Consider the following 43,448-nt stretch of genomic DNA (forward strand, 5'->3'; position numbering starts at 1 on the left):
TTTCCTGGAAGAGCGCCTCGAGGTTCACCACGCAGCCATTGCCGATGATGGGGACTGCGTTGGGGCTGAGAATGCCTGCGGGCAGCAGTTTGAGTTCGTACTTTTCACCGCCTACGACGACGGTGTGCCCGGCGTTGTTGCCGCCGTTGGGCTTGACGACGTAGTCAACACGGCCGCCCAGCAGGTCGGTGGCCTTGCCTTTACCTTCGTCGCCCCACTGGGCTCCTACGATCACAATTGCTGGCATGGGATCCTCCCCCATTCGTTCGGGCTGCCCGGGACCAGCCACGGAAGTGGCGGACCTGACGCAGCACCGTTCATGAGAATGCCCCGAGTGGACCGGCTTCCGCTGCTCCGTGAACGGACCGGCGGACGCAATGGCCCCGGGGCTCTTACCACCCAAGTTTAGCCGATGGCGCACTTTGTCCACTTGTTAGGCCGCCGCGGTTCTTGACGCAGGGTAAAGGGCCGCGGCGGCCGTAAAGGTGCGCTACTCGTCGTCGGCTTCCCCGACTGGCCGGGACGTCTGTTCGGCAAGCGTGTCCCAGAAGGAGGTGTCGGCGTCGGTAATGGAACCGTCCGCGATGGCGGCCGCAGTGGACGTCAGGGTGGTGACCGTCTGCTGGATCAGGTAGCCGTTGCTGCGCTGCCCCAGGGCGTAGCCGTCAAGGTAGTGGTCAGACATGCCGCGCATCTCGAACAGGAGGGTGGCGATCCCGTACTCCACGGAAATGCCGTTGCGGCTGATGGTCTCGGCGCTGCCGCCCTGGTACTTGCCCAGGTGGCCCCAGCCTGTCGAGTCGACGTTGTTGAAGACCACGGCGCCGAGCTGCTTGGACTTTTCGACGACGGCGGGGTCGGCGTTCGGCGTGGTGGGGTAGAGGATGGAACCGGACACCAGCTTGCCGTCGCGCTCGGCGCGGCTGCCCTGGTGGTGCAGGTCGATCATGTAGTCGATCCGGTACTTGCGCATCACATTGTTGTGCAGCGCCTGGGTCTCGGGCTGGATCTTGGCCACGTGGTCGCGGTTCAGGTCCACGCCCTCGGCGTTGTAGCGGGTGAGGTAGCGGTCCCCCTTGGCCAGGTAGTCATCCAGGGAGAAGTTCACGTCCCCCATGGCGCCGTCCGCGTTCAGCATCGGAAGGATGAGGATGTTCACGCCCTCCAGGATGTCCGCCGATTTGCCGGTTCCCAGGTGCTTGACGAACTCCAGCGCGCCCTCCGTGGTGAGCTGCTCGTTGCCGTGCTGCTGCGTCAGGTACAGGATGGTGGGCTTGGCCGGGTCCGAGATGTACTTGACCAGGTGGATATCCCGGCCTTTCACGGTCTGGCCGATCACTTCCAGCTCCATCGCCGGCTGCTTGGCGTCCTGGTCCTTCAGGAACGAGACCATCTGGTCATAGGTTGCGAGTTTTGTGGTGGTGATCTGGCCGTTGCCGTCGTAGGTGGGCCCCTCGCCCACGGCGTGCGCCAAGGGGGCTGGGCCGGCCACCACGGCGAGCGCCAAGGCTCCGGTAAGGGCCAGGTTCCTGAAGGTTGCCAGGGATTTCTTCACAGTGCGGTTTCCTCTTCTTCGAGTGCGGTGATGCAGGCAGCCACCATGTCCCTCATTCGGCTGTGACTCGAGCCAACCAAGCTGGACGGACTCTGTCAATCGAATAGACAAATCCTGTAAGTCATTTACGGGCGCGGGCACCGGCGCGTCGCTTCCCGGGGGCTTGGTAAAGTGGACGAGGCCGACCAGGAGTTGGTCCACCCCCATTAACCGCCGCTGATCGGTCGCGCCCCCGCGTGCCGTTCCGGTGGCGGCAGCAACGCCAATCCCCGCAGGAGAACCAGCACTTCATGACCGCCCTGGCCCCCGAAACATTCCACGAACAGCTCCTGAGCCGCCGCTATGAACCCAACGTCGCAGCAGTCAACGAACTGTGCGATTCCCTGCAGGACACCAGGCCCGGAATGGTAGTGCCCTACGTGGACCCCATGCACGACGTGGAGGAATGCCGCATCATCAGCCTGTTCTCCAATATCGGTACGGCTGACCCCTCAGGCTTCATCACTGCCGGCGACCAGGACGCCGCCACGCGCCTGCTCGGTATCCAGTGGAAGCTGGGCTTGCGCCCCGAGTTCGTGATGCCGTGGAACGTCCACCCCTGGCACGTCCCCGGCGAACCCAACGGCAAGTTCGCCCCGGACCAGGTGCAGGCCGGCCTGAAGCCCCTGCTGAAGTTCCTGGCCCTGGTGCCCCGCGCATCGGTGATCGTGGCGCACGGCACCGAAGCCAACCGCCTGGCCAACCTGCTGCTCAAGACCGAAGTTCCCCTGCTGTGGCGCCGGGGCCTGAAGACCTACAAGGTCCGGTCCCTCAGCGGCCGCGCCTTCGCCGGCTCTCCGGCGCGCCAGGAAGAGTACCTGGAGGACATGCGTGCGGCCTACGCCGACGCGATGGCCCGTACGGGCATCGCCCGCAAGGCCTGACCCCGGAGCAGAACGACGGCGGGTGGCCACCTTTCAATGGAAAGGTGACCACCCGCCGTCGTCCGTTTAAGCGCGTTCCGCTTAGGAGCCTTCGATGGCCGCCTTGGCAGAAGGATCGGAGTCGTTGAGGAACTTCTCGATCCGCTCCGGCTCCTCCGCTTCCCCGATGGCCGATGAAGCCCGGCCGAGGGAGTACAGCGCACGCAGGAATCCGCGGTTGGGCTCGTGCTGCCACGGAATGGGGCCAACACCGCGCCAGCCGTTGCGGCGCAGCGAGTCCAGGCCGCGGTGGTAGCCCACCCGGGCGTAGGCGTAGGAATCGATGGTGCGGCCCTCCGCCCACGCCTCCTCGGCCAGGATGGCCCAGAGCAGCGAGGAGGTGGGGTGCTGTGCCACCAGGTCCAGGGCCTCGTGCCCGGCGTCCAGCTGGCCGTAGACCTCGGTTTCCGCAGGCAGGAGCGTGGGCTCGGGGCCCATCAGGTTCCTGCGGAATTCGTCCGACACTTAGAAGGTCTTTCCGGCCGAGCCGAGCTGCTTGGTGGCTTCCACCACGCGGGCCGCCAGGCCGGCTTCGGCGGAGGCGCCCCAGACGCGGGGGTCGTAGGTCTTCTTGTTGCCCACTTCGCCGTCAACCTTGAGCACGCCGTCGTAGTTCTTGAACATGTGGTCAGCCACCGGACGCGTGTAGGCGTACTGGGTGTCGGTGTCGATGTTCATCTTGATCACGCCGTAGGAGACGGCGTCCGCGATCTCCTGGTCCGAGGAGCCGGAGCCGCCGTGGAAGACGAGGTCGAACGGGTTGTCCTTGCCGATCTTCGCGCCGACCTGGGCCTGGATGTCCTTGAGGATTTCCGGGCGCAGTTTGACGCCGCCGGGCTTGTAGACGCCGTGCACGTTGCCGAACGTCAGGGCGGTGATGTAGCGGCCGTTCTCGCCGGAGCCCAGTGCCTCAACGGTAGCCAGGGCGTCCTCAACGGTGGTGTAGAGCTTTTCATTGATCTCGTTCTCCACGCCGTCCTCTTCACCGCCGACGGTGCCGATTTCAACCTCGAGGATCATCTTCGCGGCGGCGGTGCGCTGCAGCAGCTCGCGGGCGATGCGGAGGTTGTCCTGCAGCGTCTCGGCGGAGCCGTCCCACATGTGGGAGTTGAACAGCGGGTTGCGGCCGGCCTTGACTTCGGCTTCGGAGGCTGCGAGCAGCGGCAGGACGAAGCCGTCCAGCTTGTCCTTGGGGCAGTGGTCGGTGTGCAGCGCGATGTTCACGCCGTAGTTCTTGGCCACTTCGCGGGCGAAGGCTGCGAAGCCCAGGGAACCGGCAACCATGTCCTTGGTGGAGGCACCGGACCAGTAGGCTGCACCGCCGGTGGAGACCTGCACGATGCCGTCGGACTCGGCCTCGGCGAAACCGCGCAGCGCGGCGTTCAGCGTCTGCGAGGACGTGACGTTAACGGCCGGGAACGCGAAGCCGCCCGCCTTCGCACGGTCGATCATCTCGGAGTAGATCTCTGGGGTTGCAATGGGCATGCTGGCTCCTCTGCTGAGTTTCGTCTGTGGGTGGATGACCCTCAAGTAGACCGCTTACGGCTTGGCACCATCCTAGCCATTTCCGCGCCGGGAGAGTGCTTCGGGTCACCGCTCAGTAACACTCAGACGTGCTGGTTGAAGACGTGCCGGCGGATCCACGCGTGCATGGCAATCGCGGCCGCGGAGGCGGCATTGATGGAGCGGGTGGAGCCGAACTGTTCGATGGACAAGGTGGCGACGGCGGCCTGGTGGACTTCCTGCGTCAGGCCCGGGCCTTCCTGCCCGAAGACCAGCACGCAGTCCCGGGGCAGGTCGTAGGTCTCCAGCGGCACCGAGTCCGGGAAGATGTCGACCCCGATGATCGCCAGCCCCTCCCCCTGCGCCCACCGGACGAAGTCCTCAACCGTGGGGTGGTGGCGGACGTGCTGGTAGCGGTCGGTGACCATGGCGCCGCGCCGGTTCCACCGCCGTCGGCCGATGATGTGCACTTCCTTGGCAAGGAAGGCGTTGGCGGTGCGCACCACGGTGCCGATATTCAGGTCGTGCTGCCAGTTCTCGATAGCCACGTGGAAGTTGTGCCGGCGCGAGTCCAGCTCCGCCACGATTGCCTCGTGCTTCCAGTAGCGGTACTTGTCCAGGACGTTCCGACGGTCGCCGTCCGCGAGGAGGTCGGGGTCCCAGTGGTCACCTTCGGGCAGTTCCCCTTCCCAGGGCCCGACGCCGACCTCCGCCTTTTCCGGCGCACCCTCCCCGGGTGCGTGGTCGGGTTCGTCTGTCATGGCGGGCGTCTGGTTCACCCCTCAACACTAGACTGGACCTTTGGGGCTTTCAGCACAGGCGCATTCATCAGGTGGAGGACAGGCATGGCAGAAGCAGACCAGGTGGCAGGCAACCCGGCGGTGTACCGCAGCGGCCAGGAAATCGAGTGCTGGCTGACGGACATGGACGGCGTGCTGGTCCATGAGAACCAGCCGATTCCGGGTGCGGCGGAACTGATCCAGCGCTGGGTGGATACCTCCAAGCGGTTCCTGGTGCTGACCAACAACTCCATCTTCACCCCGCGTGACCTCGCTGCCCGCCTGCGCGCTTCGGGCCTGGAGATCCCGGAGGAGAACATCTGGACCTCCGCCCTGGCCACGGCCCAGTTCCTGAAGGACCAGGTGTCCGCCGGGGGTTCGGAATCGGGCAACCGCGCGTACACCATCGGCGAGGCAGGGCTGACGACGGCGCTGCATGAGGCCGGCTTCATCCTCACCGACCAGAACCCCGACTTCGTGGTGCTCGGCGAGACCAGGACGTACTCCTTCGAAGCGATCACCACCGCCATCCGCCTGATCCTGGCCGGCGCCCGCTTCATCGCCACCAACCCGGACGCCACGGGTCCCTCCAAGGACGGGCCCATGCCCGCCACCGGCGCCATCGCCGCGCTGATCAGCAAGGCCACGGGCCGTGAACCGTACATTGTGGGCAAGCCGAACCCCATGATGTTCCGCAGCGCGATGAACCAGATCGACGCCCACTCCGAGACCACCGCCATGATCGGTGACCGGATGGACACCGACATCATCGCCGGCATGGAGGCGGGGCTGCACACGGTCCTGGTCCTGAGCGGCATCACCCACAAGGACGACATTGCGGCCTACCCGTTCCGGCCCAACCAGGTCCTGAACTCGGTGGCGGACCTGAAGAACCAGATCTAGAAGATACTCACCCGTGAACCGCCCCGGGGCAGCGGCACGAACTCGTCCAGCAGGTCCGTCAGGAGCGGCCGGTAGACCTGGGGGTTCCAGCCCGGGCTGGCGTGTGCCGGGGCGGCACCGGTGGTCTGCAGGTTGCTGGAGACCATGTTGTCCTTGAACACCACCGCCCAGGTTTCCACCGCGGTTTCGTAGGCAACGGTCTGGTCCTTCGGATTGCCCAGGTAGGCCATTTTGGCCTTCCCGAGCTTGCCGGCGAACTGGTTTCCGTCGAAGTGGTAGATGTACGCGGACTCGGTCTGGACCAGCACGCTGGACGGGGCGATCGGGGACAACTGCTCGAGGGTCTGGTCCAGGATCTGCCGCCAGCTCCGTTCGTCCTTGTGGATGATCCGCTCCCCCAGCTCGTACCCGCCGCGCAGGGTCGAGGGGAAGCGGAAGCCGCGCTCGTAGAGGAACACGACGCCGTCGAACCAGCTCTGGTCCAGCACGTCGTGCGCGCTGTAGGGGCTGGAGTCCAGGAGGATGAACTGCACCTCCACGCCGTGGGCCGCCAGGAGGCGGGCAGCAACCTGGGTCGCCAGCATCCCGCCGAAGCTGTGTCCGTAAAAGAAGAGCTTGCTGATCTTCTCGGCGGAGATGTAGTCCACGATGGCGTTGACCACCTCGTTGATGTTCAGGCCCAGATTGGAATAGCCGACGGCGGCGAGCCGGGCGCGCTTGTTGAGCGCGCCGCGGAGCGTGTTGAGGATCCACTGCGCTTCTTCCCAGCTGGTCTTGTACCCCGGGAACAGGAACCAGCTGGCGTCCGGGTAGTAGGCATCGGCGAAATCGTCGGCAACCTGGAGAATCCGGGTGCTGCGCCGCTGGGACTGGACTTCGCGGGTGAGCAGCATGTCTGCGGCAAGCAGGGAGGCTGCCCCCGCGCCGCCGAGGAAGGAACGGCGCGAGAAGCGCTTGAGGGCAGCCGACTCCGCCAGCAGCCGGGCTTGGGGGGTCCCGCGCCGGTCCTGCGGATTCACTTCTCCCTCAAACGGCACACCACTACCGTAGGCACACCGGAAGATACCGCCGCAAGGAGCGGGACGTAACCTTTCGGCGACGCCGGGTCAGCTGGCGGCCTGGCCCTCCGCGGCCGGGTAAGGCGCTTGGGGGGCCTGCCGGCGGCGGAGGATTTCGAGGCCGATGTCGTTGTAGCGGCCCAGCAGGTCCGCGCCGTCGGGCGCCTCCGGGCTGTCCAGCAGCGCAAAGAGGAAATCGCTGGACTGGAGCAGTTCCTCGTCCGTATAGTCGGCCAGCGGGCGGCCGTACAGCTCCTCGATCCACATCACGGGGAGTTGGGGGAATTCCCCTGCGAACTCGCCGCCGGGGAACAGCTCCCTGACGTCGTCATCCACCAGGAGCGGCTGGCGGCTGGACGGGTCCTGCGCGCCCCGGTCATGTCCGGAGGGCGCGAGCTGAAGGCCGACCCCGGCGGAGGTAATACCCGGCAAAGAGTTCGCGGCAATGGCGTTCAGGTCTGCCCGCAACCCGGCCAGGGCGGAGGATTCGACGAGCGCAGCCTGGGAAAGGTCAACGCAGATACGGCAGCGGATGCCCATCCTCCGGACCCGGCGGATGATGTGGACCAGTTCGGCACGGGAATCGTTGTGAAGGGTCCCCCGGACTTCAATCCGGACGATGTCAGCTGGGACATCAAGGTTAACGAGTGCGTCTAGCGCATGGTCCATAGGTACTCCAAAAGAGGTCTATGGCCGACGGCTCAACCTCGGCAAGCGTAACCCGCGGGCAGGCACCACACAAGCCGCCCCTCAGGCGGCGCCGCCTGGCCGCGCCTTGGTAGGTTCCTGGTAGTGCGTCCGGGCGCCGGCGCCGCCCACGGAATCCACCAGCGACTTGGCGATGTCCCGCAGCTTGGTGTTGCTGTTGCTGGACGCCTCGGTGAGGATTTCGACCGCGGCGTCCTGGCTGCAGCGGTTTTGCGCCATGACGATGCCGATGGCGATGTCGATGATGGTCCGCGACTCGAGGGTGGCACGAAGGTTGGCGGCACTGTCGGCATGCAGCGAGAACCGGACGGCCAGACGCAATGCTTCAGAAATTTCCCGGGTGAAGTCCCGCGCCCTGGCGGCGGCGGATCCGTCGAACTTGTGTGGGGCGTCGGAGTACAGGTTCAGGGCGGCCTTGGCCTCGCCCTGCAGGTTGAACGGCAGGGAAAAAACCGAACGGAGCCCGTGCGAGGCAACCGCGGCAGCATAGTCCGGTCCCCACCGGTCCTCCTGGAACAGGTCCGGAACGTAGACTTCGCGCCCTTCCTCCGCCGCGGTGAGGCACGGACCCTGCGACAGGGAGTACTGGATCTCGTCCACCTCACGGGCCGAAGGGCTGCTCCACCCGATGGTGGCTGCCTTGCGGTCACGGAGCAACGTGATGCCGCACAGGGCATCGTCGCCTTCGCCCGCCATCTGGTGCGCGGAGAAGCGCGCCAACTGGTTGAGGAACTCCTCGAAATCGGCGCTTTCCAGGATAAGGTTCTGGACCTGGTCGGTAGGGCTCAGGGCCCGGCTGGGGGGGAGCATGCTGCGGGTCTCCAAGGTACTAAAGGGTTACAGCCCATGATAAGACACCCCAGGTACCGGTCCAAGGGCCGGCACCTGGGGCTGACGTCAGTGTGTGCAGGCTAAACGAGTCCCAGTTCGTCCTTGCCGAAGGCGTACAGGTAGGGAACGCCGGTTTCGGCTTCGATCTTTTCCTTGGCCCCGGTATCGCGGTCCACAATCACTGCCACCGCCACCACGTTGCCGCCGGCTTTCCGGACGCCCTCCACGGCTGTCAGCGCCGAGCCGCCCGTGGTGGAAGTGTCTTCCAGGACCAGCACCTTGCGTCCCTCGACGGACGGCCCCTCCACCTGGCGGCCCATGCCGTAGGACTTCTGTGCCTTCCGCACCACGAACGCGTCAACGCTGCGGCCGGCGTCAACGGCCGCGTGCATTACGGCAGTGCCAACCGGGTCGGCACCCATGGTGAGCCCGCCGGCGCATTCGAAATCGATCCCGGCCTCGTCCGCCAGCGCGAGCATGACCTGGCCCACCAGCTTGGAGGCCTCGTGGTGCAGGGTGATGCGGCGCAGGTCGATGTAGTAGTCCGCCTCTGCCCCGCTGGAAAGGATCACCTTGCCGCGGACCACGGCGAGTTCCTTGATCAGTTCGAGCAGTCGGGCGCGGGCAGCGGCCGTGTCTACAGCCGCGTCAGTGGGGGAAGTCATGGACTCCAGTTTAGTGGGTGGCGGAATGGCAGCCGGGCGGGCGAACGCGGGTGCGTGCTCCGGGCGCGGTCCGAAGCCGATAAGCCGGGGCAGGAGGCGCCGCACCACAGGGTTATGGCGCAGGACGAAGAAAAGCAGCCGCTGCCAGCTGACCGACGCCCCGGGTCTCTTCCGTGCCAGTACGTCGCCGGACAACGTCCCCGCAAACAGGGGAACGAAGATCACGCGGTGCATGAGCCGCTGCACGGCCTGGACCGCAACCGTCGGCATCGCGCGGCGCCGCTGCACGGCAGCCAGGGTCTTCGCAGTCACTCGGCCCCGGAGCAGGTCCGGTGCCAGCCGCGCCGCCGCGGCCACAGCATCCTGGATGGCGAGGTTGATCCCCACCCCGCCTGCGGGCGACATCGCGTGGGCGGCGTCGCCGATGCACAGGAACCCGTCCACGTACCAGCGCGGCAGCCGGTCCAGCCGGACGTCCAGCCAGTGCAGGTCATCAAGGGACCGGATGGAGTCCACCCTGTCGGCAAGGTCCGGGCGGAGTGCCGCCACGCGCTGCCTGAACCGTTCCACGCCGCCCGCACGGATCCTGGCATCATCCCCTTTGGGTGCCAGGTAGCCCATCTGGTAGTAGTCGGTGCGGTTGAGGGCGATCATCGCGTCCCGGTCCCCCAGGGACGGGACTACTCCGGCGATCTCGCCCCTTTCGGACGCGCGGCGTGGGAGTTTGAACCACCAGGTGTCAAAGGGCACCGGATATTCCTTGGGATGCAGCCCGGCGGCCCGGCGCAGGACCGATTTGCGGCCGTCCGCTGCCACCACGACGTCGGCGAGCAGCACCGACTCCCCACTCGGGCCAGCTGCACCCGCCGCCCGGTAGCGCACCCCGGCGACGCGTCCGCCGTCGAACTCCAAGCCCGTGGCCTCATGGTCCATGAGGAGCGTGAAGCCCGGCTCGGCGGCGGCCGCGGAGGCAAGGAAGTCGAGGAGGTCCCACTGGGGCATCATCGCTATGTAGTCGTAGGGAGGCTTCAAGGAGGAGAAATCGGCCAGCGCGACCATCCCTTTGCCGGGGACAGGAACCGCGACTCCCCGCAGGCGGCTTTGGGGCAGTTTGCGGAACCCGTCGCCCAGGCCAAGTTCGTCAATCAGCCGGATGGTGGACGGGTGCACAGTGTCACCGCGGAAATCACGCAGGAAGTCGCTGTGCTTCTCCAGGACCGCGACCTGCACGCCGGCCCTTGCCAGCAGCAGGCCAAGCACCATGCCAGCCGGTCCACCGCCCACAACAGCACACCCCGTCCGTTCCATGCCTGTACGGTACGCCGCTGAACGCCCGGCCGGAACAGTTGAGGGTTGTTGACAGCGCTGGCTAGGCTGGACCACATGCGCGAACTCCAGGCCAAGATCATTGAAGAAATGGGCGTCCAGCCCCGGATCGATCCCGCAGGGGAGGTGCGCAAGCGCGTCGCGTTCCTCAAGGAATACCTGAAGGCCACCGGTACCAAGGGCTTTGTCCTGGGCATTTCCGGCGGCCTGGATTCCTCCCTCGCCGGGAAGCTGGCGCAGCTGGCCGTGGATGAGCTCGAAGCCGAGGGCGTGGAGGCCAATTTCGTGGCCGTCCGTCTGCCCTACGGCGTGCAGCATGATGAGGAGGACGCCCAGGCGGCCCTGGACTTCATCAAGGCCAAAACGGAATGGACCTTCAACATCTCCGCCGCCGTGGACGGTTTCGAGGACGAGTTCGAAAAGACGGTGGGCTCGGAGATTTCCGACTTCCACAAGGGCAACACCAAGGCCCGCACCCGCATGATCGCACAGTATGCACTGGCGGGCGAACACAACTACCTGGTCATCGGAACCGACCACGGCGCCGAATCAGTGACGGGATTCTTCACCAAGTACGGCGACGGCGGCGCGGACATCCTGCCCCTGTTTGGCCTGAACAAGCGGCAGAACCGTGCCCTGCTCGCTGAGCTCGGGGCGCCCGAGCGGGTCTGGGGGAAAGTCCCCACCGCCGACCTGCTCGACGACCGGCCCGGCCGCACTGACGAGGACGAGCTGGGCCTGACCTACGACCAGATCGACGACTACCTGGAAGGCCGCGACGTTCCCGAGTCCGTCGCCGAGTCGATCGAACAGAAGTACCTGCGCACCCGCCACAAGCGCACCGTCCCGGTCACCATTTTCGATACCTGGTGGAAGCACGAGGGCCCGGAGGAGCCCCGCGCGGGTCTCTAGCCAGCCGAAGCAGCCCACTTTTGGGAAGCACGACGGCGCGCCGCACCGCAAAGGGGCGGCGCGCCGTCGTCGTCTTCAGGCAAAGCCGGGCTGCTTTGGCGGGGCGGCCTCGCCGCCCAGCTGCTGCGTGATCCGGTGCGCCTCCGCCATCAGGAGGGCGCCCAGTTCGGGCTGCCGGGCAGGTTTGAAGCGCGGTTCGATGCCGGTCAGGGACAGCGCCCAGGCCGGCTTTCCGGACCTGTCAAACACCGCGGCCCCCATCCCCCAGCTGCCTTCCAGCACCATCCCGGGATTCACCGAGTAGCCCGCCAGCCTGGTGCGGACGAGGTTCTCCCGCACCCGCGCAGGGGTGTGGTTCGCTGCGAAGTCCCCTGCGTGCGCCGGCCACCGGGCCAGCAGTTCCTCCTGCTCATCCTCCGGCAGGAAGGCCATGATGGCCGTCCCCGCCGAGGCCACGCCCAGGGGAAACCGGACGCCTTCGTGCAGCACGAAGGACCGCACCGGAAAGCTGCCCTCCTCCCGCAGCAGGCAGACCGTCTCCCCGCCGCGCCGGATGGAAAAGAAGGCGCTCTCCCCTGTCGCTTCGGCAAGCCTGCGCAGGCTGGGCCGGGCGATGTCCTCCAGTGGAAACCTGGCGGATGCCACCGAACCCATCAGGAGGACTTCCGGTCCCAGCACCCAGTTGCCGGTGATGGGGTCGTGGTCCAGCAGCCCCTCTGAGGCGAGTGAGGACAGGAGCCGGTGGACGGTGGGCCGCGTCAGCCCTGATTCCCGGACCAGGCCGGCAAGCGGCATGCCCTCGGGGCTGCGGCCTACGAGCCGCAGCAGTGCCGCTGCGCGAGCCACCACCTGGGCGCCCTGCACTGGTACCGAAGTCATGAAAACCTCCCTATCCGTCCATATTGTGGATACATCTGATCCTACCGTCCACACTGTAAAAACGGCGATATGGGTTGCTTGACAGCGGAATCAGAGCACCCGTAGTCTCCACATGCAGAAGCCAACGTCCATAAAATGGACTGACCCAGCGCTCAATGAGGAGTCGACATGAAGAAACTGCAGCCCTCCGCCGCCGCGTCCCTCGAAGGGGCACTCCGGGACGGCATTACCCTCGCCGTCGGCGGCTTCGGCCTCAGCGGCATTCCTGCCGACCTGATCGAAGCCGTCCGCGATTCAGGCGTGAAGGACCTCACCGTCGTCTCCAACAACATGGGCGTGGACGGCAAGGGCCTGGGGGTCCTGATCGAGGGTGGCCAGGTCCGCAAGGTCATCGCCTCCTACGTGGGCGAGAACAAGCTCTTCGCCGAGCAGTACCTTGCAGGCAAGCTTGAGGTGGAGTTCACGCCGCAGGGCACCCTCGCCGAGCGGCTCCGCGCCGGCGGTGCGGGCATCCCGGCTTTCTACACCAAGACCGGTGTGGGAACGCTGGTGGCCGAAGGCAAGCCGCACGAGGTGTTCGACGGCGAAACGTATGTCCAGGAACGGGCCATCCGGGCCGACGTCGCACTGGTCCACGCCCACACCGCGGACACCGACGGCAACCTCATCTACCGCTACACCGCCCGGAACTTCAACCCCGTGGTGGCCACGGCGGGACAGCTGACCATCGCCGAGGCCGAGGTGATCCTGCAGCCCGGGGACCTGGACCCGAACCACATCGTGACCCCGGGCGTCTTCGTCCAGCGGCTGGTGCAGGCCACCGGCCGGGCCAAGGACATCGAGCAGCGGACCGTCCGGCAGCGCACCGATCTCGTTTCCGCCTAGGCCGCATCCAGCGCCGCAGTTCTGATCTACTCAATGGAGAGAGAAAACCCCTCATGACCACCGCGCAACTCAACCACCGGGACGTCCGGCAAAAGGGCCTGGCCCGGATGGCTGAAAAGCTGGCCGGATGGACCCAGAAATGGTTCCCGGATGCCTACATCTTCGCCCTGGCCGGGGTGCTGCTGGTGGCCATTGCGGCGCTGGCCATCGGCGCTTCGCCCAAGGCCGTGGTGGATTCGTTCGGCAACGGCTTCTGGGACCTCACGGCCTTTACCCTGCAGATGGCGATGGTGGTGCTGACCGGCTACGTGGTGGCCACCGCACCCCCGGTGGCCCGTTTGATCGAGCGGCTGGCACAGGTGCCGGGCTCCGCGCGCACTGCCGTGAGCTTTGTGGCCGTCATGTCCATGTCGGTGTCCTTCGTGAACTGGGGGCTGAGCCTGATCTTCGGCGGACTCCTGGCACGCGCCATAGCCCGCCGCCGGGACCTCCAGGTGGACTACCGGGCCCTGGGTGCAGCGGCTTTCATGGGGCTGGGAGCCGTATGGGCGCTGGGCATGTCCTCCTCGGCTGCCCAGCTGCAGGCAACCAAGGCGTCCATTCCCCCGGCGCTGCTGAAGATCACCGGTGTCCTGGACTTCGGCACCACCATCTTCACCTGGCAGTCCCTGCTGACGCTGGCCATCCTCATGCTGCTGACAACGGTCATAGCGCACTTTTCGGCCCCCACGGGCAGCGCGATCAGGACCGCTGCCGATCTGGGCGTGGACCTCAATGACCAGCCCGAACCTCCGGCGGAACAGTCTCGTCCGGGCGAATGGCTCGAATACAGCCGCGTGCTGCCCGTACTCGCCGGCGTCCTGACCCTGGGCTGGCTGGTGTCCCAGCTTCTGACGCTGCCCATTTTGAGCGTGGTCAGCTCGCTCAACGGGTACCTGCTGGTCTTCCTCATGCTGGGGCTCGTGCTGCACGGGACGCCGCGCAGGTTCCTCCAGTCAGTCAGCAAGGCTGTCCCCGCCACAGCGGGAATCCTGGTGCAGTTTCCCCTGTATGCGGCGATGGCAGCGATCCTGACCAAAGCCGCCGGCGCAGGCGGCCTCTCGGTGTCCGAGCACCTCGCACACTTCTTCACCAGCATCGGCGGCAACGGCGCGTTCGCCGTCATCATCGCCCTCTACACGGCGTTCCTCGGCATGTTTGTGCCGTCGGGCGGCGGCAAATGGCTGGTGGAGGCGCCGTACGTGATGCAGTCCGCCACGGACGTGAACATGAACCTTGGCTGGACCGTGCAGATCTACAACATGGCTGAAGCGCTGCCCAACCTGATCAACCCGTTCTTCATGCTGCCGCTGCTGGCGGTGCTGGGCCTGCGCGCCCGGGACCTGGTGGGCTTCACGTTCCAGCAGTTCCTGTTCCACCTGCCGGTGGTCCTGCTGCTGGCCTGGCTGCTGGGAATGACCTTCGACTTCGTGCCACCGGTTATACCGAACTGACCTCAACGAACACTGCGGTAAACAAGACAAAAGGAGAAACCCCATGGCATGGACCAGGGACCAGATGGCTGCGATCGCCGCCGAGGAACTGAACGACGGCGACTACGTGAACCTGGGCATCGGCATCCCCACGCTGGTGGCCAACAACCTGCCCGACGGCGTGCGGGTTGTCCTGCAGAGCGAAAACGGGCTGCTGGGCATGGGCCCGTTCCCGTACGAAGGCGAGGAGGACGCCGACCTCATTAACGCCGGCAAGCAGACCGTGACGGTCCTGCCCGGCGGCAGTATCTTCGACTCCGCCACCTCCTTCGGCATGATCCGCGGCGGCCACGTCAAGGTGGCCATCCTGGGCGCGATGCAGGTCTCCGGCAACGGCGACCTGGCCAACTGGACCATCCCGGGCAAGATGGTCAAGGGCATGGGCGGTGCCATGGACCTGGTGGCCGGGACGCCGCGGGTGGTGGTCCTCACCGAGCACAATGCCAAGGACGGCACCGCGAAGATCGTGCGCGAGTGCACCCTCCCCCTGACCGGGCTCAGCTGCGTGGACCGGATCATCAGCGACCTGGCAGTCTTCGACCTGATTAAGGACGACGACGGCGGGCGGCGGCTCACGCTGACCCGGCTTGCCCCAGGGGTCACCGTAGAGGACATCCAGAGCAAAACCGAAGCCGACTTTACAGTCCGGCTCGAGAACGAGGAAGTGGCAGCATGAGCTTGAAGGAACAGTTCGGCAAGGATGTCCTGCTCACCGGCTGGGGGCACAGCAAGTTCGGCAAGCTGACAGAGGAGACCCTCGAGTCCCTCATCGTCCAGGTGGCTTCCGAGGCGATCGGCAACGCCGGCATCGAGCCGGGCCAGATCGACGAGATCTACGTGGGCCAGTTCAACTCCGGCATGATGCCGCTGGCCTTCCCGTCCTCGCTGGCGCTGCAGGTTTCACCGGACCTGGCCAACGTCCCCTCCACCCGGGTGGAGAACGCCTGCGCTTCCGGCTCGGCGGCGTTCCAGCAGGGCACCAAGTCGCTGCTGGCCGGCACGGCAAAGACGGTCCTGGTCATTGGCGCCGAGAAGATGACCCACGCCGGCGCCGACGTTGTGGGTGCCGCACTGCTCGGTGCGGACTACGACATGGCAGGCAAGCCCTCCACCACGGGCTTCACCGGCCTCTTCGCAGAAGTGGCCAAGCACTACGAGAAGCGTTACGGCACTGTGTCCGACGTGCTGGGCACCATCGCGGCGAAGAACCACCGCAACGGCGTCGACAACCCCTACGCCCAGCTCCGGAAGGACCTCGGCGAGGAGTTCTGCCAGACCGTCTCGGACAAGAACCCCATGGTCGCAGACCCGCTGCGCCGCACCGACTGCTCCCCTGTGTCCGACGGCGCCGCCGCCGTAGTGCTGTCCCTGGCCCCTACCGGGGGAGCCACCGCCCCGGTCCGGCTCGCCGGCTTCGGCCAGGCGAACGACTTCTTCCCCACCGACCGCCGGGACCCCACCGCGTTCGCCGCGACCCGCGCCTCCTGGCAGCGCGCGATGGCAATGGCCGGCGTGGGACTGGAAGACCTTGACTTCGCGGAGGTCCACGACTGCTTCACCATCGCCGAACTGCTCATGTACGAAGCCATCGGCCTCACCGAACCCGGCCAGGGCGCCCGCGCGGTAAAGGAAGGCTGGGTCTTCAAGGACGGCAAGCTTCCCATCAACGTCTCGGGAGGCCTCAAAGCCAAGGGCCACCCGGTGGGAGCCACCGGCGTCTCCCAGCACGTCATCACCGCGATGCAGCTCACCGGGACCGCGGGCGACATGCAGCTGGCCGGCCCCCGCCGCGCCGCTGTACAGAACATGGGCGGCGTGGGCATCGCCAACTACGTGAGCGTGCTTGAAGCGGTCTAGGGCCGCTGAATCTCCCCAACTATCGAGCACGACGGCGGCGCGTCGCACCAAAAGTGCGGCGCGCCGTCGTCGTTAGTCCGGCAAAGGTGGGGAATTCCAGCGTGACGCGAGCGGAAGCGACTAGCCGTGACTTCGGATGAGGGCAGCAATGTCCCCAAATCCCAGCCGCTCGGCGTTCTGCAGCGCCGTGCGGCCATCCGGGTCGCGGATGCCGGGGTCGGCGCCGGCATCCAGCAGCAGCCGCACCACCTCCAGCTGGCGCGGGCCGCCGTTGTTCAGCAGGACGGCCTCCTGCATTGCGGTCCAGCCCAGGTTGTTCACGTGGTCTACCGGGACACCGGCTGCGATGAGGATCTTCACGGTCTCCACGTGGCCGTGCTCGCTGGCCGGGATGAGCGCTGTGCCGCCATAACGGTTGGTGCTGGTGACGTCGGCCCCGGCGGCCAACGTCAACTGCAGCACCTCGTTGAAGCCCTCCGCCCCGGCATAGAGGAACGCCGAGTCCTGAATGGAGTCCTTGGCGTTGACGTTGCCGCCACTGCCAATCAGTCCGGCGACCCTGGGTGCGTCGTTGGCCTTGGCCGCGGCGACCAGTTCCTGGTCCAGTCGCGCCTGTGCTTCGGAGTCCAGCGGGGGTGCCGACGCCGCCGGGCTGGCGGGGACGGCGGGGTTCACTTCCTGTGGCTCCCCTGGACTCGCCTGGCAGGCAGCGAGGAGCATCCCGGCCACGGCCATCAGTGCTGCGGTGCTGCCGCGCCTCATGCTTGAACCCTACTTAGTGGCGCCTGCGATGGCCTCGGCTCCGGCCACCGCGCAGGCTTCGTCCAGGGCTCCATCAGGGGCGCCCCCCACGCCGATGCCGGCCACGGAGACACCGTTGACCTTCAGCGGGACTCCGCCGGCCAGGAACAGGGTGCCGGGGAGGTCGGCGATGGACGGGCCGTTTCCGTTGACGCGTTTGGCCAACTCGCTGGTGGGCGCGCCAAAGGCCGCTGCCGTGTAGGCCTTCTGCTTGGCTGCCTCGATGGTGTGTTCGGCGGCGTTGTCGCCGCGCAGCAGCGCCTGGACCGTGCCGAACCTGTCCACGAGCGCAACGGTGACGAACGGTAGCTTGTCCGCCTGGCACTTGGCGAGGGCCGCGTTGACGGCCTGCGCTGATGCGCCAACAGTGATGCGGTTTTGCTGCACCACGGTTTCCGGGGCCGGCTGCACGTCTGCTGCAGGTACGACGGCGGGTGCTTGCGTGCCGCCTGCGCCGGCGGTTCCGGCGTTGGCGGCGGCGGTTGCCCCGGCAGTGACCAGGAGGGCTCCGGCTGCTGCGGCGGCGAATACCTTGCGGGACGTCTTCATGGTGTTTTCCTTCGTTTGGTCGGGATTGCTGCTTCCATCCTTCCGGGGCGTGCGGTTCCTGCCATCAGGCGGTTGGCGCGTCCCTGCTCCGCCAAAAGGCCGGCCATATCAGCCAAAAGGCTGAGGGACGGGACGGTCCGCGAGCCCTAGCATGGAAGGCAGCGTTTCCCACCAGATCCGGATGCCATGCCCGCCACAGACACCAGTCCAGACCCCGGCCCCGCTGTAGCCACTGCCGGGGGCAGCCGCCGCCTTGGCATGGATCCGCTCACGCGGACCGGCCCCCTGGGCAGTATCGGGTTGACTGTCCATGCTGGCTTCGCCCTGCTCCTGGTGGCCTCGGCTGTCCGCTACGTCATGCGCCACAGCCCCGCGGACAACCTGGTGGTCCTGGCACTTGCCGCTGCCGCGTGCATGCTCTACGCCGTCGTAGCCCTGCTGTCCGCACAGGACCGGGCCGGGGCGGCCTGGGTCGTGGTTCTCGTAGCTGTGTGGGCCGTGCTGGTGGTCGCAGCGCCAAGCTTCGCGTGGTGTTCCTTCGCCCTTTTCTTCCTGTGCCGAAGCGCCCTGCGAGGCACGGCAGCCTACGTCCTGGCGGGAGCCATTACGGTCGCCACCGCCGTCGGACTGTTCCGCCTGGGCAGCGGCACCGACGTGGCGATGCTTCTGGGACCCCTGGCCGTGGGCACCATGCTGACCCTCATCTACGACCGGATACAGCGCGACGCCGAAGAGCAGCGCCGCCTGCATGCGGAGGTCAGCAGCGCCCAGGGGCAGCTGGCGGCCAGTGAACGCCGTGCAGGCACCATCGCGGAACGGGAGCGGGTCTCCCGGGAAATCCATGACACCGTCACACAGGGCCTGGCCAGCAGCCTGCTCCTGCTCGAAGCCGCGGACCGGGCATGGCCCGATGCCGCAGCGCGCGACGACGTCCGCCAGGCTACCGGCCTGCTTCGTGCCAGCCTGTCGGAGACCCGGAGCCTGGTCCACGAGCTGGCGTCCCCAGGACTGGACGCCGCACCGCTGCCCGAGGCGGTACTGCTGGCCGCACGGCAGTACATGCCCGAAGCCCGCCTCACGGTGACCGGTGAGCCGCGTACCGTGTCCCCGGAAGTCCGGCATGCCCTGCTCCGAGTGGCGCAGAGCGCGGCTTCCAATATCCGGCTGCATGCCTCGGCGTCCGTGGCCACCGTAACGCTGGGCTTCCTTCCGGACGCCGTCACCTTGGATATTTACGACGACGGCGCCGGCTTTGATCCGGCGGCGGCAGCACCGCCGTCGGGCACCGGCGGGTACGGACTGCGGGCCATGCGGCAGCGGGTGGAACAGCTGGGCGGCCTGTTCTCGGTGGAGAGCGCGCCGGGGGAAGGGACAGTCGTGGCGGCGCAACTGCCCCTGGAGGCGGAGACATGAGCCCAGTCACCGTGCTTCTCGTGGATGACCATCTGGTGGTCCGGAGCGGCTTGCGCGCATTGCTGGGCACGCAGCCGGACATTGAGGTGGTAGCCGAGGCGTCCTCCGGGGAGGAGGCGCTCCAGCTGGTCCGGCAACATAGCCCTGCCGTGGTGGTCATGGACCTCGCCATGGGGCCGGGAATGGACGGAATTGAGGCAATCAGGCGGCTTCGGGAAGGCGACGGCAGCCAGGCGATCCTGGTGTTCACCACGTACGACTCCGATGCCGATATTGTCCGCGCGGTGGACGCGGGCGCCATGGGCTACCTGCTGAAGGACGCTGCTCCCGAGGAGATCTTCGCGGCGATCCGGGGTGCTGTCCAGGGCAAGAGCGTCATGAGCCCGCCGGTTGCATCCAGGCTCTTCCAGCAGCTGCGGAACCCGGACGCCATCCTGACACCACGGGAAGCGGAGCTGCTCAGCCTGCTGACCGAAGGACTCAGCAACCGCGAGCTCGGCAGGCGCCTGTTCATCTCCGAAGCCACCGTCAAGACCCATCTGGCGCATATCTACGCCAAGCTGGGAGTGGAAACCCGCGCCGCCGCGATTGCCACTGCCATACGCCGGGAAGGCATGCGGTAACCGCGTTTATCGCGCCTACCCTTGCACAGCGGCCCCGCGCCCCGTACTTTGGGGACAGTGGGGGACGAACTCCCGCGCACTCCGGGATGATTCCTGGGGAGAGAATCAGAGTCACATGAAGGAATGCAGCCATGGCAACAGGCACAGTTAAATGGTTCAACGCCGAAAAGGGTTTTGGCTTCATTGCCCCCGATGACGGGTCCGCTGACGTTTTCGCCCACTACTCGGCAATCGCCACCAGCGGCTACCGCTCATTGGACGAGAACCAGAAGGTCGAATTCGATGTGACCCAGGGACCGAAGGGTCCGCAGGCAGAGAACATCCGCCCGCTCTAAGTCTTCGGCGGCCTCCGGCGCACGCCGGGACCCCAAACAGCGGCCCCGCCAACCTTGTTGGCGGGGCCGTTGTCCTATTGATGGCGCAGGCCTGTCCTGCCCTTTGCACACTGCTTTACGGGATAATTGACCTATGACCGGACAGGACCAGGACCCGTGGGAGGAGTTCGACAGGCTGGGGCCCGGCGCACCTGACCGCGTGCCCGGTCAACCCGGCGGTGAACCCCACGGATTCGGCTTCCGTACCGGCGTCCGCAGTGCGCGTGTCGCGGTCGGCTTCGCCGTCTACGCCCTGGCGCTGGGCACCATCCTGGCGATGACGGGGTGCATTGTCTTCATTACCCGGCAGCAGTGGCTGCTGGTCGGCCTGATGCTGCTGTTCGAGGCCATCTTCGTTTTCGCGTTCATCCGGCTGCTGGCACAGGCCCGCAACCGCAGGGCCCACAACCGCCCCGCCCCCTGAACCAAGGCCTTTGCCTTGCCCTTGACCTTGACGTTGCGTCAACCCTTACGCTCGGGGCATGGAAGAAATCCGGGACGATGGGAGGATCTGGTCCATCCAGGAACTGGCCAGGATCGCCGGCACCACCAGCCGGACGCTGCGGCACTACGACGACATCGGGCTGCTGAAGCCTGCCCGGGTGGGCAGCAACGGCTACCGCTACTATGACGGGGCCGCCCTCCTGCAGTTGCAGCGCATCCTCCTCCTTCGGGAGCTGGGCCTGGGCTTGCCCGCCATCGCGGAGGTCTTCCAGCGTCAGTCGGACCCGGTCGACGCACTCACCCGTCACCTGGGGTGGCTGGAACAGGAACAACGCCGGCTGGCGGTCCAGATGGAGTCCGTCCGCCAAACGATCGAAACGGTAAAGGCAGGAGGCCACCTCGTGGCAGAGGACATGTTCGCAGGCTTCGACCACACCCAGTACAAGGCCGAGGTCGAGGAACGGTGGGGTAAGGACGCGTATGCCAAGGGCGACGAGTGGTGGCGCGGCATGGATGCGCCGGCGCGGAAGGAATGGAAGGCGCGGGCAGCGCAACTTGGCCGGGACTGGATCGCGGCCGCCGGCGCAGGAGTCCCGGCCGATGGCCCGCAGGCGCAGGACCTGGCCAGGCGGCACGTCGACTGGCTCCGTTCCATTCCCGGCACACCGGCCGCCGGCACCGGCGGCGATATCAAGGAATACGTCATTGGCCTCGCGGCTATGTACGTGGCCGATCCCCGGTTTGCCGCCAACTACGGAGGCGACGCCGGCGCCCGTTTCGTGCGGGACGCCCTGCTCAGCTTCGCCGATCAACACCTGTAACCAGGCTCAGCTGAAGGCAGAGATGCCGGTGACAGCGCGGCCTACGAGCAACGAGTTGATCTCGAAGGTGCCCTCATAGGTGTAGAGGATCTCGGCGTCGCCAAACAGCTTGGCCATTCCATAATCGGTGCTGATGCCATTGCCGCCAAGGAGGGACCGGCCCATCGCCACCGAAGCACGGGCCAGGCGTGTGGTGGTGGCCTTGGCCATGGCCGCCTGCGCCATCTCCAGTTTTCCCGACTCCTGGATGCGCGCCAGTTCCACCATCAGCGCGAGCGAGGCCGAGGCGTTGCCCAACATGTCGGCCAACTGCTGCTGGACCAGCTGGAAACCGGCAAGCCTGCGGCCGAACTGGCTCCTTGCCAGCGAGTAGCCTCGCGCCACGTCGAATGCGGCCAGCTGGATGCCGGCCGCCTGCCAGCCCACCCAGGCGCGGGAGTCCCGGAGCAAGTCATTTGCCGCCGCGAAGCGGGCCGCCCCGGGCAGCAGGTTGCCGGCGGGAATACGCACGTCCGACAAGGTGATGTCGGCGTTCTGCATGATCCGCAGGCCGATCTTGTTGGATATTTTGGTGGCCTCGTACCCAGGCCGGTCCGTCTCCACCAAAAAGCCCTTGATCCCCCCGTCTGCTGTGTCCCGCGCCCACACCAGGGCGAAGTCGGCAATGGTTCCCGCGCCGATCCAGCGCTTGGCGCCGTTGAGGACCCAATGGGCGCCGTCCCGGGTGGCTGTGGTCCCGAGGGCACGGGAAATGTCCGAGCCGTGGTCCGGCTCCGTCAGCGCAAAGGCTCCCAGCGCGCTGAAATTGCGCAGGCCCGGCAGCCAGCGCCGCTTGTGTTCGTCGGATCCCAACTGGCTGATCATCCCCACGATGAGCTCGTTGTGGATGCCTGCCAGGGCGGACAGGGAGACGTCTGCCCGGGCGAGCTCCACATACATCAGGCCCTTGAACAGGATGGAGCTGCCGTCCAGCTGCAGCGCTCCCAGCCCCTCCCTGCCCAGTTCAGCCACCAGGTCGAAGGGGAACTCCTCCCGGTTCCAGTACCCCACGGACTGGTCCCGGACCGAGGATTGCAGGAATTCCCGGGTCCGCACGTACCGTTCGCGTTCCGGCGCGGCCAGGAGGTCGGTGACGTGCATCAGGTCGGCATCGATGAAAGCCGGGCCGCCGGGTGGTTCCTGGTGATTCACGGTGCCGCCTCCGCTATCAGCGCCGTGCCCTGGCGCGCCGGAGCCGCCGAACGATGAGCAATGCCAGCGCCACAGCAAGGGCTGCATACACCGCGTAGTTGAGGAACCTGGAGTATTCCTCAATGAGCCGGTACTGGGTGCCCAGGGCATATCCCAGTCCTATCAGCGCAGCGTTCCACAGCCCGCTTCCTGCCAGCGTGAACATGGTGAAGGTGCCAATAGGCATGGACGCAGCGCCCGCCGGGAGTGAGATCAGGCTGCGCACCCCGGGAAGGAGCCGGCCGAAGAAGATGGAAGACCTGCCATGGCGGCGGAACCAGGTGGCGGCGTGCTCGAAATCCTCCCGGTCCACCAAGGGGAGCTTCGACAGTCCCCGGATGGAACGTTCGAGGCCGAGTTTGGCCCCCAGCCAGTACAGGAACAGGGCGCCCAGGTAGGCGCCCAGGGTGCTGGTGGCGAAGACGAAGACCAGGCTCAGTGACCCCTGCTTGGCCAGGTAGCCCGCAAGGGGCAGGATCACCTCGCTCGGGACGGGTGGGACCACGGTTTCGGCCAGCGTGAAGGCCCCCACACCCCACTCCCCCAGCGTGTCAATGGCCCTCGCCGCGACGCCCACGATTCCGGTCAGGCCCTCTGTGGGGCTCGCCGCACCGGCCATTGATCTCCACATAAGCCCCCCTTACCGGTGCTTGAACTCCGGCTCCCGCTTTTCCGTGAAGGCGGCCATGCCTTCCTTCTGGTCCTCTGTGGCGAACAGTGAATGGAAAAGCCTGCGCTCGAACAGGACGCCCTGGGCCAGCCCGGTTTCAAAGGCGGCGTTGACGGCTTCCTTGGCTGCCATCGCCACGGGCTTCGACTTGCCGGCGATAACAGCGGCCGCTTTGAGGGCCTCGTCCACTACCGCCTCTGCCGGAACCACCCGGGAGACGAGGCCGCACCGGTCTGCTTCCTCGGCGCCGATAAACCGGCCGGTGAGGATCAGGTCCATGGCTTTCGCCTTGCCCACTGCCCTGGTGAGCCGCTGGGATCCGCCCATGCCCGGGAGCACGCCAAGGTTGATTTCCGGCTGGCCGAACTTGGCGTTGTCACCGGCGATGATGAGGTCGCACATCATGGCCAGCTCGCACCCGCCGCCGAGGGCAAACCCGGCCACCGCGGCTACGGTTGGTATCCGCAGGCGGGTGAAATCCTCCCAGCCCCGGAACCAGTCCGCAGCATACATGTCCATGTAGCCCTGTTCCGCCATCTCCTTGATGTCCGCTCCAGCGGCAAACGCCTTGCCCGAACCGGTAATCACCACCGCTCCCACCCCGGGATCGGCATCCATGGCGGCAACGGCGGACACCACTTCTTCCATGGTGGCCTTGTTCAGCGCATTCAGGGCTGAAGGGCGGTTCAGTGTCACCAGTCCTACCCTGTCCCGTTGCTCCACCAGGATGTTGGCGTAATCGGTCATTCGGGGCTCCCGTCGTCGTGTGCCAGTGTGGGCGCAGGGCCGGCGCTTGAGGCCTCCCCTGCTGCCGCGGCGGCCTGCTGGCCGGATTTGTTCCGGATGTCGGTGATGATGGCGGAGAAATCCAGGCCGGCGCCGCCCTCCGCGGCAAACCTATCGTAGATTTCGGCTGCCAGCGGGCCCATCCGCGCGGCCACGTGGGTGGTTCGCAGGGCGTTGCTGGCGAGGTTAAGGTCCTTGGCCATGAGCGCCCCCGCGAATCCCGGCTGGTAATCCCGGTTGGCAGGGCTGCCAGGAACGGGTCCTGGCACGGGACAGTTGGTGGTCAGGGCCCAGCACTGACCCGAGGCAGCCGACGCCACGTCGAACAGGGCCTGGTGGCTCAGGCCCAGTTTTTCGCCGAGCACGAAGGCTTCACTGACGGCAATCATGGAGACGCCCAGGATGAGGTTGTTGCAGACCTTGGCGGCCTGGCCCGCGCCGTGTGCACCACAGTGGACCACCCGTTTGCCCATTGCTTCCAGGAGCGGCAGGACCTTCTGGAAGTCCTCTGCGTCACCGCCCACCATGAACGTGAGGGTGCCGGCTTCGGCACCCACCACGCCGCCGGAAACAGGGGCATCCACCGAGCGGTGGCCGGCATGCACCGCAAGGCGGGCAGCTTCGCGCGCTTCGTCCACATTGATGGTGGAGCAATCCAGGAACATGGTTCCGGGAGCAGCAGCCTGCAGCAGCCCCGGCCGTCCATCCCGGCCGCTGTAGGCATCGAGCACCTGCTGGCCCGTCTGGAACATCGTCAGGACGACGTCGGCGCCAGCCGCCGCGTCAAGCGCACCTCCGGCTACCGGCACCCCCCGCTCCCGGGCCGCTTCCACTGCCGCAGGCACCACGTCGAAACCAGTCACCCGATGGCCCGCGCGCACGAGGTTCAGGGCCATGGGCGCGCCCATGTGCCCCAGCCCCAGGAAGGCTACCGTCAGCATGTCAGGCATGGCCTGCCTCCTTCTCCAGTAATTCCGGGCCAGGCCGCAGGTCCAGCTCAGCGCCGTCCAACGGCTGGAAGAACCGGTCCACCTGTGACGGAAAGACCTCCCCCAGCGTGGCCGGTTTCCACTGCGGGTTCCGGTCCTTGTCCACCACCTGCGCCCTGATGCCTTCACGGAAGTCGGGCCCACCCAGGAAACGCAGCCCAACGCGGTACTCCTGGGCCAGGGCTTCGTCCAGGGTCAGGTTTTCGGCCCGGCGCAGGGACGCCAGGGTGACTTTGACCGACGTCGGCGACTTGGCTTCGATCGTGCCCGCCGCCGCGGCTGCCTCGCTGCTCCCCGGACCGGTCCAGGCGCGGAGCCGGCGAACGATTTCCTCGGCGTCGTCGGAGGCGTAGCAGGCATCGATCCACTCCTGTTGTCCGGCAAGGACCGATGCGGGAGCCTGCTCCGTGTAACGCGCGACGGCGTCTTCCGGGCTTTCGTTTTCCAGCGCATCCACCAGGCGGGGCAACGCCTGGGACGGGACGTAGTGGTCCGCGAGGCCCAGGAACAGGGCGTCCGCGGCATCCAGGTGTGCCCCGGTGAGGGCGGCGTGGGTTCCGGTTTCCCCGGGTGAGCGCGAGAGCAGGTAGGTTCCGCCGACGTCGGGCGCGAACCCGATGGTGGTTTCCGGCATTCCCGTGCGGGTCCTCTCGGTGACAACGCGGACGTCCCCGTGCGCGGAAATCCCCACCCCTCCGCCCAGGACCAGCCCATCCATGATGGCCACATAGGGCTTGGGATACCGGGCGATCAGGGCATTGACGCGGTATTCGGTCTGCCAGAAATCCGCCGTCGCGTTCCCGCCGTGCAGCATGTCCTCGTAGATGGCCACGATGTCTCCACCCGCGCAGAGGCCCCGCTCCCCGGCGCCCTGGACCAGGACGGCGGAGACGTCGTCGTCCTGTGCCCATGTGGTGAGTTGCTGCAGGAGCATCTCCACCATTCCGGCGGTGAGGGCGTTGACCGCCATGGGCCTGTTGAGGGTGCAGACTCCAAGCCGGCCCCGGCGCTCAAAAAGCACCTCGGCGGCGCCCGTCCCGTTGCTTTGTCCTGTGCCCATCAGCTTCCTTCCGGCATCACGAAGCTCGCTCCGTGGCGTATTCCCGAAGGCCACCGGGTGGTGACCGTCTTGGTCTTGGTGTAAAAACGGAAGGCATCGGCGCCGTGCTGGTTCAGGTCGCCGAAGCCGGATGCCTTCCAGCCGCCGAAGGTGTAATAGGCCAGCGGCACCGGGATGGGGACATTGATGCCCACCATGCCCACGTCAACCCGGGTGGCAAAGTCCCTGGCTGCGTCGCCGTCGCGGGTGAAGATCGCCACGCCGTTGCCGAAGGGATTGTCGCTGCACAGCCGGAGCGCTTCGTCGTAGTCGGCGGTGCGGACCACCACCAGGACAGGTCCGAAGATCTCGTCGCGGTAGATGGCCATGTCCGGGGTGACGTGGTCGAAAAGGGTGGGCCCCAGCCAGAACCCGTCCGGGTGGCCGTCCACTGTGAGGCCCCGGCCGTCGGCAAGAAGAGTGGCTCCCGCCTCCGCACCGGCCTTGATATAGCCCTCGATCCGCTGCTTCGCGGCCGGGGTAACCACCGGGCCGAAGTCCACTCCGGCATCCAGGCTGGGTCCCACCTTCAGTGCTTTGATCCGCTCCTGGAGCCTGGCCACCAGCTGCTCCGCCGTCTCCTGGCCCACGGGCACGGCCACGGAAACAGCCATGCACCGTTCCCCTGCTGACCCGTAGCCGGAGCCGATGAGGGCGTCCGCGGCCTGGTCCAGGTCTGCGTCGGGCATGACCACCATGTGGTTCTTGGCCCCGCCAAAGCATTGTGCCCGCTTGCCGGCGGCAGCCGCTGTGGCGTAGATGTATTCGGCGATGGGCGTGGAACCAACAAAGCCCAGCGCTTTGACCGCCGGGTCCGCCAGGAGGGCGTCCACCGCTTCCTTGTCCCCGTTGACCACATTGAACACCCCGTCCGGAACGCCGGCCTCGCTGTACAGCTCGGCCAGACGCAACGGCACCGAGGGGTCCCGTTCCGAGGGTTTGAGGATGAAGGCATTGCCGGCGGCGAGCGCCGGACCCGATTTCCACAGCGGAATCATAGCCGGGAAGTTGAAAGGCGTGATGCCGGCGACCACGCCCAGCGGCTGGCGCAACGAATGGATGTCGATTCCCGGGCCGGCATCGCTGGAGAACTCGCCCTTGAGCAGGTGTGGCGCCGCGGCAGAGAACTCCACCACTTCCAGGCCCCGCTGGATGTCTCCCCTGGAGTCTGCGAGCGTCTTTCCGTGTTCGGATGACAACAGCCGGGCAAGGTCATCCATGGTGCGGTTCACCAGGTCCACGAACCGCAGCAGGATCCGCGCCCGGCGCTGGGGGTTCATGGCGGCCCACTCCGGCTGGGCCTTCCCCGCTGCGGCAACAGCGTCCCCCACCTCGGTGGCGCTGGCCAGCGGCACCCGCGACTGGACCCGGCCGGTACAGGGATCGAAGACATCGGAGAAGCGGCCGGACGTTCCCTGCACGTGGCGGCCGCCGACATAGTGGGAGAGTTCGCGCATGGCTGGGGCTCCTTTGCCTGCCCGGGGTGGGTGTCCAGGTCATTGTGGTTGCGAATATACCCGCCCTTTCCGCCGAAGTCCTCCCCATTCCGGCCCACTTCGGGCAGGGGTTCCGGAAGGCTTTACCCGCCGACCGGCTGCCAAGGTAAGTTAGAAACCGTGAAGATAGCTACCTGGAATGTGAACTCGCTCCGCGCACGCGCCGACCGCGTGGAGGCCTGGCTGCAGCGCAGTGACTGCGACGTCCTGGCCATCCAGGAAACCAAGTGCAAGGACGATAACTTCCCGTGGGAACTCTTCGAGCGGATGGGCTACGAAGTCGCCCACTTCGGCGTGAACCAGTGGAACGGCGTCGCCATCGCCTCCCGCGTTGGGCTTGAGGACGTTGAGCGGACGTTCCTGGACCAGCCTTCCTTTGGCAAAGCGGGCAAGGACCCCGTCCAGGAGGCCCGGGCCATGGCCGCCACCTGCGCCGGCATACGGATCTGGAGCCTGTACGTCCCCAACGGACGGTCCCTGGATGACGAGCACATGCCTTACAAGCTCAAGTGGCTGGAAAGCCTCAAAACGCACGCGCAGGGACTCGTGGCGGAGGACCCGCAGGCGCAGGTGGCGCTGATGGGCGACTGGAACATCGCGCCCTTCGATGAGGACGTCTGGGACATCGACCTTTTCATCGCCAACCGCTCCACGCATGTCAGCCCGCCCGAGCGGGCCGCGTTCCACGCCTTCGAGTCCGCCGGCTTCACGGACGTGGTCCGTCCTTATACCCCCGGGCCCGGCGTCTATACCTACTGGGACTACACCCAGTTGCGCTTCCCCAAGAAGGAAGGCATGCGGATCGACTTCGTCCTGGCCTCCCCCGCCCTGGCCGCCCGTGTCACGGGCGCCTCGATCGACCGCGAGGAACGCAAGGGCAAGGGCGCCTCGGACCACGCCCCCGTGCTGGTGGACCTGGCGGACTGATGACAGCGTCCTGGACCCATCCAAGGAGACCGTAATGACGGGCAACCTCTACCGGGGCCAGGCCGGCCTGCCTTTTTCCTCCACGCTGCGCGTCTACGAACCCCTCGAAGCCTTCCCGGAGGAGCAGCGGTCCGCAATCCAGGCGGCGGGGGCGCGCGCAGCCTCGCGTGCCGCCGTCGAAAACGCCGAACTGCTGGCCTCGCTGGGACGCATAACGCGCTCCGGCGGGGACCCGTTTCCCACCGGCCGCACCGACCTGGTACGCGTCACCACCGCCCGGGCCCCCGAAGCTGGAGCGGCCGACGCCGGCGCTGACGCCGGGCAGGTCCTGCTGTACTGTCCCAGCCAACTGGTCCTGCGCGCCGGGCTGGCAGCCAACGCCCTGATGGAGGGCATCCACGGACCGCTGGCCGAACTGCTCATCCCTGAGGAGCAGCGCGACCGGCACCAGGAACGGATCGACCTGGTGAAGGCCCGGGACGGTTCCATCCGCGTCCATACGCGGGCCTCAACCTGGGGAATCCCGTTCAGCTGGTTTTCCCTCTTCATGGAATCGGACCAAAAGGACGTGGTGGAGGCCGCCGGGCGGATCCTCACCGTGCGCGTCTGGGCGCCCATCACCGATGCGCTGGAGCGGGCCCGGTATGCGGTGGCCAACCTGGCGCTGGCTGCGCCCGATCTGGACATGCTCGATGACCTGGCGCAGTTGACGGAATGGCTGGAGCTGTTCCACGTGGACTCGATGGTGGAACTGGACTACGGGGCCGTGGCGGACAAGGTCTATCCGGACGAATCCCCCATGGACATCAGGCTGGGCATCGAGTGCCTTGCCGAGGGCGACATGACCGGCGCCGCGGCCGCATACCGGCGGCTGGCCTCACGCTGGATTCCGATCCGGCAGCTGGCCCGGGCATCCTGACCCAGGTGTCTGGAGGTGTCGGTCCAGCCCGCCGGCTTAGTTCGTCGGCGGTGCTGTGCTGCGGCGGACAATGAGTTCGTGGGGCGCGACGGCGGAGTGCACGGCCCCGATTTGGCCGTCCAGTTCGTCAAGGAGCATCTTGGTGGCCAGCTCGGCCTGATCGTCCGGCCGCTGGCCGACTGTGGTCAGCCCCATGGCTTCGGCAAAGTCATGGTTGTCGATGCCCACCACGGACAGGTCTTCCGGAACCCGGATGCCAAGGCGGTTGGCCTCAAAGATCACGCCCATCGCCATCTCGTCGGACGCGCAGAAAATCGCGGTCGGCTTTTCCCCATCCCGCGACCACAGCCGGCGCAGGGCTTCCTGGCCGCTGCGGACGGTGAAGTCGCCCCATTCGTCCCATTCAGGGCGGGTGGGGAGACCGGCCCCAGCCATGACGTCCTTGAAGGCCAGGATGCGCACCCGCGGAACATCGAAGTTCAGGTCGGTCTCGTCATCGCCGTGCAGCAAGGCGATCTTTTTGTGGCCAAGGTCGATTAGGTGCCGCACCGCGGTTGAGGCGGCTGCGTAATCGTCAATGCCGATATACGAGCACTCCTCGACGTGCCCGCCCACAACGACGAGAGGGATGTCGATCTTCTGGAGATGGTCCAGCTCGTCATGGCTGAGCGCCATGCACAGGACCAGGAGCGCATCGATCTGCTTGTAGACCATGGTCTTGCTGAAGAGCCGCTCCCGGTTGCTGCCGTGGCCACCGAGGTTGAAGAGGGACAGGTTGTAATTGCGGGCATGCAGTTCGCGGTCCGCCCCCTCGATGGCTTTCGAGAAGAACCACCGGCTGACGAACGGCGCCAGCACCCCGATGGTCCTGGTGCGTCCGGTGGCAAGACCGGAGGCAGATGAGGATGCAACGTAGCCCAGGTTCCCGGCCACCTCGAGGATCTTCTCCCGCGTCGCCGGGGACACCCGGGGCAACCCGCGTACGGCCCGGGATACAGTGGCGGTCGATACACCGGCGGCCGCCGCCACATCCTCGATGCTGACGCCGTTATGGCCGCCCCGCTGGGACCTTTCCGTTGTCCGTGCCACCGTGTCCCCTCATTAACTCCCTTGCGGCGCAGGGCCACCAGGCCCCGCGTTACCCCCAAACCCTGTATCCTTTCATTCCGCGGCCACGCAGTGGTAACTGTGGCACGCGGACAACTGCGGCGCGCGGAGCACCCTGCCAGGCGCCCTCCACGGGGCAGTCTTGACCACCGCGGGCAGCTACCTGCGGGCGGGGAGTTTTCGCCGGAGCCGCACCATGCCGTACAGCGCCAGCAGTGTGGCCAGCAGTCCCAGCGCCCAGCCGAGGGCAGGCTGGGCCGTCACTTCCATCCAGACGGTCACCACCAGGAGGACAATCGCCCAGAAGCCGAGGAACCCGATGATGATGTCAAAATCCTCGCCCGACCGGACCAGCCGGTTCCGGCTTCCCGCCCCCTTGGCCTGGGGGCGGGAACCGTTCTCCGTCACTTGACTGCACCTGCCGTGAGGCCGGCGACAATCTTGCGCTGGAACACCAGCACCAGGATCACCAAGGGAATGGTGACAATAGTGCCGGCGGCCATGATGGCCGTGTAGGGAATCTGGTTGGGCTGGGCACCGGCGAAGTTCGCGATGGCCACGGTCACCGGCTGCGTCGCGTCGCTGGACAGCTGGCTGGCGATCAGGAACTCATTCCACGAGGAAATGAACGCCAGGATGGCAGTGGTGAAGATCGCCGGCGCTGCCAGCGGCATGATCACCTTCCGGAATGCCTGGCCCTGGGTGCAGCCGTCCACCCGGGCCGATTCCTCCAGTTCCCATGGCATCTCGCGGAAGAACGAGGTCATGGTGTAAACCGTCAGCGGCAGCACGAACGAAATGTTTGGAATGATCAGCGCCTGGTACGTGCCCATCCAGCCGATGTTGGTGAACAGCTGGAACAGCGGGGTGATCAGGGCAACGCCGGGGAACATCGAGGCTCCCAGGATGAAGCCGAGCACGAGGTACTTGAACCGGAAGTTCAACCGTGCCAGGGCATAGGCTGCGAACACACCGATCAGCAGCGACACGATCGTCACCACGCCACCGATGAACACACTGTTGAGCAGTGCCTGGCCAAACCTGTTGCCGAATGACGTGTCGAAGGCGGTCCTGAAGTTATCCAGCGTCACGTGGGTGGGGAGGATCGAAGTGTCGTAGGTGAAGCCGACCTCGCGGAAGGCGGTCACCACCATCCAGTAGGCCGGTGCCAGGCACCAAATCAGGATGACGATGGCACTGATGTAGGTCCTGCCCTGGGCCCACTTCTCCCGGTTCTGGGCAGCCTTGCGGCCCTTGTCCTGGCGGGCACGAAGCGCTGTGGCGTCAGCCGTTGCCGAGGTCATTTCTTCCCCTTTCCTGTGGCGCCGCTCTGTTCAACGACATTTGCCCCAAGGAAGCGGACAAAGATGAAGGCGACGAGGAAGATGATGATGAAGGTAATGGTGGACAGCGCGGCCGCAGAATTGAAGCCTTGCCTGATTTGGTTGATGACCAGGATGGACAGCGTGGTGGTGTTGTTCGCCCCGCCCGTCAGGATGTACGGCAGGTCGAACATGCGCAGCGCATCCAGGGTGCGGAAGAGGATTGCCACCATCAGCGCCGGCTTGACCAGCGGCAGAGTGATCATCCTGAACCGCTGCCACGCGGTGGTGCCGTCCACCTTGGCCGCTTCATAGACCTCTGCCGGAATCATCTGCAGGCCGGCGAGGATCAGCAGCGCCATGAACGGCGTGGTCTTCCACACGTCGGCGATGATCACAGCCCACTTGGCCGGCCACTCGCTGCCCGTCCACAGGATGGTGGTGTTGAACAGCTTGTTGGCGATGCCTTCGAAGGCGAAGATGAAGAACCAGAGCTTGGCCGTGACGGCAGTGGGGATGGCCCACGGCACCAGGACGGCTGCGCGGACCATGCTGCGGCCGCGGAATTCGCGGGCCATGATCATGGCCATCCAGAAGCCGAGGACGGTTTCCAAGGCGACCGTCACGATGGTGAAGAAGAACGTCGTGGCGGTGGCGGACCAGAACTGCCCACCCAGCGTGCCCGGCGGGCAGGCAACGGTCCCGCCGTCCGGCGCCGCACACTGCTGCGCCAGCCAGTTCACGTAGTTCTGGATGCCTGCCGAGCCGCCTGCGGTGAAGAGGCCGGTAGCCGGATCCAGGCCGGCGTCCTTCTGGAAGGACATGACGATCGCGCTGATGATCGGGTAAACGATCACAATGCCAAGGGCGACGACGGTCGGGGCGAGCAGCCAGGCCGCCCAGCGTCCCTGGCTGGCGATCCGGTTGTCCTCCCCAACACCCTTGGGGCCGTGATGGACGGGGGTGCCGCCCGACGCCGGTGCTTTGACCGGCGTCGGGCCTAGTTCGGTTGCCATGGCAGAACTACGATCCCGCACCGGCGGATTCGATGGACTTCTGCATGTCGGAAAGTGCTGATTCCACTGTCTTCTCTCCCTTGATAGCGGAGTATGCGTTGTCTTGGATTGCCTTGGTGACAGCCGGGTAGAAAGGCGTGACCGGACGCGGAACGGCGTTCTCGATGGACGTCTTCAGGACCGGCAGGTAGGGCAGCTTGGCTACCAGTTCCTGGTCCTCGTAGAGCTTGCCAAGGACCGGAGCAAGGGAACCCTGCGTAGCGTAGAACTTCTCAGTTTCCTCGGAGGTCATGAACTTCAGGAAGTCAAGAGCGGTGGCCTTGTTCTTGGAGTAGACGCTGACCGCCAGGTTGTGGCCGCCGAGTGAGGATGCACCGGGGCCGTCCTTGCCCGGCAGTGCCGCCAGGCCGGTCTTGTCCTTCACTGCGGACGAACCTTCAGTGGTGATCAGGTTGAAGGCGTAAGGCCAGTTGCGCAGGAACAGGAGCTTGCCGCTCTGGAATGCCTGGCGGCTGTCCTCTTCCTTGTAGGTGATGGCTTCCTTGGGGATGTTGCCGTTCGCGTAGGCCTTTGCCAAATTCTCGAGGCCGGCCTTGGCCTCGGCCGTGTTCAGGTCGGGCTTTCCTTCCTTATTCAGGACGGAGCCGCCGGCGGAGTTGATGGCTTCCGAGGCGTTCACGGTGAGGCCCTCGTACTTGCTGAACTGGCCTGCATAGCAGCCGATGCCATTGGCCTGGGCAATGGAGCACATGCCCATCATCTCGTCCCAGGTCTTGGGCGGGGTGGGGACCAGGTCCTTCCGGTAGTACAGGATGCCGCCGTCGGAAGTCTGCGGGGCTGCGTACAGGGTGCCCTTGTAGGTTGCGCTCTCCACGGTGGGCTTGAGCATGGCGCCGGTGTCGATCGCCATCTTGTCCTTGAGCGGCTGCAACCAGCCCTTTGCTGCAAATTCTGCGGTCCACACAACGTCCACATCCACAACGTCGTAGTCGGACTGCTTCGCCTGGAAGTGCTGGACGATGTCGTCGTGCTGCTGGTCTGCCTGGTCGGTCTGTTCCTTGAAAGTGACCTTTTCATTGGGGTGTGCGGCGTTCCACTTATCCACCAGGGGCCGGACGACATTGCTGTTGTCTTTGCCCTGGACGTAGGTGATGGGGCCGCGGCCGTCGAGGTTGGCGTCAGCGTCGCTGCCTCCACCGCCACCGCTGGTGCCCCCTCCACCTCCGCCGCCGCAGGCGGACAACGTCAGGGCCAGAATGCCGGCAGTGGCAGCCGGAAGCAGGAATCTAGGGGTTTTCATTAGCTTGAAGCTCCTCGCTGAGTGACAAGTAAGTCGACAGTGCGCTTGCTAGGTGAGGTTGATGTGGTGACCATCACACTAGTAAGGTTGCTGTGACCAATGCAAGCGTTTACATCAAAAAGTTATCTGAGGGGAACCAAATGTCCAACCCACCCGTTCCCGCAGCGTCCGGGGCATCGGGCCCCTGGTGGGCCGACGCCGTCGTCTACCAGATCTACCCCCGCTCCTTCGCTGACGGCAACGGTGACGGGATGGGCGATCTGCCCGGGGTGGTGGACCGGCTTCCCTACCTTGAGCAACTGGGGGTCGACGCCATCTGGCTGTCACCGTTCTATAAGTCGCCGCAGGCCGACGGCGGATACGACGTCGAAGACTACCGCCAGGTGGACCCCCTCTTTGGTTCCCTGGCTGACTTCGATGCGATGTTGCAGGATGCTCACCGCCGCGGCATGAAGGTCATTGTGGACCTGGTGCCGAACCATACCTCCGACGAGCACGCCTGGTTCAAGGCGGCCCTTGGGGCAGCCCCGGGAAGTCCGGAACGTGACCGCTACATGTTCCGGGACGGCAGGGACGAGGTTCCTGGCTCCGGGGACGGGAAGCGTGCACCAAACAACTGGAAGTCCGTCTTCGGCGGCCCCGCATGGAGCCGGGTGACCGAGGCTGATGGCTCCCCCGGCCAGTGGTACCTCCACCTCTTCGATTCCAAGCAGCCGGACCTGAACTGGGAGAACCCCGAAGTCCAGGAGGAGATGCGTGCCGTGCTGCGTTTCTGGCTGGACCGTGGCGCGGACGGGTTCAGGGTGGACGTGGCCCACGGCCTGGTGAAGGAAGCAGGACTTCCCGACTGGGAAGGCGTGGCCGCAATGGTGGAAGGCACGGTCAGGCCTCACATGGACAGCCACCTGCCCGGTGACGCCCCCGGCGCCCACACCGATGCAGAGGAACCGCACCGTGCCGTATCCCCCATGTATCCCCCCTCCCCGTTCTTCGACCAGGACGGCGTTCACGAAATCTACCGGGACTGGCACCGTGTCCTGGCCGAATACGGCGGCGACCGGATGATGGTGGCAGAGGCATGGGTGGAACCGGCCGAACGCCTGGCCCGGTACGTCCGTCCGGACGAGATGCAGCAGGCCTTCAACTTCGACTTCCTGCTGGCAGGCTGGGATGCCGAACGCATGTCCGAAGCCATTGAAGCGTCCCTGGCGGCGGCAGCGTCGGTGGGTGCCCCCAGCACCTGGGTGCTCAGCAACCACGACACCGTCCGGCACACCTCGCGGTTCGGGCTCAAGGACCCCACCACCTTTCCTAAGGGCATAGCGGCCGACGACGAACAGCCGGATGCCTCCCTGGGCCTGGCACGGGCCCGCGCCGCCACCCTGGTTGCGCTGGCGCTGCCCGGGTCAGCCTACGTATACCAAGGTGAAGAACTCGGGCTTCCGGAGCACACCACGCTCCCGGCCGAGGCGAGGCAGGACCCCACTTTCTTCCGCACGCGCGGTGCGGAAACCGGACGGGACGGATGCCGGGTCCCGCTGCCCTGGGCAGAGGACCAGCCCGGATTTGGCTTCTCCAGCACGCACGGCGGTCATGCAGCGCAGCCGTGGCTGCCGCAACCGGAGAGCTTCGGTCCGCTGGCTGCCGACCAGCAGGACGGCGAGGAAGGCTCAACCCTGGAGCTGTACCGGGCAGCGATCAGGTTCCGGTCAGCCCGGCGCCTGGGCCTGGGGTCCGTGGAATGGACCGACGAGCATGCCCCGGACAGCGGCCTGCTGGCGTTCCGGAACGGGGACGTCCTGGTGGTGGCCAACATGGGGTTCGCTTCGGCTCCTGTGCCGGAGGGATACTCGGTGGCGCTCTCCAGCGGTCCGGAACCCGCCGAAGAGTGGGCCGGGATGCGGGAGGTTCCCGTGGACTGCACGGTTTATCTGCAACGGGAGTAACCCGCTCAGCGCACCCGCTCGGCCCGGCCGAAACGTGTCCGGGCACCGGCTCCGATATGGATCAGGACGGGGGTCTCCTTGCCTACGACGGATTCCAGGGCACTAACTAGCCCGGATACTTCGGCGGCAAGCAGGTGCGGCGCCACTCCCTGCCGCGGCATCAGCCGGACCTTCAGGGCGGGTGACCCTTTGACTTCGTAAGTGGTGACTGTAGCGCCGGCCAGGTCCGGGCGTCCTTCCAAGGCGTGCTTGAGGGCCTGTTCCGCCACGCCGCCGCCGATCCGGACGTCGCCGGGAACGTCGCCGGGATCGTATTCGGCGGCCAGCAGGTTGGATCGGCCCTTGCCCTGCTGGGCGACCCAGGCCACCATCAGCCCGATGAGCACCAGCAGCGCCAGCGCAATGACGATCCACAGCCAGCTCTCGCTCCGCCCTGGGAACCGGGTTGAGTTAAAGGCCTGGCTGGCTCCGTTCCACAGGCCACCTGACCAGTTGTGCCACCAGGGGCCCACCGCCGGTATGGTGGCCAGCAGTACCAACAGGCCGCCGGCCGCCAGCAGGATCAGGCCAAAGACAGAGAGCAGGATGCGGTTAAGCAGTGCGGGTGTGCTGTTCATGCCCCGATCACCCCGGATGACGTCACATTAACCTGGACTTCGGGATCTGGATCGAGCAGCATCTGGTCCAGTTCATCGCGGACAGCCGCCAACACCAGGTCCTGGTTCACCGGCACCCCGGACGTGGGGCGGACGTTCACCAGCACCGTACGCTGGGAGACCACCACCATGACCTGTTCCGGGGTGACGTTGGCCGCCAGCCGCGCCCGGCGGGCCAGCGAGGAGGCGATGACTTCATCATCCACGACTACGGCCGGAAGGCCCTCCCCCTCCGCGCCCAGCAACCGGTGGCGGGCACGCCGTCCGGGCAGGATGCCGTTGAGGAGGAAAATCAGTCCAAGCATGGCCAGCACCGCGCCGATCGCGGCCAGCAGCAGCGATGGCAAATCTGCTGGAAGATCCACGATGCGCTGGGCCGCCACTTGGGGCTCGATCAGCCAGGCCGGCTGGCCCACGGCGTGCACTCCAGCCTCAAGAACCCCGTAGGCGGCCAGCACCATGACCAGGACAGCGGCGGCCGTTGCCACCGCCGCCCGTGACGAGTGGGTTTCGCGGTACAGGATCCGGCGCATGTCCGGCCCCGGGTCTTTCCGGTGCCGGGAGTCGGGCGGGCGGTTTTCGACGCTGCTGCTCACTGCACCCTTCCTCCGTGGCTGATCCTTGCCCCGCTGATGCGGATGTCCACCCGGCTCAACCGGGAACCGCTGAGTTCCGAGACGGTTGCCAGGATGCGCGCCTTGGCCGCAACCGTGCGGTCCCAAATGGAACCCCCGGCCGCCGTGACTTTTGATGGATCACGCTGCACGGACGGCAGCGGCGGGATGCTGATGGGCGTGACGAGTGATAAGGCCAGCAGGCCATCGTCGTCCGCCCACTCCGCCCGCACGTCCTGCGGCTCGACACCCAGCGCCTGGGCGGCGGCCACCTTGGCGAGGCTGGTCAGTGCCTGGGTGCTGATCCGGTTATGGCCGCTGAACGCCTGCCCCCGGACAGCCGGCGCGGGCGCGCTCATGAGGACGAGCGCCGTCCGGTGATGGCGTCGAACACGCCGCGCAGGTCCAGCTTCCCTTCCGCAGCGCGGCCCAGGAGGGCGCCGATGGCCATGAAGAGCAATGAAACGAGGAAGCCCCAGAGCCCGAACTGCAGGGACATGAATGCCACGAAGGCCCCCAGCGCCGTGCCTGCAACAGTAAGGTTCACAGCAGCGCCTCCCTTTCGGAAGCACCGGAGGCGGTGGGTTTGACCGGTGGCGGCACGTAGACATCGGTGATTTCGACGTTCACCTCGATGACCTGCAGCCCCACCAGTTCCTCAACGGCGCGGTAGACGGCGGCGCGGACCTCGTTCGCCAGTGAATGCAGTGGCGTGCCGTAGCTTGCCACCAGGCTGATGTCCACGGCCACCTGGGTTTCGCCGACCTCGGCGCGGACCCCGGCAGCGTGGTCCGAGCTTCCGACGGCGTCGCGGATCGCTCCCAGCGCGCGGGAGGGCCCCGACCCCAGGGAGTAGACACCGGGTACGGCCCGCGCCGCGATCCCTGCCACCTTGGCGACGGCTGTCTCGGAGATGACGGTGCGGCCCAGGCCAGGGACCGGGTTGCCCACAGGACGGCGCTGCACCACGGCATCGGGTTGTGGGTTCTGGTATTCCATCAGGCACTCCCCCTTCTGTTGCTTCCACCCTATCCCTAGCCTGTGACAGATGTGTTGGAAACTCAGCGGGCGAGGCAACGGGAAGCGCAACTGCCGGGTTAAAAGGACCCAGGCGGGGAAGCCCCCAAGGACATCCCCGCCTGGGCGGTGTGTTGCAGCAATCAGCGGCAGCCTACTTGTAGAGGCCTTCGCCGCCGACCCTGACGTTGGTGGGCAGGTAGCCGAACGGGCCGAGGCCGTTCTGGCCGAAGCTGCGGTCTACCTGGGTCACACCGTTCTTGAAGTTGATCTTCACGGTCGGCGACAGCGATCCGCCGCGCACGCCATTGACGTTGTCGATGAACGACTGCACCAGGCCACCCGGCTGCACGTAGTGCGAGTAGGCCTGGAACTGGCGTCCGTTCTGCTGGCCCGAGATGGTCCCGCTCGGGTTGTTCGCGGGCAGGTTCAGGTCCGTCGGGGAGCCAAGGGCCAGGCCGGAGTTGTTGACGGGCTGGAAGTCGGAGCGGACGCCGTCGCCCACGAAGCCGTACACACCGTCGGGGCCGCGCATTCCGGCCGCGTAGGTGAACTGGTGGCTGATCGTGTACAGGTAGTACTTGTTCTTGCCGTTTTCGTTCTGGATGAAGATCTGCGGACGCTCGGTCTGGTCGTTCACGCAGTTGGCGGAGAGGATCGGCGGCAGGAAGGACCACTTGGTGAGGTCCTTGTTGTCTGCCACTGCCAGGCCAACGTTCGCGGTCTGGTAGTTGGCACCGCTGTTCTGGACGTCGCTGACGTTCTCTGCCTGCGGATCGCCCGGGCGGTAGCCCAGGTCCTCACCCTTGCACTGGTAGTCGCCGCGGTTGCCGGCGGTGTTGCCTTCGAAGACCATGAAGGTCTTGCCCGGGTGGGCGGGGTCGGCAAAGGTGTACGGGTCACGGAACGCGAAGCCCGGGTTCTGCGCCTTGGTCTGGTACATGTTTCCGTCCGGCTCCAGCAACTTGGTGTGCTCGAAGCCATCGAAGGTCACACCGTTCTGGTCGGCGTGGATGTTGCCCAGGGCCTTGGCAATCGCCGCGTCCGGGGCGATGCCCCCGCCGCCTGCGTTGCGTTCCGCCACGTCGTAGAAGGTGGTGGCGGTGTAGAACACGTTGACGTGGTTGCCCTGCATCAGGCGGGTGGAACCGGACCATTCCGTGTTGCCGATGGAGGTGTTGTCCAGGAACAGGTGTCCGCCGTAGTTCCACTTGTCCTTGGCCGGATCGGCGTTGGTCTTGCGGAAGAAGTAGCCGATCCGGGCATTCCAGTGGCGCTGGTCGAAGCCGTAACCGGCGTGGCGGTCGGCAACGAGGGAGAAGACGACGTCCCAGCCCTTGTAGCTGATCTGGTTGGCGTTCTCGTCCGTCAGTGACCAGGTGTCCCACACCCAGACGTCGTCGTTCATGGCCGGGAAGTCCTCGGGGATCTCCGGCATGGAGACATCCGGGCTCATCGAGTTCTGGCCCGGTGCGACATTGGGGTCGCTTTGCGCCATGATCTGCTTGGCGTCCGCGCGGGTCCACTTGGAGGTGAAGTCCGACGCCGGGTCGAAGGCCTGCTGGGTATGTTCGGTGGGGAGGGCGAACCCTGGGGTGGGCGCCGGCAGCTCCTGGCTGGCTGGGGGATCCGCCGGCTCATTGGCCTGGGCGGAGGGGACTGCCAGGAAGGCGGAGGCCGCTACGGCCGCGGCCAGTGCTGCGGCGGCGGGGCGCCACCGCAGCATCCGGTTCTGAGGGTGCTTGTGCATTGTTGCTCTTCTCGCGGAGTGGTAACTGTTCGGGGAAGACGGGCGGATGCCCTTGGCCCTCTGCCACTCCGGCGCTCCGACAACACCGCAGGCGGCATCGGGGACGCCGTTGTGTGTCGAGGAAAACAGGGTCTGGGTAGGACCCTGGGAACACCCGGGAAGGACAAGCCATCCCGGGCCGCGCTCCACGCTAGGCGGCCTCCGGAGGGCATTTCAAACCGTGTTTCGGCGGGCAAAAACTGCTACCCGCCGGTAGCGCGCAAACGCTTACGCAAGCCAACACGCGCGCGTGCCACAACGGTTTGGCATGAGTCAAATGTTTCACCGAGCGTTCAAATCTTTTAGTCAGCAGGCGATGTTTTGTTGTGTTCGCCACGTCCTGGCCCTACCTGCGGGGCGGCATTGATGGCATTCCGGCGCAACCGCAGAGGCTGGTTCGCAGAGCGGGACCTTCAAGGTTCTGTTTGCCGAAGAGGGTTAGGATTCCAGGTCTGGGAAAGCCCGCGGCGGCGGCGCCGGCTTCGGCGGAGCGCCTTGTTCCGTGCCCCGCACTGGAGGGAAGGACTTTTGGGTTAAAAGAAGAAAAGCACCAGTTCCGAAGAACTGATGCTTCCCAGTGGTGGCTCCGACCGGCGTCGATCCGGTGACCTTTCGATTTTCAGTCGAACGCTCTACCAACTGAGCTACAGAGCCTAGGTGACTAGTCACCTTGAGAGCCGGAATTGCTTCCAACAATCAGAGCGACCCTGACGGGACTTGAACCCGCGACCTCCGCCGTGACAGGGCGGCGCGCTAACCAACTGCGCTACAGGGCCTTGCGTTTCTTGCTTTCGCAGTATCTCTACCGCTTTTTTCAAGGCTTCCAGCCTACCAGACTTTTTTAGCCTGTTTGACCAGTTCCTTGCGTACCCCCAACGGGATTCGAACCCGTGCCGCCGCCGTGAAAGGGCGGTGTCCTAGGCCGCTAGACGATGGGGGCCAGAACCGTCCGGAGCAAAATAAAAGGCGTAAAGCGAGGCTTTGCGTCTTTGTCCTTTGCGTTTCTCCGAACTGGACTCAACAACTATAGGGGCTAACCGGGAATAATCCAAAATCGGCCGAAAACACCGCCAACAGGGGGCTCCTCGGGCGAAGATGGACGGATGGATGCCGTTGCAGCGCTCAATGAGATTGCTTTCTGGCTGGAGCGCGGACGCGCCGCCACGTTCAAGGTCCAGGCCTTCCGGAAGGCCGCGGCGGCCATCAGCGCCCTGTCCCCTGATGAGGTGGCCGAACGCGCCCGGACGGGCCGGTTGAAATCCATGAAGGGCATCGGGGACCGGACCTTCGCGGTGATCCGCCAGGCAGTGGACGGGCAGGTTCCGGACTATCTGTCCGACCTCCGCGAAAAAGGCGCCGAGCCGCTGGCTTCCGGCGGGGCCAACATCAGGGACGCACTTCGGGGCGACCTGCACAGCCACAGCGAGTGGTCCGACGGCGGCTCCCCCATCGAGCTGATGGTGGACGCCGCGGGCGTACTGGGCCGGGAGTACCTCGCCCTGACCGACCACTCCCCCAATCTCACGATCGCGAACGGTTTGTCCGCCGGGCGGCTCCTTGACCAACTGGATGTGGTGGAAGCCCTCAACAGCAACGGCAACCCCACCCGGCTCCTGACCGGAATCGAGGTGGACATCCTCGAATCCGGTGAACTCGACCAGGAACCCTACCTGCTGGACCGCCTGGACATCGTGGTGGCCAGCGTCCACTCGAAGCTCCGCGCAGACCGCAAGACCATGACCAAGCGGATGCTGGGCGGCATCACGGACCCGCACACCAACGTCCTGGGCCACTGCACGGGGCGCCTGGTGGAGGGCGGCCGCGGGACCCGGCCGCCGTCGGAATTCGATGCCGGCGAAGTGTTCGCGGCCTGCGCGGAGCACAACGTCGCGGTGGAGATCAATTCGAGGCCGGAGCGGCAGGATCCGCCTGATGCGTTGATCCAACTGGCCCTGGAAGCGGGCTGCCTGTTTTCGATCGACAGCGACGCCCATGCACCCGGGCAGCTGGATTTCCTGCAGTACGGCGCCGAACGTGCAGCCCGCAACGGTGTCCCGGCAGAGCGGATCATCACCACCTGGCCTGTGGAAAAGCTGCTCGACTGGGCGTCGGCAAAGTAAGGTCCCGCCGGCCAGGTTGGGGAACCGGTCACTTGCGCGGTGGCCGATTTCCGCCAGCGGACGTTCCCACCGCCCGATACATTGGCTTTATGCCCTCCCCCAAAGCCACGCGCCAGCCTCTGACTGCCACGCCTTCCCCGGCGTCCCCGGTCAAGGCTCTGGGGGTGGCGGCCATGGCTGTCACCGTCGTGCTGTGGGCTTCGGCGTTCGTGGGCATCCGGGCCATCGGCCCCAACTTCTCACCCGGCTCCCTGACGCTCGGCCGGCTGGCGATTGCCGCCGTCGTCCTGGCTTTCCTGGTCCTGCCGCAGCTGTGGAAGAGCCGGACGCTGCCCCGGGGCCGGGAATGGCTGCCCATCCTCGCCTACGGTGTGATGTGGTTTGGCGGCTACAACGTGGCCTTGAACGCCGCTGAGCACGTCCTGGACGCCGGGACCAGCGCCCTGCTGATCAATGTGAACCCCATCCTGGTGGCCATCATGGCCGGGATCTTCCTCAAGGAAGGCTTCCCGCGGTGGCTGCTGATTGGAAGCACAGTGGCCTTCGCCGGGGTTGCCCTGATCGCCCTGGGGTCCGGGCAACCCCGCAGCGCGGGGGAAAGTACGACGGCGGACCTGGCGGGAGTGGCGCTTTGCCTCCTTGCCGCCGTGCTCGCCGCAGTCAGCGTCATCATCCAGAAGCCCGTGGTGCGGAAGATCCCCGCCGCCCAGGCGACGTGGTTCGGCATCGTGGTGGGTGCGGTGTGCTGCCTCCCCTTTGCCGGACAGCTGGCCTCCGAGGTCCAGGCCGCTCCGCCGCAGGCCACGTGGGCGCTGGCCTACCTGGGCGTGTTTCCCACAGCCATCGCCTTCACCACGTGGGCGTACGCGTTGTCCCTGATTGACGCCGGAAAGCTTGCCGCCACCACCTACCTGGTTCCCGGGACCACTGTCTTGATCTCGTGGCTCCTGCTGGGTGAGATACCCACCGCTTGGGGCCTGGTGGGCGGCGTTGTGTGCCTCGTGGGGGTGGGACTGACCCGGCGGCGGACCCGGCAGCCGCGCAGCAAGCAGCTCCGCGGCTAGA

Annotated in this window: 46 protein-coding genes and 3 tRNA genes; 17 read left to right on the forward strand and 32 right to left on the reverse strand. The window is 66.2% G+C overall.

The features are described 5' to 3' along the window. Both AC3IMC_RS19475 and AC3IMC_RS19480 read right to left on the reverse strand, forming a co-directional pair. Positions 1 to 247: adenylosuccinate synthetase (locus AC3IMC_RS19475; RefSeq protein WP_490920479.1), on the reverse strand; the 247-nt coding region annotated here is incomplete at its 3' end. Positions 248 to 490: 243 nt separating this feature from the next. Continuing rightward, a complete protein-coding gene (locus tag AC3IMC_RS19480) occupies positions 491 to 1,555 on the reverse strand; it encodes a M14 family zinc carboxypeptidase (protein WP_490920481.1) in 1,065 nt (354 codons plus the stop codon). A 290-nt stretch (positions 1,556 to 1,845) separates the two neighbouring features. Between AC3IMC_RS19480 and AC3IMC_RS19485 the strand changes: the two genes are divergently transcribed. Beyond that, positions 1,846 to 2,478, forward strand: coding sequence for a uracil-DNA glycosylase family protein (locus AC3IMC_RS19485; protein WP_490920483.1), 633 nt, complete (start codon positions 1,846 to 1,848; stop codon positions 2,476 to 2,478). An 81-nt stretch (positions 2,479 to 2,559) separates the two neighbouring features. Here AC3IMC_RS19485 and AC3IMC_RS19490 read toward each other — a convergent pair whose 3' ends face one another. The 3 genes from AC3IMC_RS19490 to AC3IMC_RS19500 form a co-directional block, all read right to left on the reverse strand. Next, positions 2,560 to 2,982, reverse strand: coding sequence for a DUF3151 domain-containing protein (locus tag AC3IMC_RS19490; RefSeq protein ID WP_490920485.1), 423 nt, complete (start codon positions 2,980 to 2,982; stop codon positions 2,560 to 2,562). Continuing rightward, entirely contained in the window at positions 2,983 to 4,002 is a 1,020-nt protein-coding gene (gene fbaA / locus AC3IMC_RS19495) for a class II fructose-bisphosphate aldolase (protein ID WP_490920487.1), read from the reverse strand. Between the two features lie 122 nt (positions 4,003 to 4,124). Further along, positions 4,125 to 4,781 carry a TrmH family RNA methyltransferase gene (locus AC3IMC_RS19500; RefSeq protein WP_490920489.1) on the reverse strand — a complete coding sequence of 219 codons (657 nt, stop codon included), beginning with the start codon at positions 4,779 to 4,781 and terminating at the stop codon, positions 4,125 to 4,127. Between the two features lie 84 nt (positions 4,782 to 4,865). On the opposite strand from AC3IMC_RS19500, the gene AC3IMC_RS19505 reads away from it, so the two are divergent. Then, the gene (locus AC3IMC_RS19505; RefSeq protein WP_454483679.1) at positions 4,866 to 5,702 is read left to right on the forward strand and encodes an HAD-IIA family hydrolase; all 837 of its coding nucleotides are present in this window, start codon (positions 4,866 to 4,868) and stop codon (positions 5,700 to 5,702) included. Here the strand turns inward: AC3IMC_RS19505 and AC3IMC_RS19510 are convergent. The 4 genes from AC3IMC_RS19510 to pyrE form a co-directional block, all read right to left on the reverse strand. Next, entirely contained in the window at positions 5,699 to 6,739 is a 1,041-nt protein-coding gene (locus AC3IMC_RS19510) for a thioesterase domain-containing protein (protein WP_490920491.1), read from the reverse strand. The two genes, AC3IMC_RS19505 and AC3IMC_RS19510, sit on opposite strands and share 4 nt — an antisense overlap. A gap of 69 nt (positions 6,740 to 6,808) precedes the next feature. Further along, positions 6,809 to 7,429: a hypothetical protein gene (locus tag AC3IMC_RS19515; RefSeq protein WP_490920492.1), complete on the reverse strand. Its 621-nt coding sequence runs from the start codon at positions 7,427 to 7,429 to the stop codon at positions 6,809 to 6,811. 81 nt (positions 7,430 to 7,510) lie between these two features. After that, on the reverse strand, positions 7,511 to 8,278 hold the full coding sequence (locus tag AC3IMC_RS19520) for a GAF and ANTAR domain-containing protein (protein ID WP_490920493.1): 768 nt from the start codon (positions 8,276 to 8,278) through the stop codon (positions 7,511 to 7,513). A 101-nt stretch (positions 8,279 to 8,379) separates the two neighbouring features. Then, the gene (gene pyrE, locus AC3IMC_RS19525; RefSeq protein ID WP_490920495.1) at positions 8,380 to 10,272 is read right to left on the reverse strand and encodes an orotate phosphoribosyltransferase; all 1,893 of its coding nucleotides are present in this window, start codon (positions 10,270 to 10,272) and stop codon (positions 8,380 to 8,382) included. A 75-nt stretch (positions 10,273 to 10,347) separates the two neighbouring features. Here pyrE and nadE point away from each other — a divergent pair, with 75 nt between their 5' ends. Further along, positions 10,348 to 11,202: an NAD(+) synthase gene (nadE, locus tag AC3IMC_RS19530; RefSeq protein ID WP_490920496.1), complete on the forward strand. Its 855-nt coding sequence runs from the start codon at positions 10,348 to 10,350 to the stop codon at positions 11,200 to 11,202. A 75-nt stretch (positions 11,203 to 11,277) separates the two neighbouring features. Here nadE and AC3IMC_RS19535 read toward each other — a convergent pair whose 3' ends face one another. Next, a complete protein-coding gene (locus tag AC3IMC_RS19535) occupies positions 11,278 to 12,081 on the reverse strand; it encodes an IclR family transcriptional regulator (protein ID WP_490920498.1) in 804 nt (267 codons plus the stop codon). A gap of 168 nt (positions 12,082 to 12,249) precedes the next feature. Here AC3IMC_RS19535 and AC3IMC_RS19540 point away from each other — a divergent pair, with 168 nt between their 5' ends. Genes AC3IMC_RS19540 through AC3IMC_RS19555 form a run of 4 tightly spaced genes read left to right on the forward strand, consistent with a single transcriptional unit; the run spans position 12,250 to position 16,355 of the window. Continuing rightward, positions 12,250 to 12,966, forward strand: coding sequence for a CoA transferase subunit A (locus tag AC3IMC_RS19540; protein WP_490920500.1), 717 nt, complete (start codon positions 12,250 to 12,252; stop codon positions 12,964 to 12,966). A gap of 53 nt (positions 12,967 to 13,019) precedes the next feature. Next, positions 13,020 to 14,459 (forward strand): short-chain fatty acid transporter, encoded by a 1,440-nt coding sequence (locus tag AC3IMC_RS19545; RefSeq protein WP_490920502.1) that lies wholly within the window; start codon positions 13,020 to 13,022, stop codon positions 14,457 to 14,459. 43 nt (positions 14,460 to 14,502) lie between these two features. Continuing rightward, positions 14,503 to 15,174, forward strand: a complete 672-nt coding sequence (locus AC3IMC_RS19550; protein ID WP_490920503.1) for a CoA transferase subunit B — start codon at positions 14,503 to 14,505, stop codon at positions 15,172 to 15,174. Further along, positions 15,171 to 16,355: an acetyl-CoA acetyltransferase gene (locus AC3IMC_RS19555; RefSeq protein WP_490920505.1), complete on the forward strand. Its 1,185-nt coding sequence runs from the start codon at positions 15,171 to 15,173 to the stop codon at positions 16,353 to 16,355. The genes AC3IMC_RS19550 and AC3IMC_RS19555 overlap by 4 nt, the downstream gene beginning before the upstream one ends. A 120-nt stretch (positions 16,356 to 16,475) precedes the next feature. Here the strand turns inward: AC3IMC_RS19555 and AC3IMC_RS19560 are convergent, their stop codons facing one another. Together AC3IMC_RS19560 and AC3IMC_RS19565 are read right to left on the reverse strand one after the other, a co-directional pair. Then, positions 16,476 to 17,117 (reverse strand): ankyrin repeat domain-containing protein, encoded by a 642-nt coding sequence (locus AC3IMC_RS19560; protein WP_490920506.1) that lies wholly within the window; start codon positions 17,115 to 17,117, stop codon positions 16,476 to 16,478. Between the two features lie 9 nt (positions 17,118 to 17,126). Then, a complete protein-coding gene (locus tag AC3IMC_RS19565; protein ID WP_490920507.1) occupies positions 17,127 to 17,705 on the reverse strand; it encodes a GlcG/HbpS family heme-binding protein in 579 nt (192 codons plus the stop codon). 186 nt (positions 17,706 to 17,891) lie between these two features. On the opposite strand from AC3IMC_RS19565, the gene AC3IMC_RS19570 reads away from it, so the two are divergent. The 5 genes from AC3IMC_RS19570 (at position 17,892) to AC3IMC_RS19590 (ending at position 21,380) form a co-directional block, all read left to right on the forward strand. Then, positions 17,892 to 19,118 (forward strand): sensor histidine kinase, encoded by a 1,227-nt coding sequence (locus tag AC3IMC_RS19570; protein WP_490920508.1) that lies wholly within the window; start codon positions 17,892 to 17,894, stop codon positions 19,116 to 19,118. Beyond that, on the forward strand, positions 19,115 to 19,741 hold the full coding sequence (locus AC3IMC_RS19575) for a response regulator (protein ID WP_490920510.1): 627 nt from the start codon (positions 19,115 to 19,117) through the stop codon (positions 19,739 to 19,741). The genes AC3IMC_RS19570 and AC3IMC_RS19575 overlap by 4 nt, the downstream gene beginning before the upstream one ends. A gap of 131 nt (positions 19,742 to 19,872) precedes the next feature. Further along, a complete protein-coding gene (locus tag AC3IMC_RS19580; RefSeq protein WP_009357211.1) occupies positions 19,873 to 20,076 on the forward strand; it encodes a cold-shock protein in 204 nt (67 codons plus the stop codon). Between the two features lie 133 nt (positions 20,077 to 20,209). Then, on the forward strand, positions 20,210 to 20,539 hold the full coding sequence (locus AC3IMC_RS19585) for a hypothetical protein (protein WP_490920513.1): 330 nt from the start codon (positions 20,210 to 20,212) through the stop codon (positions 20,537 to 20,539). Positions 20,540 to 20,597: 58 nt separating this feature from the next. After that, positions 20,598 to 21,380, forward strand: a complete 783-nt coding sequence (locus AC3IMC_RS19590) for a MerR family transcriptional regulator (RefSeq protein WP_490920514.1) — start codon at positions 20,598 to 20,600, stop codon at positions 21,378 to 21,380. A 6-nt stretch (positions 21,381 to 21,386) separates the two neighbouring features. On the opposite strand, the gene AC3IMC_RS19595 is transcribed toward AC3IMC_RS19590, so the two are convergent. The 6 genes from AC3IMC_RS19595 to AC3IMC_RS19620 form a co-directional block, all read right to left on the reverse strand. Then, complete coding sequence (locus AC3IMC_RS19595) at positions 21,387 to 22,520, reverse strand: acyl-CoA dehydrogenase family protein (protein ID WP_490920554.1); 1,134 nt, start codon at positions 22,518 to 22,520, stop codon at positions 21,387 to 21,389. A 67-nt stretch (positions 22,521 to 22,587) separates the two neighbouring features. Next, positions 22,588 to 23,241, reverse strand: coding sequence for a DedA family protein (locus tag AC3IMC_RS19600; protein WP_490920516.1), 654 nt, complete (start codon positions 23,239 to 23,241; stop codon positions 22,588 to 22,590). Between the two features lie 9 nt (positions 23,242 to 23,250). Further along, positions 23,251 to 24,027, reverse strand: coding sequence for an enoyl-CoA hydratase (locus tag AC3IMC_RS19605; protein WP_490920518.1), 777 nt, complete (start codon positions 24,025 to 24,027; stop codon positions 23,251 to 23,253). Beyond that, a complete protein-coding gene (gene mmsB / locus AC3IMC_RS19610; RefSeq protein WP_490920520.1) occupies positions 24,024 to 25,016 on the reverse strand; it encodes a 3-hydroxyisobutyrate dehydrogenase in 993 nt (330 codons plus the stop codon). Before mmsB ends, AC3IMC_RS19605 begins: the two co-directional genes overlap by 4 nt. Then, positions 25,009 to 26,115 (reverse strand): enoyl-CoA hydratase/isomerase family protein, encoded by a 1,107-nt coding sequence (locus tag AC3IMC_RS19615; protein ID WP_490920522.1) that lies wholly within the window; start codon positions 26,113 to 26,115, stop codon positions 25,009 to 25,011. The genes mmsB and AC3IMC_RS19615 overlap by 8 nt, the downstream gene beginning before the upstream one ends. Further along, positions 26,115 to 27,611 carry a CoA-acylating methylmalonate-semialdehyde dehydrogenase gene (locus AC3IMC_RS19620; RefSeq protein WP_490920524.1) on the reverse strand — a complete coding sequence of 499 codons (1,497 nt, stop codon included), beginning with the start codon at positions 27,609 to 27,611 and terminating at the stop codon, positions 26,115 to 26,117. The genes AC3IMC_RS19615 and AC3IMC_RS19620 overlap by 1 nt, the downstream gene beginning before the upstream one ends. A gap of 159 nt (positions 27,612 to 27,770) precedes the next feature. Between AC3IMC_RS19620 and AC3IMC_RS19625 the strand changes: the two genes are divergently transcribed. Then, a complete protein-coding gene (locus AC3IMC_RS19625; protein ID WP_490920526.1) occupies positions 27,771 to 28,577 on the forward strand; it encodes an exodeoxyribonuclease III in 807 nt (268 codons plus the stop codon). Between the two features lie 34 nt (positions 28,578 to 28,611). Beyond that, on the forward strand, positions 28,612 to 29,496 hold the full coding sequence (locus tag AC3IMC_RS19630) for a DUF8083 family protein (RefSeq protein ID WP_490920528.1): 885 nt from the start codon (positions 28,612 to 28,614) through the stop codon (positions 29,494 to 29,496). Between the two features lie 36 nt (positions 29,497 to 29,532). Here AC3IMC_RS19630 and AC3IMC_RS19635 read toward each other — a convergent pair whose 3' ends face one another. From AC3IMC_RS19635 to AC3IMC_RS19655, 5 genes are all read right to left on the reverse strand, one after another. Next, positions 29,533 to 30,585, reverse strand: coding sequence for a LacI family DNA-binding transcriptional regulator (locus AC3IMC_RS19635; RefSeq protein WP_490920530.1), 1,053 nt, complete (start codon positions 30,583 to 30,585; stop codon positions 29,533 to 29,535). A 177-nt stretch (positions 30,586 to 30,762) separates the two neighbouring features. Beyond that, entirely contained in the window at positions 30,763 to 31,011 is a 249-nt protein-coding gene (locus AC3IMC_RS19640; protein ID WP_490920532.1) for a hypothetical protein, read from the reverse strand. Then, complete coding sequence (locus AC3IMC_RS19645) at positions 31,008 to 31,907, reverse strand: carbohydrate ABC transporter permease (protein WP_454483706.1); 900 nt, start codon at positions 31,905 to 31,907, stop codon at positions 31,008 to 31,010. Before AC3IMC_RS19645 ends, AC3IMC_RS19640 begins: the two co-directional genes overlap by 4 nt. Next, on the reverse strand, positions 31,904 to 32,941 hold the full coding sequence (locus AC3IMC_RS19650; RefSeq protein WP_490920534.1) for a carbohydrate ABC transporter permease: 1,038 nt from the start codon (positions 32,939 to 32,941) through the stop codon (positions 31,904 to 31,906). Before AC3IMC_RS19650 ends, AC3IMC_RS19645 begins: the two co-directional genes overlap by 4 nt. Positions 32,942 to 32,948: 7 nt before the next feature. Next, positions 32,949 to 34,241, reverse strand: coding sequence for an ABC transporter substrate-binding protein (locus tag AC3IMC_RS19655; protein ID WP_490920536.1), 1,293 nt, complete (start codon positions 34,239 to 34,241; stop codon positions 32,949 to 32,951). 140 nt (positions 34,242 to 34,381) lie between these two features. Between AC3IMC_RS19655 and AC3IMC_RS19660 the strand changes: the two genes are divergently transcribed. Next, on the forward strand, positions 34,382 to 36,187 hold the full coding sequence (locus AC3IMC_RS19660) for a glycoside hydrolase family 13 protein (protein WP_490920538.1): 1,806 nt from the start codon (positions 34,382 to 34,384) through the stop codon (positions 36,185 to 36,187). Between the two features lie 5 nt (positions 36,188 to 36,192). Here the strand turns inward: AC3IMC_RS19660 and AC3IMC_RS19665 are convergent, their stop codons facing one another. The 9 genes from AC3IMC_RS19665 to AC3IMC_RS19705 form a co-directional block, all read right to left on the reverse strand. After that, positions 36,193 to 36,804: a hypothetical protein gene (locus AC3IMC_RS19665; RefSeq protein WP_490920540.1), complete on the reverse strand. Its 612-nt coding sequence runs from the start codon at positions 36,802 to 36,804 to the stop codon at positions 36,193 to 36,195. Then, positions 36,801 to 37,439, reverse strand: a complete 639-nt coding sequence (locus AC3IMC_RS19670) for a hypothetical protein (protein ID WP_490920542.1) — start codon at positions 37,437 to 37,439, stop codon at positions 36,801 to 36,803. Before AC3IMC_RS19670 ends, AC3IMC_RS19665 begins: the two co-directional genes overlap by 4 nt. After that, on the reverse strand, positions 37,436 to 37,816 hold the full coding sequence (locus AC3IMC_RS19675; protein ID WP_490920544.1) for a hypothetical protein: 381 nt from the start codon (positions 37,814 to 37,816) through the stop codon (positions 37,436 to 37,438). Before AC3IMC_RS19675 ends, AC3IMC_RS19670 begins: the two co-directional genes overlap by 4 nt. Further along, a complete protein-coding gene (locus tag AC3IMC_RS19680; RefSeq protein WP_221385384.1) occupies positions 37,813 to 38,004 on the reverse strand; it encodes a hypothetical protein in 192 nt (63 codons plus the stop codon). The genes AC3IMC_RS19675 and AC3IMC_RS19680 overlap by 4 nt, the downstream gene beginning before the upstream one ends. After that, the gene (locus AC3IMC_RS19685) at positions 38,001 to 38,456 is read right to left on the reverse strand and encodes an Asp23/Gls24 family envelope stress response protein (RefSeq protein WP_490920546.1); all 456 of its coding nucleotides are present in this window, start codon (positions 38,454 to 38,456) and stop codon (positions 38,001 to 38,003) included. Before AC3IMC_RS19685 ends, AC3IMC_RS19680 begins: the two co-directional genes overlap by 4 nt. 172 nt (positions 38,457 to 38,628) lie before the next feature. Then, the gene (locus AC3IMC_RS19690) at positions 38,629 to 40,224 is read right to left on the reverse strand and encodes a glycoside hydrolase family 68 protein (RefSeq protein WP_490920548.1); all 1,596 of its coding nucleotides are present in this window, start codon (positions 40,222 to 40,224) and stop codon (positions 38,629 to 38,631) included. Positions 40,225 to 40,841: 617 nt separating this feature from the next. Further along, a tRNA-Phe gene (locus AC3IMC_RS19695) sits at positions 40,842 to 40,917 on the reverse strand. Positions 40,918 to 40,965: 48 nt separating this feature from the next. Next, positions 40,966 to 41,039 (reverse strand) — tRNA-Asp (locus AC3IMC_RS19700). Between the two features lie 91 nt (positions 41,040 to 41,130). Continuing rightward, a tRNA-Glu gene (locus AC3IMC_RS19705) sits at positions 41,131 to 41,203 on the reverse strand. A 163-nt stretch (positions 41,204 to 41,366) separates the two neighbouring features. Between AC3IMC_RS19705 and AC3IMC_RS19710 the strand changes: the two genes are divergently transcribed. Then, on the forward strand, positions 41,367 to 42,383 hold the full coding sequence (locus tag AC3IMC_RS19710) for a PHP domain-containing protein (protein ID WP_490920550.1): 1,017 nt from the start codon (positions 41,367 to 41,369) through the stop codon (positions 42,381 to 42,383). A gap of 89 nt (positions 42,384 to 42,472) precedes the next feature. After that, entirely contained in the window at positions 42,473 to 43,447 is a 975-nt protein-coding gene (locus AC3IMC_RS19715) for a DMT family transporter (RefSeq protein WP_490920552.1), read from the forward strand. The last annotated feature ends 1 nt before the right edge of the window (position 43,448 follow it).

The sequence above is a fragment of the Arthrobacter sp. E70 genome (assembly GCF_058266945.1).

Bases quoted from the DNA above. Each gene is read 5' to 3' on its own strand.
- AC3IMC_RS19485 (WP_490920483.1), top strand. From the start codon at position 1,846: ATGACCGCCCTGGCCCCCGAAACATTCCACGAACAGCTCCTGAGCCGC.
- fbaA (WP_490920487.1), bottom strand. From the start codon at position 4,002: ATGCCCATTGCAACCCCAGAGATCTACTCCGAGATGATCGACCGTGCG.
- AC3IMC_RS19500 (WP_490920489.1), bottom strand. From the start codon at position 4,781: ATGACAGACGAACCCGACCACGCACCCGGGGAGGGTGCGCCGGAAAAG.
- AC3IMC_RS19505 (WP_454483679.1), top strand. From the start codon at position 4,866: ATGGCAGAAGCAGACCAGGTGGCAGGCAACCCGGCGGTGTACCGCAGC.
- AC3IMC_RS19515 (WP_490920492.1), bottom strand. From the start codon at position 7,429: ATGGACCATGCGCTAGACGCACTCGTTAACCTTGATGTCCCAGCTGAC.
- AC3IMC_RS19520 (WP_490920493.1), bottom strand. From the start codon at position 8,278: ATGCTCCCCCCCAGCCGGGCCCTGAGCCCTACCGACCAGGTCCAGAAC.
- pyrE (WP_490920495.1), bottom strand. From the start codon at position 10,272: ATGGAACGGACGGGGTGTGCTGTTGTGGGCGGTGGACCGGCTGGCATG.
- nadE (WP_490920496.1), top strand. From the start codon at position 10,348: ATGCGCGAACTCCAGGCCAAGATCATTGAAGAAATGGGCGTCCAGCCC.
- AC3IMC_RS19535 (WP_490920498.1), bottom strand. From the start codon at position 12,081: ATGACTTCGGTACCAGTGCAGGGCGCCCAGGTGGTGGCTCGCGCAGCG.
- AC3IMC_RS19540 (WP_490920500.1), top strand. From the start codon at position 12,250: ATGAAGAAACTGCAGCCCTCCGCCGCCGCGTCCCTCGAAGGGGCACTC.
- AC3IMC_RS19545 (WP_490920502.1), top strand. From the start codon at position 13,020: ATGACCACCGCGCAACTCAACCACCGGGACGTCCGGCAAAAGGGCCTG.
- AC3IMC_RS19550 (WP_490920503.1), top strand. From the start codon at position 14,503: ATGGCATGGACCAGGGACCAGATGGCTGCGATCGCCGCCGAGGAACTG.
- AC3IMC_RS19555 (WP_490920505.1), top strand. From the start codon at position 15,171: ATGAGCTTGAAGGAACAGTTCGGCAAGGATGTCCTGCTCACCGGCTGG.
- AC3IMC_RS19560 (WP_490920506.1), bottom strand. From the start codon at position 17,117: ATGAGGCGCGGCAGCACCGCAGCACTGATGGCCGTGGCCGGGATGCTC.
- AC3IMC_RS19565 (WP_490920507.1), bottom strand. From the start codon at position 17,705: ATGAAGACGTCCCGCAAGGTATTCGCCGCCGCAGCAGCCGGAGCCCTC.
- AC3IMC_RS19570 (WP_490920508.1), top strand. From the start codon at position 17,892: ATGCCCGCCACAGACACCAGTCCAGACCCCGGCCCCGCTGTAGCCACT.
- AC3IMC_RS19575 (WP_490920510.1), top strand. From the start codon at position 19,115: ATGAGCCCAGTCACCGTGCTTCTCGTGGATGACCATCTGGTGGTCCGG.
- AC3IMC_RS19580 (WP_009357211.1), top strand. From the start codon at position 19,873: ATGGCAACAGGCACAGTTAAATGGTTCAACGCCGAAAAGGGTTTTGGC.
- AC3IMC_RS19585 (WP_490920513.1), top strand. From the start codon at position 20,210: ATGACCGGACAGGACCAGGACCCGTGGGAGGAGTTCGACAGGCTGGGG.
- AC3IMC_RS19590 (WP_490920514.1), top strand. From the start codon at position 20,598: ATGGAAGAAATCCGGGACGATGGGAGGATCTGGTCCATCCAGGAACTG.
- AC3IMC_RS19595 (WP_490920554.1), bottom strand. From the start codon at position 22,520: ATGCACGTCACCGACCTCCTGGCCGCGCCGGAACGCGAACGGTACGTG.
- AC3IMC_RS19600 (WP_490920516.1), bottom strand. From the start codon at position 23,241: ATGTGGAGATCAATGGCCGGTGCGGCGAGCCCCACAGAGGGCCTGACC.
- AC3IMC_RS19605 (WP_490920518.1), bottom strand. From the start codon at position 24,027: ATGACCGATTACGCCAACATCCTGGTGGAGCAACGGGACAGGGTAGGA.
- mmsB (WP_490920520.1), bottom strand. From the start codon at position 25,016: ATGCCTGACATGCTGACGGTAGCCTTCCTGGGGCTGGGGCACATGGGC.
- AC3IMC_RS19615 (WP_490920522.1), bottom strand. From the start codon at position 26,115: ATGGGCACAGGACAAAGCAACGGGACGGGCGCCGCCGAGGTGCTTTTT.
- AC3IMC_RS19620 (WP_490920524.1), bottom strand. From the start codon at position 27,611: ATGCGCGAACTCTCCCACTATGTCGGCGGCCGCCACGTGCAGGGAACG.
- AC3IMC_RS19630 (WP_490920528.1), top strand. From the start codon at position 28,612: ATGACGGGCAACCTCTACCGGGGCCAGGCCGGCCTGCCTTTTTCCTCC.
- AC3IMC_RS19645 (WP_454483706.1), bottom strand. From the start codon at position 31,907: ATGACCTCGGCAACGGCTGACGCCACAGCGCTTCGTGCCCGCCAGGAC.
- AC3IMC_RS19650 (WP_490920534.1), bottom strand. From the start codon at position 32,941: ATGGCAACCGAACTAGGCCCGACGCCGGTCAAAGCACCGGCGTCGGGC.
- AC3IMC_RS19655 (WP_490920536.1), bottom strand. From the start codon at position 34,241: ATGAAAACCCCTAGATTCCTGCTTCCGGCTGCCACTGCCGGCATTCTG.
- AC3IMC_RS19660 (WP_490920538.1), top strand. From the start codon at position 34,382: ATGTCCAACCCACCCGTTCCCGCAGCGTCCGGGGCATCGGGCCCCTGG.
- AC3IMC_RS19665 (WP_490920540.1), bottom strand. From the start codon at position 36,804: ATGAACAGCACACCCGCACTGCTTAACCGCATCCTGCTCTCTGTCTTT.
- AC3IMC_RS19675 (WP_490920544.1), bottom strand. From the start codon at position 37,816: ATGAGCGCGCCCGCGCCGGCTGTCCGGGGGCAGGCGTTCAGCGGCCAT.
- AC3IMC_RS19685 (WP_490920546.1), bottom strand. From the start codon at position 38,456: ATGGAATACCAGAACCCACAACCCGATGCCGTGGTGCAGCGCCGTCCT.
- AC3IMC_RS19690 (WP_490920548.1), bottom strand. From the start codon at position 40,224: ATGCACAAGCACCCTCAGAACCGGATGCTGCGGTGGCGCCCCGCCGCC.
- AC3IMC_RS19710 (WP_490920550.1), top strand. From the start codon at position 41,367: ATGGATGCCGTTGCAGCGCTCAATGAGATTGCTTTCTGGCTGGAGCGC.
- AC3IMC_RS19715 (WP_490920552.1), top strand. From the start codon at position 42,473: ATGCCCTCCCCCAAAGCCACGCGCCAGCCTCTGACTGCCACGCCTTCC.